Source organism: Exiguobacterium sp. KKT215 (assembly GCF_055635335.1).
Window position 1 is genome coordinate 1,395,365 of record NZ_CM145756.1, and the last position, 56,656, is coordinate 1,452,020.

Annotated in this window: 60 protein-coding genes and 2 riboswitches (2 of these 62 cut by a window edge); of the genes, 38 read left to right on the plus strand and 22 right to left on the minus strand. The window is 53.6% G+C overall.

Annotation, left to right across the window (positions count from 1 at the left end; all coding sequences use genetic code 11):
• The 3 genes from ACZ2GZ_RS07270 to ACZ2GZ_RS07280 form a co-directional block, all read left to right on the plus strand.
• A protein-coding gene (locus tag ACZ2GZ_RS07270) for a glycerophosphodiester phosphodiesterase (protein WP_214714890.1) crosses the window boundary here: on the plus strand, positions 1-425 show its 3' portion. The gene continues 289 nt to the left of window position 1, outside the view; only the last 425 of its 714 coding nucleotides appear in the window; the start codon falls outside the window, past its left edge; it ends in the stop codon at positions 423-425.
• 253 nt (positions 426-678) lie between these two features.
• On the plus strand, positions 679-1,476 hold the full coding sequence (locus tag ACZ2GZ_RS07275) for a DUF4397 domain-containing protein (RefSeq protein WP_021067496.1): 798 nt from the start codon (positions 679-681) through the stop codon (positions 1,474-1,476).
• Complete coding sequence (locus ACZ2GZ_RS07280; RefSeq protein WP_236355686.1) at positions 1,424-2,062, plus strand: class F sortase; 639 nt, start codon at positions 1,424-1,426, stop codon at positions 2,060-2,062. Before ACZ2GZ_RS07275 ends, ACZ2GZ_RS07280 begins: the two co-directional genes overlap by 53 nt.
• 101 nt (positions 2,063-2,163) lie before the next feature.
• Here the strand turns inward: ACZ2GZ_RS07280 and ACZ2GZ_RS07285 are convergent, their stop codons facing one another.
• Positions 2,164-2,601 (minus strand): MarR family winged helix-turn-helix transcriptional regulator, encoded by a 438-nt coding sequence (locus tag ACZ2GZ_RS07285; protein WP_021067494.1) that lies wholly within the window; start codon positions 2,599-2,601, stop codon positions 2,164-2,166.
• Positions 2,602-2,692: 91 nt separating this feature from the next.
• The gene (locus ACZ2GZ_RS07290) at positions 2,693-3,751 is read right to left on the minus strand and encodes a GTP pyrophosphokinase (RefSeq protein WP_021067493.1); all 1,059 of its coding nucleotides are present in this window, start codon (positions 3,749-3,751) and stop codon (positions 2,693-2,695) included.
• A 112-nt stretch (positions 3,752-3,863) separates the two neighbouring features.
• On the opposite strand from ACZ2GZ_RS07290, the gene ACZ2GZ_RS07295 reads away from it, so the two are divergent.
• Complete coding sequence (locus ACZ2GZ_RS07295) at positions 3,864-4,091, plus strand: hypothetical protein (protein ID WP_214714908.1); 228 nt, start codon at positions 3,864-3,866, stop codon at positions 4,089-4,091.
• 103 nt (positions 4,092-4,194) lie between these two features.
• Positions 4,195-4,518 (plus strand): YflT domain-containing protein, encoded by a 324-nt coding sequence (locus ACZ2GZ_RS07300; protein WP_021067491.1) that lies wholly within the window; start codon positions 4,195-4,197, stop codon positions 4,516-4,518.
• Between the two features lie 40 nt (positions 4,519-4,558).
• On the opposite strand, the gene ACZ2GZ_RS07305 is transcribed toward ACZ2GZ_RS07300, so the two are convergent.
• Positions 4,559-5,596 (minus strand): SDR family oxidoreductase, encoded by a 1,038-nt coding sequence (locus ACZ2GZ_RS07305; RefSeq protein WP_214714910.1) that lies wholly within the window; start codon positions 5,594-5,596, stop codon positions 4,559-4,561.
• A 192-nt stretch (positions 5,597-5,788) separates the two neighbouring features.
• On the opposite strand from ACZ2GZ_RS07305, the gene ACZ2GZ_RS07310 reads away from it, so the two are divergent.
• Positions 5,789-7,084: a glutamine synthetase family protein gene (locus ACZ2GZ_RS07310; protein ID WP_021067489.1), complete on the plus strand. Its 1,296-nt coding sequence runs from the start codon at positions 5,789-5,791 to the stop codon at positions 7,082-7,084.
• Positions 7,085-7,133: 49 nt separating this feature from the next.
• Here ACZ2GZ_RS07310 and ACZ2GZ_RS07315 read toward each other — a convergent pair whose 3' ends face one another.
• The 3 genes from ACZ2GZ_RS07315 to ACZ2GZ_RS07325 all read right to left on the minus strand — a co-directional run bounded on the left by ACZ2GZ_RS07315 (position 7,134) and on the right by ACZ2GZ_RS07325 (position 11,382).
• Positions 7,134-8,627 carry a peptide MFS transporter gene (locus tag ACZ2GZ_RS07315; RefSeq protein WP_021067488.1) on the minus strand — a complete coding sequence of 498 codons (1,494 nt, stop codon included), beginning with the start codon at positions 8,625-8,627 and terminating at the stop codon, positions 7,134-7,136.
• Between the two features lie 144 nt (positions 8,628-8,771).
• Positions 8,772-10,016, minus strand: coding sequence for an MDR family MFS transporter (locus ACZ2GZ_RS07320; RefSeq protein ID WP_021067487.1), 1,245 nt, complete (start codon positions 10,014-10,016; stop codon positions 8,772-8,774).
• Between the two features lie 265 nt (positions 10,017-10,281).
• Positions 10,282-11,382 (minus strand): AI-2E family transporter, encoded by a 1,101-nt coding sequence (locus ACZ2GZ_RS07325; protein ID WP_021067485.1) that lies wholly within the window; start codon positions 11,380-11,382, stop codon positions 10,282-10,284.
• A gap of 173 nt (positions 11,383-11,555) precedes the next feature.
• A riboswitch (SAM riboswitch) is annotated at positions 11,556-11,656 on the plus strand.
• A 77-nt stretch (positions 11,657-11,733) separates the two neighbouring features.
• Here ACZ2GZ_RS07325 and ACZ2GZ_RS07330 point away from each other — a divergent pair.
• The 5 genes from ACZ2GZ_RS07330 to ACZ2GZ_RS07350 all read left to right on the plus strand — a co-directional run bounded on the left by ACZ2GZ_RS07330 (position 11,734) and on the right by ACZ2GZ_RS07350 (position 16,639).
• Entirely contained in the window at positions 11,734-12,909 is a 1,176-nt protein-coding gene (locus ACZ2GZ_RS07330; protein ID WP_021067484.1) for an aminotransferase class I/II-fold pyridoxal phosphate-dependent enzyme, read from the plus strand.
• Complete coding sequence (locus ACZ2GZ_RS07335; RefSeq protein ID WP_029595429.1) at positions 12,906-13,922, plus strand: iron-containing alcohol dehydrogenase family protein; 1,017 nt, start codon at positions 12,906-12,908, stop codon at positions 13,920-13,922. Before ACZ2GZ_RS07330 ends, ACZ2GZ_RS07335 begins: the two co-directional genes overlap by 4 nt.
• Positions 13,923-13,962: 40 nt before the next feature.
• Positions 13,963-14,067: riboswitch (SAM riboswitch) on the plus strand.
• Positions 14,068-14,139: 72 nt separating this feature from the next.
• The gene (locus ACZ2GZ_RS07340) at positions 14,140-14,961 is read left to right on the plus strand and encodes a MetQ/NlpA family ABC transporter substrate-binding protein (protein ID WP_021067482.1); all 822 of its coding nucleotides are present in this window, start codon (positions 14,140-14,142) and stop codon (positions 14,959-14,961) included.
• 9 nt (positions 14,962-14,970) lie between these two features.
• Complete coding sequence (locus ACZ2GZ_RS07345; RefSeq protein WP_029595430.1) at positions 14,971-16,005, plus strand: methionine ABC transporter ATP-binding protein; 1,035 nt, start codon at positions 14,971-14,973, stop codon at positions 16,003-16,005.
• A complete protein-coding gene (locus ACZ2GZ_RS07350; protein WP_021067480.1) occupies positions 15,977-16,639 on the plus strand; it encodes a methionine ABC transporter permease in 663 nt (220 codons plus the stop codon). Before ACZ2GZ_RS07345 ends, ACZ2GZ_RS07350 begins: the two co-directional genes overlap by 29 nt.
• Before the next feature lie 27 nt (positions 16,640-16,666).
• Here ACZ2GZ_RS07350 and ACZ2GZ_RS07355 read toward each other — a convergent pair whose 3' ends face one another.
• Positions 16,667-17,062, minus strand: a complete 396-nt coding sequence (locus ACZ2GZ_RS07355) for a Spx/MgsR family RNA polymerase-binding regulatory protein (RefSeq protein WP_021067479.1) — start codon at positions 17,060-17,062, stop codon at positions 16,667-16,669.
• 172 nt (positions 17,063-17,234) lie between these two features.
• On the opposite strand from ACZ2GZ_RS07355, the gene ACZ2GZ_RS07360 reads away from it, so the two are divergent.
• The 5 genes from ACZ2GZ_RS07360 (at position 17,235) to ACZ2GZ_RS07380 (ending at position 21,831) form a co-directional block, all read left to right on the plus strand.
• Positions 17,235-17,618, plus strand: a complete 384-nt coding sequence (locus tag ACZ2GZ_RS07360) for a DUF302 domain-containing protein (protein WP_021067478.1) — start codon at positions 17,235-17,237, stop codon at positions 17,616-17,618.
• A 104-nt stretch (positions 17,619-17,722) separates the two neighbouring features.
• On the plus strand, positions 17,723-19,015 hold the full coding sequence (locus ACZ2GZ_RS07365; RefSeq protein WP_029595431.1) for a hypothetical protein: 1,293 nt from the start codon (positions 17,723-17,725) through the stop codon (positions 19,013-19,015).
• Between the two features lie 11 nt (positions 19,016-19,026).
• Positions 19,027-20,283 (plus strand): hypothetical protein, encoded by a 1,257-nt coding sequence (locus tag ACZ2GZ_RS07370; protein WP_125318007.1) that lies wholly within the window; start codon positions 19,027-19,029, stop codon positions 20,281-20,283.
• A 34-nt stretch (positions 20,284-20,317) separates the two neighbouring features.
• A complete protein-coding gene (locus ACZ2GZ_RS07375; protein WP_029595433.1) occupies positions 20,318-20,722 on the plus strand; it encodes a hypothetical protein in 405 nt (134 codons plus the stop codon).
• Positions 20,723-20,925: 203 nt separating this feature from the next.
• On the plus strand, positions 20,926-21,831 hold the full coding sequence (locus ACZ2GZ_RS07380; RefSeq protein WP_021067474.1) for a methyl-accepting chemotaxis protein: 906 nt from the start codon (positions 20,926-20,928) through the stop codon (positions 21,829-21,831).
• Positions 21,832-21,868: 37 nt separating this feature from the next.
• Here ACZ2GZ_RS07380 and ACZ2GZ_RS07385 read toward each other — a convergent pair whose 3' ends face one another.
• On the minus strand, positions 21,869-22,525 hold the full coding sequence (locus ACZ2GZ_RS07385) for a M48 family metallopeptidase (RefSeq protein WP_029595434.1): 657 nt from the start codon (positions 22,523-22,525) through the stop codon (positions 21,869-21,871).
• 116 nt (positions 22,526-22,641) lie between these two features.
• Here ACZ2GZ_RS07385 and ACZ2GZ_RS07390 point away from each other — a divergent pair, with 116 nt between their 5' ends.
• The 3 genes from ACZ2GZ_RS07390 (at position 22,642) to ACZ2GZ_RS07400 (ending at position 26,235) form a co-directional block, all read left to right on the plus strand.
• A complete protein-coding gene (locus tag ACZ2GZ_RS07390) occupies positions 22,642-23,814 on the plus strand; it encodes a MalY/PatB family protein (protein ID WP_029595435.1) in 1,173 nt (390 codons plus the stop codon).
• Positions 23,815-23,884: 70 nt separating this feature from the next.
• The gene (locus tag ACZ2GZ_RS07395; RefSeq protein WP_029595436.1) at positions 23,885-25,096 is read left to right on the plus strand and encodes a hypothetical protein; all 1,212 of its coding nucleotides are present in this window, start codon (positions 23,885-23,887) and stop codon (positions 25,094-25,096) included.
• Positions 25,093-26,235, plus strand: a complete 1,143-nt coding sequence (locus ACZ2GZ_RS07400) for a hypothetical protein (RefSeq protein ID WP_029595437.1) — start codon at positions 25,093-25,095, stop codon at positions 26,233-26,235. Before ACZ2GZ_RS07395 ends, ACZ2GZ_RS07400 begins: the two co-directional genes overlap by 4 nt.
• 63 nt (positions 26,236-26,298) lie before the next feature.
• Here the strand turns inward: ACZ2GZ_RS07400 and ACZ2GZ_RS07405 are convergent, their stop codons facing one another.
• Both ACZ2GZ_RS07405 and ACZ2GZ_RS07410 read right to left on the minus strand, forming a co-directional pair.
• A complete protein-coding gene (locus tag ACZ2GZ_RS07405; RefSeq protein WP_029595438.1) occupies positions 26,299-27,309 on the minus strand; it encodes a tyrosine-type recombinase/integrase in 1,011 nt (336 codons plus the stop codon).
• A gap of 15 nt (positions 27,310-27,324) precedes the next feature.
• Complete coding sequence (locus ACZ2GZ_RS07410) at positions 27,325-28,380, minus strand: GGDEF domain-containing protein (RefSeq protein WP_029595439.1); 1,056 nt, start codon at positions 28,378-28,380, stop codon at positions 27,325-27,327.
• A gap of 353 nt (positions 28,381-28,733) precedes the next feature.
• Here ACZ2GZ_RS07410 and ACZ2GZ_RS07415 point away from each other — a divergent pair, with 353 nt between their 5' ends.
• The 3 genes from ACZ2GZ_RS07415 to parC all read left to right on the plus strand — a co-directional run bounded on the left by ACZ2GZ_RS07415 (position 28,734) and on the right by parC (position 33,643).
• On the plus strand, positions 28,734-29,138 hold the full coding sequence (locus ACZ2GZ_RS07415; RefSeq protein WP_021067467.1) for a CoA-binding protein: 405 nt from the start codon (positions 28,734-28,736) through the stop codon (positions 29,136-29,138).
• A gap of 129 nt (positions 29,139-29,267) precedes the next feature.
• The gene (gene parE, locus ACZ2GZ_RS07420) at positions 29,268-31,235 is read left to right on the plus strand and encodes a DNA topoisomerase IV subunit B (protein WP_029595440.1); all 1,968 of its coding nucleotides are present in this window, start codon (positions 29,268-29,270) and stop codon (positions 31,233-31,235) included.
• 2 nt (positions 31,236-31,237) lie between these two features.
• The gene (gene parC / locus ACZ2GZ_RS07425) at positions 31,238-33,643 is read left to right on the plus strand and encodes a DNA topoisomerase IV subunit A (RefSeq protein ID WP_029595441.1); all 2,406 of its coding nucleotides are present in this window, start codon (positions 31,238-31,240) and stop codon (positions 33,641-33,643) included.
• A 65-nt stretch (positions 33,644-33,708) separates the two neighbouring features.
• On the opposite strand, the gene ACZ2GZ_RS07430 is transcribed toward parC, so the two are convergent.
• Entirely contained in the window at positions 33,709-34,215 is a 507-nt protein-coding gene (locus tag ACZ2GZ_RS07430; RefSeq protein ID WP_029595442.1) for a DinB family protein, read from the minus strand.
• 141 nt (positions 34,216-34,356) lie between these two features.
• On the opposite strand from ACZ2GZ_RS07430, the gene ACZ2GZ_RS07435 reads away from it, so the two are divergent.
• The 3 genes from ACZ2GZ_RS07435 to ACZ2GZ_RS07445 are packed head-to-tail and all read left to right on the plus strand — an operon-like array spanning position 34,357 to position 36,165.
• On the plus strand, positions 34,357-34,968 hold the full coding sequence (locus ACZ2GZ_RS07435) for an NUDIX hydrolase (RefSeq protein ID WP_029595443.1): 612 nt from the start codon (positions 34,357-34,359) through the stop codon (positions 34,966-34,968).
• 13 nt (positions 34,969-34,981) lie between these two features.
• On the plus strand, positions 34,982-35,698 hold the full coding sequence (locus tag ACZ2GZ_RS07440) for an MBL fold metallo-hydrolase (protein WP_029595444.1): 717 nt from the start codon (positions 34,982-34,984) through the stop codon (positions 35,696-35,698).
• A gap of 17 nt (positions 35,699-35,715) precedes the next feature.
• Positions 35,716-36,165, plus strand: a complete 450-nt coding sequence (locus tag ACZ2GZ_RS07445; protein WP_029595445.1) for a GNAT family N-acetyltransferase — start codon at positions 35,716-35,718, stop codon at positions 36,163-36,165.
• A gap of 156 nt (positions 36,166-36,321) precedes the next feature.
• On the opposite strand, the gene ACZ2GZ_RS07450 is transcribed toward ACZ2GZ_RS07445, so the two are convergent.
• Complete coding sequence (locus tag ACZ2GZ_RS07450) at positions 36,322-36,864, minus strand: GNAT family N-acetyltransferase (protein ID WP_029595446.1); 543 nt, start codon at positions 36,862-36,864, stop codon at positions 36,322-36,324.
• Between the two features lie 81 nt (positions 36,865-36,945).
• Positions 36,946-37,341 (minus strand): hypothetical protein, encoded by a 396-nt coding sequence (locus ACZ2GZ_RS07455; RefSeq protein ID WP_029595447.1) that lies wholly within the window; start codon positions 37,339-37,341, stop codon positions 36,946-36,948.
• Positions 37,342-37,674: 333 nt separating this feature from the next.
• Between ACZ2GZ_RS07455 and ACZ2GZ_RS07460 the strand changes: the two genes are divergently transcribed.
• The 6 genes from ACZ2GZ_RS07460 (at position 37,675) to ACZ2GZ_RS07485 (ending at position 42,532) form a co-directional block, all read left to right on the plus strand.
• Entirely contained in the window at positions 37,675-38,523 is an 849-nt protein-coding gene (locus ACZ2GZ_RS07460; protein WP_029595448.1) for a transporter substrate-binding domain-containing protein, read from the plus strand.
• A 6-nt stretch (positions 38,524-38,529) separates the two neighbouring features.
• Positions 38,530-39,225, plus strand: a complete 696-nt coding sequence (locus tag ACZ2GZ_RS07465) for an amino acid ABC transporter permease (protein ID WP_021067457.1) — start codon at positions 38,530-38,532, stop codon at positions 39,223-39,225.
• A 110-nt stretch (positions 39,226-39,335) separates the two neighbouring features.
• A complete protein-coding gene (locus ACZ2GZ_RS07470; RefSeq protein WP_158001043.1) occupies positions 39,336-39,509 on the plus strand; it encodes a hypothetical protein in 174 nt (57 codons plus the stop codon).
• 110 nt (positions 39,510-39,619) lie between these two features.
• Complete coding sequence (locus tag ACZ2GZ_RS07475; RefSeq protein WP_029595449.1) at positions 39,620-40,528, plus strand: AAA family ATPase; 909 nt, start codon at positions 39,620-39,622, stop codon at positions 40,526-40,528.
• A 1-nt stretch (position 40,529) separates the two neighbouring features.
• Positions 40,530-41,558, plus strand: a complete 1,029-nt coding sequence (locus ACZ2GZ_RS07480) for a DUF58 domain-containing protein (protein ID WP_131472675.1) — start codon at positions 40,530-40,532, stop codon at positions 41,556-41,558.
• Entirely contained in the window at positions 41,555-42,532 is a 978-nt protein-coding gene (locus tag ACZ2GZ_RS07485) for a hypothetical protein (protein WP_131472677.1), read from the plus strand. The genes ACZ2GZ_RS07480 and ACZ2GZ_RS07485 overlap by 4 nt, the downstream gene beginning before the upstream one ends.
• 50 nt (positions 42,533-42,582) lie before the next feature.
• Here the strand turns inward: ACZ2GZ_RS07485 and cls are convergent, their stop codons facing one another.
• Positions 42,583-44,049, minus strand: coding sequence for a cardiolipin synthase (gene cls, locus ACZ2GZ_RS07490; protein WP_131472679.1), 1,467 nt, complete (start codon positions 44,047-44,049; stop codon positions 42,583-42,585).
• Positions 44,050-44,170: 121 nt separating this feature from the next.
• Entirely contained in the window at positions 44,171-44,953 is a 783-nt protein-coding gene (locus ACZ2GZ_RS07495) for a LysM peptidoglycan-binding and 3D domain-containing protein (protein ID WP_021067451.1), read from the minus strand.
• A gap of 208 nt (positions 44,954-45,161) precedes the next feature.
• On the opposite strand from ACZ2GZ_RS07495, the gene ACZ2GZ_RS07500 reads away from it, so the two are divergent.
• Complete coding sequence (locus ACZ2GZ_RS07500; protein ID WP_251135329.1) at positions 45,162-45,422, plus strand: DUF1294 domain-containing protein; 261 nt, start codon at positions 45,162-45,164, stop codon at positions 45,420-45,422.
• A 140-nt stretch (positions 45,423-45,562) separates the two neighbouring features.
• Complete coding sequence (locus ACZ2GZ_RS07505) at positions 45,563-46,360, plus strand: AraC family transcriptional regulator (protein WP_214716257.1); 798 nt, start codon at positions 45,563-45,565, stop codon at positions 46,358-46,360.
• A 33-nt stretch (positions 46,361-46,393) separates the two neighbouring features.
• Here ACZ2GZ_RS07505 and ACZ2GZ_RS07510 read toward each other — a convergent pair whose 3' ends face one another.
• Positions 46,394-47,152 (minus strand): glucose 1-dehydrogenase, encoded by a 759-nt coding sequence (locus ACZ2GZ_RS07510; protein WP_214716255.1) that lies wholly within the window; start codon positions 47,150-47,152, stop codon positions 46,394-46,396.
• Positions 47,153-47,346: 194 nt separating this feature from the next.
• Here ACZ2GZ_RS07510 and ACZ2GZ_RS07515 point away from each other — a divergent pair, with 194 nt between their 5' ends.
• On the plus strand, positions 47,347-48,207 hold the full coding sequence (locus ACZ2GZ_RS07515) for an alpha/beta fold hydrolase (RefSeq protein ID WP_214716253.1): 861 nt from the start codon (positions 47,347-47,349) through the stop codon (positions 48,205-48,207).
• A gap of 161 nt (positions 48,208-48,368) precedes the next feature.
• On the plus strand, positions 48,369-48,743 hold the full coding sequence (locus tag ACZ2GZ_RS07520; RefSeq protein ID WP_131472687.1) for a hypothetical protein: 375 nt from the start codon (positions 48,369-48,371) through the stop codon (positions 48,741-48,743).
• Between the two features lie 33 nt (positions 48,744-48,776).
• Here the strand turns inward: ACZ2GZ_RS07520 and ACZ2GZ_RS07525 are convergent, their stop codons facing one another.
• Complete coding sequence (locus ACZ2GZ_RS07525; RefSeq protein ID WP_029595456.1) at positions 48,777-49,040, minus strand: excalibur calcium-binding domain-containing protein; 264 nt, start codon at positions 49,038-49,040, stop codon at positions 48,777-48,779.
• 111 nt (positions 49,041-49,151) lie between these two features.
• On the opposite strand from ACZ2GZ_RS07525, the gene ACZ2GZ_RS07530 reads away from it, so the two are divergent.
• Together ACZ2GZ_RS07530 and ACZ2GZ_RS07535 are read left to right on the plus strand one after the other, a co-directional pair.
• On the plus strand, positions 49,152-49,367 hold the full coding sequence (locus ACZ2GZ_RS07530; protein ID WP_131472689.1) for a hypothetical protein: 216 nt from the start codon (positions 49,152-49,154) through the stop codon (positions 49,365-49,367).
• 89 nt (positions 49,368-49,456) lie between these two features.
• Positions 49,457-50,323: an AraC family transcriptional regulator gene (locus tag ACZ2GZ_RS07535; protein WP_131472691.1), complete on the plus strand. Its 867-nt coding sequence runs from the start codon at positions 49,457-49,459 to the stop codon at positions 50,321-50,323.
• A gap of 50 nt (positions 50,324-50,373) precedes the next feature.
• On the opposite strand, the gene bglA is transcribed toward ACZ2GZ_RS07535, so the two are convergent.
• Positions 50,374-51,828 carry a 6-phospho-beta-glucosidase BglA gene (gene bglA / locus ACZ2GZ_RS07540; RefSeq protein WP_214716252.1) on the minus strand — a complete coding sequence of 485 codons (1,455 nt, stop codon included), beginning with the start codon at positions 51,826-51,828 and terminating at the stop codon, positions 50,374-50,376.
• Between the two features lie 12 nt (positions 51,829-51,840).
• On the minus strand, positions 51,841-53,733 hold the full coding sequence (locus ACZ2GZ_RS07545; protein WP_214716267.1) for a beta-glucoside-specific PTS transporter subunit IIABC: 1,893 nt from the start codon (positions 53,731-53,733) through the stop codon (positions 51,841-51,843).
• Positions 53,734-53,892: 159 nt separating this feature from the next.
• Here ACZ2GZ_RS07545 and ACZ2GZ_RS07550 point away from each other — a divergent pair, with 159 nt between their 5' ends.
• Positions 53,893-54,603, plus strand: a complete 711-nt coding sequence (locus ACZ2GZ_RS07550) for a GntR family transcriptional regulator (protein ID WP_167491787.1) — start codon at positions 53,893-53,895, stop codon at positions 54,601-54,603.
• Between the two features lie 112 nt (positions 54,604-54,715).
• On the opposite strand, the gene ACZ2GZ_RS07555 is transcribed toward ACZ2GZ_RS07550, so the two are convergent.
• The 3 genes in view from ACZ2GZ_RS07555 to ACZ2GZ_RS07565 are tightly spaced (at most 14 nt apart) and all read right to left on the minus strand, a layout consistent with a single transcriptional unit that may run on beyond the window.
• Complete coding sequence (locus ACZ2GZ_RS07555) at positions 54,716-55,396, minus strand: hypothetical protein (RefSeq protein ID WP_214716250.1); 681 nt, start codon at positions 55,394-55,396, stop codon at positions 54,716-54,718.
• A 14-nt stretch (positions 55,397-55,410) separates the two neighbouring features.
• The gene (locus ACZ2GZ_RS07560; RefSeq protein WP_470295594.1) at positions 55,411-56,472 is read right to left on the minus strand and encodes a DUF58 domain-containing protein; all 1,062 of its coding nucleotides are present in this window, start codon (positions 56,470-56,472) and stop codon (positions 55,411-55,413) included.
• Between the two features lie 2 nt (positions 56,473-56,474).
• Positions 56,475-56,656: the final stretch of an AAA family ATPase gene (locus ACZ2GZ_RS07565; protein WP_214716248.1), read on the minus strand. It continues 742 nt past the right edge of the window; the window shows 182 of its 924 coding nt (coding positions 743-924); its start codon lies off the right edge, out of view — the gene reads right to left on this strand; it ends in the stop codon at positions 56,475-56,477.

Here is a 56,656-nt window from a genome sequence, read left to right on the forward strand (position 1 = left end):
GGACATCGATGGTCCTCAATCTCGAGGTCAAGACGGATATCGAGCGGTATCCTGGTATTGAACAACTCTTGCTTGACACCATTCGAAACCAGCGTCTTCCAGTTGGACAAGTCATGTTCTCTTCTTTTAACCATTCGACGCTCCAGCGTTTGATCCAATTGGCGCCAGAAATTGAGTGTGCCGTATTGTTGGCACAACCGCTCTATGACCTCGTCGCATATTGCAAGAAAGTCGGCGCGACCGCCGTTCATCCGAATGTCCTGACGATGACCGATGAAGAGATTCTTCATCTTCAGGACGAAGGTCTCTCCGTACGTCCCTATACCGTGAAAACAGTCCACGACCTAGAGCGGTTCAGTCAACTCGGCGTCGATGCGGTGTTCGTAAATGACATCGACTGGGCAAAAGCACATTCAACCCCGTAACGTTACGCGTTACGGGGTTTTTAAACAATAGGGAAGGGGAAGTGTGGTTGATGTAAAGAAAGCGGTTTCTTTCAAATGTGCTGAGCGGCATATTGAGAGCACACCGTCACCTTTACGCCGTTGCTCCGTTGTCTTAAATTTAAGATGTCACCAGCTACATAGCAATCAGATGTAGCACACATTGCAGCACCGCATCAAACTTGTTGTATACAGTCAATCGGTCAACCCAAGCAGAAAAAGGAGGAAATTTCACATGAAGAAATTGATGTCTTTACTTGGTACACTCGCCTTGGCGTTCGCACTCATCGTGCCGGTCAGTGCAGATGGACACGAGAACGCGATGGTACGTGTACTCCACGCTTCACCTGACGCACCTGCAGTAGATGTGTACGTCAACGGTGAAGTCGCGGTCGAAGGCGCAGAGTTCAAAGCGCTCACAGACTACTTGACTCTCCCGGCTGGAGATTACAACGTGGAAATCAAGCCAGCTGGTGATGCAGAGACGGTCGTCGTTGCGGCAGACCTCTCAATCGAAGCAGGAAAATTCTACACAGCGGCAGCAATTGGTCAACTTGAAAACATCGAGATCGCAGCAATGGAAGACGATGCGAACTTCGAAGATGGAAAATCGAAAGTCCGTGTCGCTCACTTCGCACCTGACGCACCGGCAGTCGATGTCGCTCCTAAAGGCGGCGACCCACTCTTCTCGAACCTCGAGTTCAAAGCAGTGAGTGACTACGGTACACTCGACGCTGGCACGTATGACCTTGAAGTTCGTCCGGCCGGCGCGACTGACGTCGTGAAGGCACTTGACGGTGTCGCTCTCGAAGGCGGTAAAAACTACACGGCATTCGCCATCGGACTCCTTGAAGGCGAACCAGCGTTTGAAGTCCTTCTCGCAGCAGACGGTGGGGAAATGGCTGGAGCACCTGACACAGGTCAAGGTGGTCTCGCTCAGACAGCATCGATGAACTGGTTGCTCGCAGCAGCGGTTCTTGGTGCAGCAGCAGCTGGCTTCTACGTCTTTCGTCGTCAGAAGCAAGACGCTTAAACTACTCTTCATCGGAACGTTATCGTTCCTTATGATTGCACCGGGCGCAGACGCACCGGATGCGGACGCGAAATTGACGACGGTCGGCTTCGCCGAACCGCTCGTCCTAGCAACAACCGAAATTGATCGGCAGTCATTCCGTACCGACACATTTATCCCAAAACGACTGAAGATTCCGTCAATTGATGTCAACGCGGTCATCCAACCGGTCGGGAAAGACCGACTCGACCGGATGGATACCCCGACGGAGACAGATGAGGTCGGCTGGTATCGGTACGGGGCGAAAGCAGGGGCGACCGGAAACGTGGTCCTATCTGGTCATCTCGATGACCTCAGTGGTCCGGCCATCTTCGCGAACCTTGGCGACTTACGCCTCGGAGAATCGGTGACGCTCCAGCGTGGCAAAAAGGCAATCGCGTATGAAGTCGTTTCCGTCGAACGGTATCGGCTCGAAGACGTCCCGCTCGCCTCGATCTTTGCGGCGACCCAGGCGGAACGGCTCCAGCTGATCACTTGTGCGGGTCCTTATGACCCAGAGTACGGATACCGGGACCGAATCGTCGTCACGGCGATCGCCAAGTCTTAAATCAAGAATGAACCCGAGTGTGGTCCAACCACACTCGGTTTTTTTGTTGTAGCGTGGCGAAACAAAAAACGACCAGGCCGAGATAATCGGCCCAGTCGTTCTTATGCGTCCATTCGGTCAAGCAGTCTTGACAGAAGAATCAATTCGTCATCTGAGAAATCGGTGAACACGTCCATCAAATACTCGATTTTCATGTCTTCCAGTGTCTCGAACAAGGCACGGCCTTCTTCAGTCGCTTGCAATTCGACGACACGACGATCGCGTTCGCTGCGTTCACGGGAGATCAACCCTTTTTTCGTGAGTTCATCCGCGAGAGCGGTGATCATCGAAGCCGAGAATTGGAACTCGTTCGATAGAGCCGAGGCGATTTGAGGACTGTTTTGACAAAGCGAGCGGAGAATGAAAAATTCGTTTCGCGTCAAGTATTGTGAGAACATCGACCGGAGGTTCTTTTTCACTCCGCGATAGTTCATGCGAATCCCTCGCTCAGCATCGGCGACGAGCTGACGGCGGGATGCTGTTTGTACAGGTGTTGTCATCCTCAAGAGTACCTCCTACATAAAATATCATTATTTGCATATATTTCAGAACATAAAAACATTCTACAACAAAAACATGAAGTCTGTAAAGTTATGATGGCTCTTCGCGGGTACGAAGTTCTTGGATGACCTCGTCGTAATGTTTCAAATCCGGATAGAAGCGTCGGAAGAAGAACTCGATTTGCTGATCATCGCCTTCTGCGAGCAATTTCGCGAGGACGGCATAGACGACACCCATCCCTTGACGGGGCAGGAGAGACGATGGCAACAGCGTCGCACATTGGATGGCCCGATTGAAGTAGAGGTCGAGCGTGTCGCTCAAGTCCTGGAACGTGCGAATCTCCGCGTAATGGAACATACGCGTCAGTTCGATGATGGTCGACAAGTCGGTGTCGAGTAGCCAATCGCTCTGGAAGATGGCGTTGTCAAGCTTCTCGACGGTGACGTCATTGGCGATATAGTAATTCAAATTATCTCGCGTGATGCTCACCTTATCGGGCGATTCGACGATCCGTTCGACGGTCTCTTGTTCGAACGTCCGCAACTGTTTGCGGATATTGACGAACTCGGAGTCGGCAATCTCGAGGAGCCCCGCGACACGGCTGAAGCTGCGCTTGATTTCCGGTGGCACGGCGTTCGGGTTCTTATAACCGAGGTCATGCTCGATCTCGGCCCACGCGTGCTGCAAGATGGACCGGACTTGAATCTCGGCTTCTTTGTCTTCATAGCGACGGTACTCCCCGAGGGCGAGCCGCGTGTCGCTCAAGCCGACGACGTAATGGACCGACAAATAGCCGAACTCATTCGGGTCGAGCAACGTGGATTTATCGATCGACTGTTCGCGGTCGATCCGGAACTCATCCTCGAGGATTTGGGCCACGGCACGGACATCGTCGTGGAAATAGGTCACGATCCGAATCCCCGCCAAATCCTGGACGTCGCGCAACGACCGGTATTGATACGGTTTGCGGGACAACTTGGCATACAGGCTCTCGGCTTCCTTCGCCCGGGCGACGATCGAGTGGAACTGGATGCCGGCGTCGTTCAACAGCTCGCTGAGGAGTAACTTCAGCTTGGCTGCGAACGCCTCGTAATCTTCTTTCTCATTCATATAGTCGAGCATGATCGTGTTCATATCCTGTCTCGGCATCAACATCACTCCTTGTCTCATTAAATGTAGTATAGCATCAAAGAAATCGGTGTCGCATCTGTTGTCCGTCTCTATGATACAATACGGTTTGGAACGGGAAGGAGTGTCACGCGTGAGAGTGAGCCATACGTTGAAATCGACCGAGCGTGAGAAGCTCGAAATCGTTGCCGGGTTGTTGCAACAAGCAGGCTATCGGTCTGGAAAGATCGACTGGCAGACCGGGATCAATATCGTTCGGGTCAGTCGCGAAGATGTGTCGTCTGAATCGGACGAACGGACCCGCATCCAAGGCATCGTCGAACATTTCGGGATCGAGGACTGGAGCGCCACGTTTTCTTGAACCCCTCTTTTTCAAATCGCTGGACGAAATGGGTTTTGTGACTCATTTTTCGGGAATAGTATATTATTCGATTATAGATCAGCGGACGTTTAGGAGGATGAATATGTTAGAAACAAGAATCGTGCGGGATATGACCTCGGTCGACCATGAAGTGAACGGGATGGTGTCAGGGGGATGTGTCAACGAGCACATTTACTTATTTGCGAGAGATGAAGAATTGACGGTGCGGCTCGCTGCAGAAGCGGGTGTGCAACCATACCGCATCACTGAAAAAGGGCTGTGGGAGTCGCTCATGTCGAAGTTTACAAAAAATTCGGATGACCGGATCGAGCAGCTCGAGAGCCTCGGTCTGACGAAAGAGATGGTCGAATCGCTCGAAGGAGAGATTCAGGCCGGGAAAATCGTCCTCGTCTGCGACAAGTCATAAAAAGAGCCGGAACTGACCTCGTCAGTTTCGGCTCTGTTCGTCATTTCGTCTCGTAATAGGCGTTCACGATCCGGCGTAGCGACCGCTCGTTCAAATCGAGCGGTTTGAACCCAGCGTCCTGCAACAGACGTTTCGTATTGGCGTCGTCGAACGCGATATCGCGATTCAAGTAAGGATTGAACACCTTCACCATCTCGTTGAACGTCTGCTCGGCTTGGCTGAGCGAAGACGTTGCCGTCTCCGTGATCTTCAAGTGCGGGAACGCAAGTGCTTGCTTCATATAGTCGAGCATGGTCACGTTGCGCGGCGGGGCATCGTTCGTCACGTTATAGATGGTGTCCGGTTTGGCGTGTTCGATGGCAGCGAGGAGCACATCGGCCACGTAATCGACCGGGACCAGGTTCGATGTGCCGGTCTCAGAGCCGAGTAGACGGATCGGTCCATCCGGTGCCCCACGGCGCTCGAGACGGCGCTTGAACACCTCGAGGGCGCGCATATAGCCATACATCGTGAACTTCGAGTCGGCCTCACCGGTCTTCGAGTCACCGACGATGATGGCGGGACGGAAAATCGAGACGTCGAGGTGGTCCCGTTCCGCCCAGACGGCCTGTTCGGCGTGCGCCTTGCTCTCCTCGTACGGATTATGGAACGTCTGGTCGGTCGCATACAACGTCTCATCGCCGACCTCGCGTGCTCCGAGCGTGTACGCCGTGCTGACGTGGAAGAAGCGAGGGCAATGCAGCGCCTTTGCGAGCGCGAGCGCTTGTCTCGTCCCGGTCAAATTCGTCTCGAACAGTTCCTCACGGAGCTCCTCATCGAATTTGACGAGGGCCGCCATGTGGAGCACCAAGTCGAAGGAACGGTCATGGTCGGTGATGAACCGCTCGTCTGCTCCGAGGAACGGGGCCGTCAAATCCCCGGCCAGGACAGTGATGGAGCGACGTTCGTCCCGTGAGAACATCGCCTCCACTTTCTCAGGTGTACGGGCGAGGACGCACAGCGTATGCCCACGATGAATCAGCTCGCGGGCGAGCCGTCCTCCCAAAAATCCGGTCGCACCGGTCATAAAAATATTCACAGCGTTCTTCCTCTCTTTTCAGTCTCTCCCCATCATAACAAGTGGCAACGGAATGAGCCACTTTCAACCTAAAGAATAAAATTAGGGGTTTAACAATTTTTAAAGTCGGTTATGACTTAAGGAGAAGCGTACGCAAGGTACGTCATGACAGTGTTGATCTGTCAAATAACTCAAGTGAGGTTTTTTAGAATCATGGCTAATCTATTCGGAACAGACAAGGATGGCAACAGGAAGAAGCAAGAAGAGATTGAAAAAACAGTTCAGGAGAAAGGGATCACACAAATCCACATGTACTTCTCCGACGTGCTTGGAGACTTGAAGCTACTGACTCTCTCTGCAAAATTGTTGCCGGAAGTCTTTGAAGGGAAGACGATGTTTGACGGTTCATCCATCGCCGGTTTTTCTTCCATCAAAAACTCAGACCTATTCTTGAGACCGGATTTAGATCGTCCACGCTACGAGCAGGATGGGGACGAGAGCATTCTCGCCTTTTTCTGTGACGTCTGCACACCGGACGGCGAACGTTACGAGTTCGACCCGCGCAACGTCTTGAAGGATGCCCTCGAGCGGGCTGCACGTGACGGCTACTCGATTTTCGTCGGCGCTGAGCCGGAATTCTTCATCTTCGACGAGAATGGTGAATTTTACGATGAGGCGGGTTACTTCTCGACACGTTCGGAAGACAAAGGGTATGAGGTCCGCCAACATATCGCCAACCGCTTGAGCGAAGTCGGTTTCAACATCGAGGCGGTCCACCACGAAGTCGCACCGGCCCAGCACGAAATCGGGATTAAATACGATGACGCGCTCCACACGGCCGACAACATCCAGTTCTTTAAAGAAATCGTTCAATTGGCAGCCCAAGAGAAAGGTGCAAAAGTGTCATTCTTGCCGAAACCGCTCCGTGACGTGAACGGTTCGGGGATGCACCTCAACATCTCGGTATGGAAGAACGACAAGGACGGCAACCCGACGGTGAACGCATTCGAAGAGCCGGAGTCAGACTACGGTCTATCGCTCACGGCCCGTCACTTCATCGAAGGGATTCTGAAGCATGCCCGCGCAACGGCCATCTTCACGAACCCGCTCCCAGAGTCGTATGAACGTCTCGTGCCAGGTTTCGAGGCACCGGTCAACATCTGTTGGAGCCCATCGAACCGCAGTTCGATGATTCGGATTCCGGCGTCACGCGGAAGCGCGACGCGCGTCGAAGTCCGTAACCCAGACCCGAGTGCGAACCCGTACTTCGCGCTTGCGGCATTGATTTATGCCGGACTCGAGGGCATCGAGCAACAGCTCGAGCCGTCGGCACCGAACGAGGACGACTTGTTCGAGTACTCGGCGAAGCAGATCGAGAGCCAAGGCATCTCGTCACTCCCGGCGACGTTCCATGAGTCGATTCAATCGCTCAAGTCGGACCGGTTCCATGATTACTTCAACCATGACTTGATCGACCGCTACTTGTCGCTCATCCAAGTCCGTAAATAAGCAACGTATACAAAAGCCCATTCCTCGGCCGAGGAATGGGCTTTTACGCTTAATGAATCCCGCGCATATACTTTTTGATGACTGGGGCGAGAGCGAACAAAATCATACTGAGTACGATCGCTGCTCCACCGATAATCCCGAAGTAGAGCATCTCGTTCTCTGGTGAATAGAAACGAACGAGCTGGGCGTTAATCCCTTGTGCCGCCGCGTTCGACAAGAACCAGAGTGACATCGTCTGGGCCGAGAAGGCGGCCGGGGCGAGTTTCGTCGTCGCCGACAGACCGACCGGCGACAGGCTGAGCTCACCGAGCACGACGATGAAGTAACTGAGGACGAGCCAGAGCGGATTGACGAGCGTGTCCGGGCCACCGAAGTAGGCCGGGAGCAAGATCACCAAGAAACTTAACCCTGCGAACAAAATCCCGAAGGCGAACTTCGTCGGGATGCTCGGCTCACGGTCACCGAGTCGGACCCAAAGCCATGCGAACACCGGAGCGAGCATGATGATGAACAACGGGTTGAGCGACTGGAACCAGGCCGGTGACAGCGTGAACCCTAAAAATTCAAGGTCGGTCCGCTTATCCGCATAACTGGCCAAAATCGTTGCGCCTTGCTCTTGAATCGCCCAGAACATGACCGAGGCGATGAAGAGCGGAATATAGGCGATAATCCGTGACCGCTCGACTTCCGTCGTTTTCGGGCTGCGATACATGACGATGAAATAAATCGTCGGAATCGCGATCCCGAACACACCGACGAGACCGATGAACGTGTTAATCGTGAACAACCCTTGTGGAATCAACACGGCCAACAGACCACCGATGAGGACGACTGCGATCGTCGTATACTTGATTGCGTTTTTCTTTTCAGACGGTGTCAACGGGTTCGGTACGTATGAACCGGCGAGACCAAGGTTCTTTTTCTTCGTGACCATGAAGACGACGAGACCGATGAACATCCCGACCGCGGCGAGCGCGAAGCCCCAATGGAAGCCATAACTCTTTTGAACCCCTCCGACGATTAAAGGCGAGATGAAGGCACCGAGGTTGATCCCCATATAGAAGATACTGAACCCGGCGTCACGACGACGGTCCGTCTCATTGTATAAATCACCGACGATACTCGAGACGTTCGGTTTCAAGAGACCGGTCCCGATGACGATCAACGCCATTGAGATGAACAAGAACGTCAGGCTACCCGGAATCGACAGTACGATATGACCGAGCATGATGAACACACCGCCGAAGAAGACGGCCCGGGACGTCCCGAACACACGGTCAGCGAGCCATCCCCCGATGACCCCCGACATGTAGACGAGTGCGCCATACACCGACATGATGGACAAGGCGACGTTCTGGTCGAGACCGAGACCGCCATCTGATACCTCGTAATACATGTAGAAGACGAGGATGGCACGCATCCCGTAATACGAGAACCGTTCCCAAAACTCAGTGAAGAATAGCGTGAACAACCCTTTCGGCTGTCCGAAAAAACCTTTTTGTGGCACGCTGTCCACAATTTTCTGTTTATCGATCCTTTCCATGAAAGATCCCTCCTTAACCGTATTATCATAAAAAGAATCATTATGTTTGTAAAGAATAATAGAAGCAAATATTCAAAATTTAACGAATTTGCAACGAATTAAAAAATCACACTAAACGACTAGGTTCAGTGTGATTTATATAGGTCAAGCCGTCTTTTGTTTCGCTTCGGCCGCACTGACGCGACGTCCGAGCTGCCAGTAGATGAGGCCTGACACACAACTGGCCGCCCCGACGAGAATCAAGGCGATATGTCCGGCCCGCTGATCGAAGAATAGGCTCGCCATGATTGGAGCCGTCACCCCGCCGATCAACCATTGGATACTGGCGGCCCCGTTATAGGCCCCACGCATATTCTCCGGAGCGATCAAGGCGATGAACGTCTGTTGGACCGGGGACATGATCATCTCACCGAGCGTATAGAACGCGTATACCGCGAGCAAGACGCTGACGAGGACGAGGTACGGTGTCCCGAGGGAGTAGAGGAGACGCGGCATGACCGCGATCAGGATCATGCCGACCCCGAAGATGGTCGCCCCGGCGAGCATGACGTTGCCGAACGGCTTGCGTCCAAGTTTCGAGGCAATCGGGAACTGGAACAACACGACCATGATGCCGTTCAAGGCGAGCATATAGGCGAACGGGTTCTCACGGTCGGTGAACGACGGCATCGACTCGCGCAAGAACAGCGGCAACATGCTCTCGATGAGCGAGAAGCCCATCGAGATGAACACACCGGCGAAGATGAAGACGAGGAACACCTTATCGTTATAGAACACCCGTAGGACGTCCCGGTTAGACGGTGTATCGGCCTCGGTCGTCTCCGGGAGCGACTCCCGGATGAAGCGGCCGAGGACGAGCGCATAAAGGATAAAGACGAATGACGCCGAGAAGAAGATATACTGCCGGTCGATGAACAGGACGGCGCTGCCGAGGAGCGGGCCGAGCGCCGCCCCGATGTTATGGCCCATCCGCAACAGGCCGAACGCCTCGTTCATCTGTTCGGGCTCGGTCACGTCCGCCACCATCGCGCTCGCGGCCGGATGGAACAACGAGTTCGTCAAACCGAGCATGGCGTTCAAAAGGAGGAGCGGCCAGAACGTCTCGGCGAACGCGAAACCTACGAGCGCGAGCGCGTCGCCGAGGATGGCGATCATCATGATTGGTTTGCGGCCATACAAATCTGCGAGCCGTCCGCCGACGACCGAACCGATGAGGGCCATGATCGGACCGGTCGCCATGATGACACCGACCTGGATATAACTGTCGAGCTTGTCGCTGTAATAGAGGACAAGGAACGGCGCGATCATGAACATCATGACGCCGGTGATCGTCTCCCCGAGGAAGCGGATCCAAATATTGCGGTCGAGTCGTTTGAGTGATTGAATCATTAGGTTCACCTGCTTTAATTATTGGAATGTAAAAAGGGACGCAGCATGCACAAAGGCATACGCGTCCCTACGATCTTAGACATGCCTCGGAAAGCAGGCGAACGTCACGGATTCAAATCACGGAGAGGCGCCTGCCGGTCAATATGGACTTGGACGTGCGAGCGTTGAATGACTGACATCGGTACCTCTCCTTTCTGCATTGGACTGTCTTCTCTTCAAGATTATGATATTTCTGTGAAATGTGTCAACCTAAATCGTCAATGTGTCATAACAATTCATTCAAATTTTTGCGACTGAGCCGGTAGTCGATCAAGCGTGAGAACACGACTTGAATCATCGCCGTGACCGGCACGCTGATGAACATCCCGACGAGGCCGAACAGGCTGCCGCCGATGATGATCGACGTGATGACCCAGAACGGCGTGATGCCGACGCTGTCGCCGAGAATCTTTGGGCCGAGCCAGAGTCCGTCGAATTGTTGCAACAAGAAGATGAACAAGAGGACGATGAGCGCCGTGAACGGGTCATAGAAGTAGGTGATGATGAACGCCGGGATCATCCCGAGCAGCGGCCCGACGTACGGGATGAAGTTCAAGACACCGACGATGACGCCGAGGAGAAGCGCGTATGGCGCCCCGATAATCAACAGACCGGCGACGGCCAGCACCCCGATGATGAGGCAGTCGAGCGACTTCCCGATGATATAGCGTTTAAAGATGTAATCCATCTCTTGGAAGATGTCGATCGTCGTCTTGGCTGACGCGACCGGGAACATCGCATACAACAGCCGCTTGAACATGCGGGCAAAAATCTCTTTGTCTTTTAAAAGATAAATCGAGATGACGATCCCAATCAAGAAGTTGATGAGCGTCATCGTGAAGCTCGAAACGTAGCTGACCGACGACAAGACGGCCGTCTCGACCCAGCCCGAGTAGCGCTCCTCGAACCGGCTGAAATCGATGGCCTGGGCGACTGTCGCGTTATACTCTTTCAAATACGTGTTCAACTGTGACAGATACCCGTCGATTTGCCGGATATAGGACGGGAGTTCCTCGATGAGCGAGGCGAGGCTCGAATAAATGCGTGGGAACAGCGTTACCGCAGAGATGACGAGAATCCCGATAAAGATGATATAGACGATTAGCAAGCCTTGATATCGTTTTAGTTGAAACCGTTCTTCTATATAGGACAGGACGGTATTCAGGAGCAGCGCGATGGCGATTCCCATAATAATCGGCGTCAGCAACTGGAACGTATAATGCATCATCTGCGAAATCGTATCCGGTTCGCTGATGACTTTCCAGAGCACGAGCAGGATCAGGCCGATCACGCTCAACTTCCAAATCAATTGACGGTTTAATTCCAAAGGTCCATCCCCTCATGTTTTAAATTTTGTAGAATAACGTTCACTTTCACTATGAACGTTTTTTTATCGGGATTCAAGAGGACATGCTCATTTTCAAAAAAGGATTGACAAGATTGGTAACGTTTGGTTAACTAAGTGACATATTACAAAAAGACAAATCGCATATAAAACACTTTCTATCAAGAGAAGCGGAGGGACTGGCCCGATGAAGCTTCAGCAACAGATTGATTCAATACTGTGCTAATTCCAGCAAGGTGACCTTGAGAGATGGAAAGGTGGTTGTTTGAATACGTCCGTATCTCGACACCCCTTTCCGCGGAAAGGGGTGTTTTTTGCATAGGAGGACTATTCATGACTGACAGACGCTCACATCTACTTAAAACGTTACCACCTCAACATTTCGTCGGACTCGCGAACGAGGTGGCCGAACTCGAACAAGCCGGCCGCGACATCATCCGACTCGGACAAGGGACGCCTGACCTGCCTACGCCTGAGCCAATCTGTGACGCGCTTCAGACGGCGCTCCTCGACGCCTCGACCCATCAATACGGTCCGTTCCGCGGTCAGGCCCGCCTGAAGCAAGCAGTGGCGACGTTCTATTTGAATGAGTATGGAGTCGAACTTGATCCCGAGACAGAAGTCGCGATTCTCATCGGCTCAAAATCTGGTCTCATCACGTTGCCGCAATGCGTACTCGAACCTGGCGACGGGATTTTGCTACCGAATCCCGGCTATCCTGATTACATCTCGGGGGCACGCCTCGCCGGTGCCGTCGTCCGTGACCTCGTCCTCCGGGAAGAGAACGGCTTCTTGCCGGACTATGAGACGCTCGATACGCAAGATGCAAGACTCATGTATTTGAACTACCCGAGCAATCCGACCGGAGCCGTCGCCTCACCCGCTTTCTTTGACGATACCGTCCGTTTCGCCCGGGAGCGGGACTTGATGGTCGTCCACGATTTCGCATATGGCAGCATCGGATTCGATGGCCATGTCCCGCCTAGCTTTCTGCAGGCGGAAGGGGCGAAAGAAGTCGGCATCGAGGTATATACGATGTCGAAAGCGTTCAACATGTCCGGTTGGCGCGTCGCCTTCGCCGTCGGGAACGCGGACATCATCGAGGCGATCAACACGTATCAGGACCACGTCCACGTCAGCGTGTTCTCGGCCATCCAGGCGGCGGCTGTCGCTGCGCTCGAGGCGCCCCGTACCATTCGCGATGACTTGGCACGACTGTACGAGGCACGGCGTGATCGCCTGATTGACGGGTTGAACCGGGCCGGCTGGGCCGTCGAACCGCCGGAAGGCTCGTTCTTCGTCTGGGCGAAAGTGCCTGAGGGTGATGCCAAGTCGTTCTCGCGGAAACTGCTGCATGAAGCCGGTGTCGCCGTCACCCCGGGCTATTTCTTCGGTTCGGAAGGGAACGGATACGTCCGCTTCGGTCTCGTCTCACCGGAACCGAAGATTGACGAGGCCGTCGAACGAATCGAGCGGTTGTTTGCCGCCTATGAGGAGGTGCGCGCATGATTCGTCAGGCCGTCCTTGAATATGACCACGCCGATGACGCGCTCGATCGTCTTGATGACTTAGTCGACGGCCGCCGTGCCCACGTCCTGCACGGTCAGAAAGGGTATGACGTCGTCCGAGCCATCTTTCCGGCCATCGCGGACTATCCGGCAACAAGGTTCAGCGGGGAGTGCACGGACTCGGAAGTCAAACGGCTCAAACCGTTGGACGCCGACGTGTTAATCGCCGTCGGAGGCGGCAAGCTCGTCGATACGGCCAAACTCGTCGCCTATCAACGGAACGTCCCGCTCATCGTCGTCCCAACGCTCGCCTCGAACTGTGCGGCGTTCACACCGCTCAGCGTCGTCTATCAGGAGGACGGGAGCTACGACCGCTACGACATGTTCCGCGTCGTCATCGAACGGGTCATCGTTGACTCACGGGTCATCTCGCGCTCACCATATGAATACTTTCGGGCAGGTGTCATCGACACGGTCGCGAAGTTTTACGAGGCCCGTTATTTGAGTGGTGACAGCTCAGCTGACGCCGGCGTCAACACCGGACTCGTCTTGGCCGAGCAGTGCGGGCGTCTCGTCGAACTTGAATTGAGCGAGCACGCTTTTGAGTCGTATAGTGACGACGTCCGCTTCGCGGTCGATCACGTGCTCGCTATCGGCGGCGCCGTCGGTGGATTTGGTGACGCCGGGACACGCGTCGCCGTGGGCCATGCGGTCCATAATGCGCTCAGCCGCTTCGAGTCGACCCACTCATTCTTGCACGGAGACAAGGTCGGCTTCGGCCTGATCGTCCAAGAGCGCTTGCGGCGCTCGGCCGATGCTCCGTATTTGGAAGCTTGGTTGAAACGGTTCGGTGCCCCGACGACGCTCGAGACGCTCGGGGTCGGATTTGAGCATATCCCGGTCCTCGTCGACTCCGTCATGACGGAGACCGAGCTGCAACAGTTGCCGGAACCGCTCGATAAAGACTTTTTGAAAATAATTTTTGAAAATTTACAATTATCTATTTACAATTAAAAGAATTAAAAGTAAGATGATAACAACTTAATAGACCGATTGCTTATCAAGAGTGGTGGAGGGACTGGCCCTGTGAAACCCAGCAACCAGATCGTAATGATCATGGTGCTAATTCCAACAGACGAAATCGTCTGGGAGATGAGCGTGTCCGACTTTGACTTGTCGTGCCCGCCACTCTGAATGAGTAGCGGGCTTTCATTTTGGAGGAGGAAAACAAATGAACATCAAACAGAAAACAGTACTTGCAGGAACATCACTACTCGCCGCCATCGCGCTCTCAGCATGCGGACAATCGGACGCGAGCGAGGCGCTCAGCACGGAGTCGCTCACGATTGGCGTCACGGGCGGGCCGCACCAACAGATCGCCGAGAAAGTGAAAGAACTCGCGGCCGAAGACGGCCTCGAACTCGATATCAAAGTGTTCAACGACTATAATACGCCGAACACGGCGCTCGCCGAGGGTAGCCTCGACGTGAACAGTTATCAGACGCTCTCATTCCTAGAACTGCAAAAGTCCGATAAAGGCTATAAAATCGACGACGTGTTCAAGACCGTCGCTTTCCCGATGGGTCTCTACTCAGAGAAATTGACCGACATCGAGGACTTGAAAGAAGGTGACAAGGTCGCCGTCCCGAACGACCCGGCGAACGAGCTACGCGCGCTCCGTCTCTATGAGACAGCGGGACTCATCACGCTCAAAGAAGGATTGACAGACAAGGCGACAAAACGTGACATCGCCGAGAACCCGCTCAACCTTGAATTCATCGAACTCGAGGCGTCGCAGCTCCCGACCCAGCTCCCGGAAGTCGCACTCGCTGCCATCAACACGAACTTCGCGATGGGTGCCGGCCTGTCGATCAACGAGGACGCCTTGTTCCATGAAGACACGGTCGACAACCCGTATCCGAACTACGTCGTCGTCCGTACCGACAACAAGGATGACGAAGTCGTCGCGACGCTCAAATCGTATTATCACTCGGACGAGGTCCGGACGTTCATCGAAGAGACGTTCGACGGCTCAATCGTCCCGGCGTTTTAAGGAGGGCCTATGATCGCACTTAAAGGAATCACGAAGACGTTCACGGTAAATAAAGGTGCTGTCACCGCACTCGACGACGTCTCGCTCACCATCGAGAAAGGCGAGATCTTCGGCATCATCGGCCGAAGCGGGGCAGGAAAGAGCACGCTCATCCGCATGATCAACCTGCTCGAACGCCCGACGTCGGGCCAGGTCGAAATCGAAGGACAGGACGTCACGAAGCTCGACAAACGAGGGCTCTCGAAGCTACGTCATCGCATCGGGATGATCTTCCAACATTACAACCTGCTCAAGACGGCGACCGTCGAAGAGAACGTCGCCATCCCGCTCCGTCTCGAAGGACTCGATAAGCGGATAATCCGCGAACGCGTCGACAAGTACCTCGACATCGTCGGATTGACGGATCATCGGAAACATTATCCGGAGCAACTTTCGGGCGGACAGAAGCAACGTGTCGCCATCGCCCGCGCCCTCGCACATGAGCCGGACATCCTGCTCAGCGACGAGGCGACGAGCGCGCTCGACCCGGAGACGACCGAGTCGATTCTCGACCTGCTTCTCGACATCAATCGCGAGCTCGGGCTGACGATTTTCTTGATCACCCACGAGATGGAAGTCATCGAGCGCATCTGCGACCGGGTCGCGGTCATCGAGGCCGGCCGGATCATCGAAGAAGGGGACGTGCTCGACGTGTTCTCGGACCCGCAGCATGCGACGACGCGCAAGTTCTTGAAGACGAACCTCGATGTCCCGAAAGAGGTCGTCGAAGAATTGAGCACGCACGGGACGCTCGTCAACTTGTCGTTCATCGGCCATCAAAGTGAACAGGCCGTGCTCGCCCAATTGACGAAACGGTTCGGCTTGCTGCCGAATATCATCGGGGGCGGCATCAAAAAGCTTAAAGGTGGTCTCGTCGGTAATCTACTCGTCCATTTGGACGGCGATGAGGGCCAGACCGACCAAGCCGTCCGCTTCTTAGAAGCGAGTGGTGTGAAAGTGAAGGAGGTGACGAACCATGCTTCAGTTTTGGGAAAATTGGGGTGACTTGATTTGGACGGGGACGATTCAGACGCTCACGATGACCGGCATCGCGCTCGTCATCTCGACGTTGATCGGACTGCCGCTCGGGACGCTACTCGTCTTGACGCGACCGCACGGGCGGCTCGCCAACCGTTATTTCTACGGCATCTTGTCGAGTGTCATCAACGTCGTCCGTTCGATCCCATTCATCATTCTCTTATTCTTCATCCTCCCGTTCACCCGTTTCATCATGGGAACAACGATCGGCGTCCAAGGCGTGCTGTTGCCGCTCATCGTGTTCACGGCGCCGTATATCGCGCGGCTCATGGAGTCGGCGCTGCTCGAGGTCGACCGCGGGGTCGTCGAGGCATATGAAGCGATGGGCATCTCGACCCGGAAAATCATCTGGTACGTGTTGATCCGGGAGGCCCGCTCTTCAATCGTGCTCGGTTTGACGATTGCGACGATCGGTTTGATCGGGGCGACCGCGATGGCAGGACTCGTCGGGGCCGGTGGACTCGGCGATATCGCCTATCAATACGGGCATCTCCGATTCGAGCCGGAGGTCATGTACGTGACCATCTTCGTCTTGATTCTACTCGTCCAATCGATTCAATCGTTCGGAAACCGCTTGGCGGCCCGACTCAAGAAGGCATAAGAAAAGAGCTCTGCTTCGGCAGGGCTCTTACTTGTTATCGAGCAATCGTTTCAATTCGGCAATGCGGTCATGGCGCGGGATGAACGTACGAATCTCTTTCTCGCTGAACCCGATTTGAATTCGATTGTCGTCGACGACGATCGGACTCTTCAAAATCTGGGGATGCGACGCCACGAAGCTGTACAGCTCGCGGAGCGACATCTCATCAAGTTGATCCGCCGCTTGTTTGTACACGCTCTTTTGAACGGACAACAGGTCGGTCGTCCCGTTCTCGGTGAGGCGGAGCATGTCTTTGAACTCGGTGAACGACATCCCTTGGTCGGTCAATTTCTTCTCGATGAACGGGATGTTCTGCTCACGTAACCAATCGATCGTCTTACGGGAAGAACTGCAGCTTGTATGTGTGAATACGGTGACCGTCACGGCAACCACTTCTCCTTTACGTAAGTATGGACTCCTTTATTTTCTCTCATACATACGTGACGGACATCGAATATGTTTCAAATCACATATACTTTTTTCGACCGAACAGACGATTTGTCGGTCCTCACTTGGGGTACAAGACGAGAGAGACTACATCATAGGAGGGGTTCACATGTTTGATTACACGGTCAAGACCGATCAGACGGTCGAAGCGGTCGTCGAGAAGCTGAAAACGACGCTCAAAGAGGAAGAGTTCGGGGTGCTCTGGGACTTCAATTTGAGTGAGACGCTCGAAGAGAAAGGTCAAGCGATTGATGGGGACTACCGCATCCTCGAAGTGTGCAATCCAAAAGAAGCGAAAAAAGTCATCACGGCGCACCGGGAAGGCGGTTATTTCCTCCCATGCAAGCTCGCCGTCTTCACGAAAGACGGGTCGACCCATGTCGGGATGCCGAAGCCGACGAAACTGATCGAACTGATCGAGGATGAGTCGCTCCAAGCTGTGGCACGCGATGTCGAGATGAGATTGACCCGAGCCATCGATAAAACTGTGTAACGGTCATTGAACCCGTCCAGGTCGTCGGACGGGTTTTTTCGTGTTCCCTCCTAAAGTAATATAATGGTAAAATTGGTACAAATAAATGGTGAGGGGCGGATGATTTGAAAAAGTTAGTCGGTTTATTTGTACTATCCACAGGCTTATTGGTTGGTTGCGGTGGGGAAAAGCCGGACGTCGTAAACTTGTCTTACGTCGACGCGCATTGGACCGTCAGCAAGTATGCCAAGGAGGAGTTGATTTCCCTTCATTCAGCCGACGAGACGCTTGAAGCCTGTAGCGGTGAGTTGACGACCGAGCTGGAAGGCGACTTGATCGTGTTCGATACGATCGTGGCGAACCGCTATCCGATGACGGACACGGGTGAGGAGTATGCGTTCAAGGCTGTATCGTATTTGAAAGGGGATGAGAATTATGTGCTTTGTCGTGATATGGCCTCGAACCGCTTCTTGGCGGAAGTGATCGAGTCGTTCCCTGACGATGTGGACGTATCAGCAGGGACACCGATCGGTCGTTATCCAGTCGTCGGGCCGGCCGATAAGTCCGCCAAAACCACCTTACGGGATGCCGATGAATTGAACGAGTCAGGCAACCCGATTGAACCGTTCCTCGAAACGCTCGTCGCCTTTTCCCCGGCTCTGTACGGTGAGATTGAAGTAGAAATCGGGGGAATGCCGAGTCCATATCCGTTGTTCTCGTTCGATCCGTCGATGGCCAGCATGAAAGACATCAAAGTAGCGATCGGTTACGACACGATTACTGAGAAACCGTATTTGCTGCTCATGTTTGCGGACCTTTATTTCTCGGTGACTCCACTCGAGTCGATGATTGACCAAACCGCAGAAGGGCTTACATATGAAGCGTTGAGCGTCGAGCGCCTCCCCCTCGAGACGGAGCTCATCCCGGACCAGACTTATCCATTGTATGAGTTCACCTATACTCGTGACGGAAAAGTCGTCAATGAGACGATGACGTTCACATACCGCACCTCTGACTTATTATCGACAGCGGAACGAAAGCAGCTCGAGACACACCCCGACGAAGACTACATGCCACTTGTGGTCGGTCCACTCGTTTATCTTCATCAACAGCCGTTCAACCCGGAATCTCCGTTGTCATACCCGGTTCTTTTAAAAGCAGCGGGGAACGATATGGATGACCTCGTCCAAGCAATCGATTCCGCTGAACCGACGAAGCGTCAAGGTGATGAAGGCGACTATCCGCTTCTAACAATCGTCGATGGACACAAGGGACAAGAGTTCGAGGTGACGTATAAACAGCGCTCGAAAAAGATGGATATTTACGTGACCGACCGCTCGACCGACGAGACGTACAAACTGACGAGCGAAGGGGCCGAGACGTTCTTGTCCTACTTCCCTGACTTGAAGAAGAAATGAGTGGCTTGAACATGAAGAAACGAGCGTTGATGTCATTGTCACTGTTATGGTTGACGGCAGGCTGCTCGGAAGACGTGGACGTCGTCCGCTATGGCCATATCGAGGAGCACTGGCAAGCCGAACGGGTTACGTTGAACAGTCAAGAGCCTGTAGTGGATGCCGAAACAATTTTGAACCAATGTGAAGACAAGGAACGACTGACCGAACTATATGGAGAGACGTTTTCAATCCTCGGGATGGCGTATGCGACCCGGGCCCCGCTTATGAATGATGACTATTATGGATATAGTTTTAATGAAGTGACCTATGTCGAGGGGGATACAATCTATGCGCTCTGTAAATCAGACCGGATGGACGGGATGGAAGGGTACGGGGCCGTCGAGCTTGCAGAAAGACCTGCCTACTTGAAAGACGAGGTCGGCACGGAGATTTCGTTCCTTCCGACCGTCCATATCGCGACCGCAAATGAACGGGCTGCGTTACATAAGCCGGACGCCTTCTATGACAATGGACAAGACATGGAACCGTATCCGGTCACACTTATGAGGATTTCGCCTGGATTTAGCGGCACGGTTGAGATTGGGATTGAAGAAGGGGGCTACTTTAACCCATTCTTCCACTTTTTGCCGAACCTTAGACCGTCCGATGTGTTTATCGCATTAGGACGAGATAAGGCCACGAACATGCCTCATCTGCTCCAGTCTTATGGTGGAGACAAGGCTCGCTATTCCTCCTCCATTTTACAAGATGCCGATTTGCTCAACGGGGCTGACAGTTTAACCTTCCGTCGAATCCATAACGGTGGCACGATGGAACCGATGACACCTTATCCGCTATATGACCTCACGATTGACGTGGACGGACAAAACGTAACAAAAACCGTGTCGATGCGCTATCGAACGAGCCCTCTCCTTACAGATCCTGCAGATCTAGACGAGATAGCGGTCGCTTACCTCCATCAGTATCCGTATCACCGGGAAGTCCCGCTCCCTTACCCTGATGCGGTGAACGTGAGCGGAAAAGCGTATGACCGATTGGTCGAAGCCCTCGAGACCGCGCGCCCGTCGACGAAGAGTGGTGATACGAAAGACTATAAGTATTTGACGCTGTTGCACGGGAATCTCGGTCAACAGTTCGATGTCAGTTACCAGCAACGGTCGAAGAAAGTCGATGTCTTCGTGAAAGACGTGAAGTCCGGGGAAGTGTTCAAACTGTCGAGCGCTGGGGCGGAGACGTTCCAAGAGTTATTCCCACAGGCTTTCGAATGAACGGATTGGTTGTAAATCGAGGAGGAATGTTCTGTTGAAACGCATGTTAGTTGGATATGTCATCTGCGCGGGACTGTTGCTTGGAGGTTGTGCGAGTAGCGAGGAAGACGTGGATCCGTCTCGTATCGAGTACCAAACGATACATGCTGATGGGGAATACGGGCCGACACGCACCATTACCGACGCTGAGACGAATGCCGAGCTTGATCGAACGACGGAGGAAGTCGAGTGGGAAGACCAGCCCGTCCCGATCGAGCGGGAACCGGATGTGAAAGCGACGTTCGTGTTCACGCCGAACGATGCGCCAGAACGTTCACTCGACTTCGGAATTTGGTACGAAGAACAGATAATCGGCGGCATCGATCCAAAGGACAGCCGGGGTGAACTCACGGCCGACCAAGTCACGCTGTTCAAATCAATATTCGATGACCAGGAATGATAGGGGACCCGTGCATGGCACGGGTCCTTTGTTCATGGACTTAGCAGTGAACCAACTGGAAAACACTTCAAATTCAAGATATTGACTCGATTTCAAAAACCGACGCTATTCAGGACTTTTCGCACAGGGTACACTAGAATTCCGCTACATTCCAGGAATAAAGCACTAAAGGAAATCGAGAAAAGAAGGTAGGAATAATCGGAATGGAACTGACAAAGATTGCTAGCCTCTCATCCCCTGAGGTGCTCCGTGCCCTCGAGGCCAACGTGGCGATGATCCGATTCGACCGTCAACGACGCGTCGTCGATGTGAACGACCTCTTCGCCAAGGCAATGAAATATAAACGTGACGAAATGATCGGGATGCACCATCACTTGTTCTGCACGCCAAGTTTCGTCAGCAGTCCGGACTATCAAGCGTTTTGGAACAAGCTGTTCGACGGCTTCAGTTCGGCCGACAAAATCGAGCGCATCGACGCCCGCGGTGATTCAATTTGGCTCGAAGCGACCTATATGCCAATCTATGAACAGGATGAAGTCGTCGGCGTCGTCAAAATCGCCTCCGACATCACGAGTCGCCAACAGACGATCGAAGAATACGCGCGCTCGTTCCGTGACATGGCCGCTAATCTTGACGACCGGGCCCGGCGTGGCATGGAAGAGAGTCAACAGTTGAAACGGACGATCGAACGCCTTGATGCGGACTCGAATCAAAACTTGAAAACGCTCACGAACTTGCAAGAGCAGGCCGCCGAGATCACGAAAATCGCTAGCACAATCAAGGAAATTGCCGCCCAGACGAACTTGTTGTCGCTCAACGCCGCCATCGAGGCCGCACGGGCAGGTGAGCACGGTCTCGGCTTCAACGTCGTCGCGACCGAGGTCCGGAACCTGTCACGTCTCGTCGAACGCGCCGTCATCGAAGTGCGCGCGAACACGGACGGGATGAACAAAGAGCTCGTCTCAATCGTCGACGGCGTATCCCGCTCCAGTACAGACATTCAAGAGAGTGTCCGCATCATGGAACAGACGCTTGAGCGGTTCGAGCATATCGAACAGTCGGCCGAATCGCTGAACGGCACAGCCGAGCGGTTCACTTCCGCCATTTAAAAAACCAATCGGACATGCCTCCTGACAAGGGACACGTTCAATTGGTTTTTTTGATTTGCAGCGTATGGCCATGCTGTTTCAACCAGGCCATCGCGCCGGCGACGTTTGGATACACTGACGCAAGCTTCGACCAGAACGCTTTCGAGTGGTCGAAATGAACGAGATGGACCCATTCGTGGGCGATGACATAATCCATGACGTCCTGCGGGGCGAGCATGAGCCGGACGTTGATTGAGATCGTCCCGGTCGAGCTGCATGACCCCCAGCGCGTCTTTTGGTGGCCGATGCGGATTCGTTCCGCCTTCACACCGAGTTGACGTTCATAGTGGGGGGACCATTCCATCACATAAGCGAGGGCCCGTTCTCGAAGCCAGACCTCGTACGCTTTCCGAAGCGATGACTCGTCCCACGCCGCGGGACAGTAAAAGTTTTCGCCGTCGAAGCGGAACCTTGTCTCGGTATTGCTTTTGACGAGCGGAAACGTTTCTCCGTGCAAAAGCAGTCTGTCGGCTGGTAAGACGTCACGCTTGGGCAGTGCCGCGAGGCGATCTTCGATCCAGCCGGCATGTTCCGTCAATATTGTCTCGACGACTCGGTTCGGGAGCCTAGCTGGAATCCGCAGCTCGATGCCGTCCGGCGTCACGAAGAAAGCCGCCCGTTTCCGGCGTTTATGGCGGATGACGGTCACGGTCATCGGGTTCACCTCCTTGAAGTATCTCGGTCGATTATAGCCGACGCGTCTCGAATCCGCCATCGTTTTGCGGACTCGAACGCTCGTTTTTTGTTACAGTAGGAGTAGGAGGGATGAACATGAAATCAATCTTACATCAATCGCTTGACCGGACGGGAACAGATTCGGTGAAATGGGACGGCCTCGACCGCTGGTTCCACGTCAAGGACGACGTCTTGCCGCTGTGGGTCGCAGACATCGATATCCGCACGGCACCGTCCATCTCGGAGGCGCTGACGGCACGGGCCGCGACAGGAGAGTTCGGGTACACATTGTTCTCGAGAGAGGCGCAAGCAGCCGTGAGTTCTTGGTATGACCGTCGTCACGGGCTCAAGGTCGATGCCGATCACGTCTTGTTCTCCAGTGGCGTCGTACCGGGATTGACGCATATCGTCGAGGCGTTGACGGAGGAAGGGGATGGGGTCGTCATCCAGTCGCCCGTCTATCCGCCATTTCATGAACTGGTCACCGGGTTGAAACGGGAGTTGCTCGACGCTCCGCTCCGTCAAGTCGATGGTCGCTACGAGATGGACTTTGACGCGCTCGAGACACAGATGCAGAAGGCGAAGTTGTTCTTGCTCTGCTCGCCGCACAACCCGGTCGGACGGGTATGGACCGAGTCCGATCTGAAGCAAGTCGTCGAGCTGGCACGTCGCCATGACGTCATCCTCGTCGCCGATGAAATTCATGCCGACTTGACCTATCCGTCACAACGGCATACCGCCATCAATCGCCTCGATGACTCGGTCATCACGGTGAGTGCACCGTCGAAGGCGTTCAATATCGCGGGGCTGTTCGCGTCGTATATCATCTGTCCGGACGATGCGATGCGAAAACGGATTATCCAAGTCCAAAACAAACACCATGTATTACCGACACCGTTCGCGAACACGGCCATCATCGCCGCCTATTCCGACTCACGGGCCGAGCGTTGGCTCGACCAATTGACGGCCGAACTCGAGGAGCAGGCGACGTACCTCGTCGAGCGGTTCCAGGAAGAGCTGCCCCAATTGAAGACGTTCATGCCTGAGGCGAGTTATCTCCTCTGGATTGACTTCAAGGCGCTCAATCTCGAAACGGAACCGCGGAAGAAGTGGCTGCACGAGGAAGTCCGTCTGTTCTTGTCGCCAGGTCACCCGTTCGGGGAGTCGGGCGAAACGTTCGAACGCCTCAATTTCGGGACGTCCCGAGCCATTCTCGACGAGGCGCTTAAGCGTCTCACCGAACATGCCGGTGGAAAGGCGTTTGTTTGATTCAAGAAACGGGAAAAATTTCACAATGAGCCAGACAAGACCGATGGCAACGGAAAGCGAGTGAATGCGAATGGAGACGATCAATTGGAAAAAGAAAATGGAGGAGCAACTGAGGCGTAGCGGATTCACGTTACAGGTCGAGAACATGGCCAACCTCGGTTTGACGGAGATTCATGCATCTTCGTCCCCATTGATCTCGTATCCGCTCCGGATTCGCCTGTACGTCCGCATGGGGTGGCTCATGTGCACGGTCGATGCGACATCGGTCGACCGGAACGAGGACCATCCATTGTTCGAGCGAATGATTGCCGCCGTGTTCGAGCGCATCGTCCGACACTTGTATCACGCCTACGACTTCCATGTCTTGACGTATATCGGCAATACCGGCAACTATATCGCACCGAAAGAGTCCGAGACGGGAGAAATCGTTAACCTGCTCGCACAACTGTGGACCGACCGCTCCTATCTGCACCTGGAGACGTATGAAGAGTATCCGGCCCTATACGTGACGCCGCCTTGGGCGCACCAAGCCTACGCGTTTGAGAGCACGGATGACGAATGGATTATCTATGCGGGCCGAAGCGGCCGTCCGGCGACGGATTATCGCGCCGACGGGACGGAACTCAAACCGCATCGCCTGGCCGAAGGGGACTTGTTCTTCCCGGTGCATCGCATTAAAAAAGACCGCGGCACGCTCGCGCTCGCCGAATGGTTACGGCTCGAGCGTCGTGAAGTCGAGGATTTCATGCTCGCCTTCATGAACACGATTCAGAAATTCGATCCCGCCTTCGGCTTTTCCTGGGGTGGGACCGATACGTTCTTTCATGGGGTGCCGGTCGAACCCTATGCGCAAGTGCTTCGGCTCGAGAGCGGGAAACGACGTTACCGGGTCATGAACAACTCGGCTAAGCGACTGTTTGCCGTCGCGGACGACCCGCTCGAATGTTTGAAGGAAGTGGAGCAGACGCTCCGGACGGTCCGTTTGCCTGAGCGACGGGTCTCCTCGCTCGGACAGCTCGTGATGGGCATTTGGCAACAGTTCGAGCCTGATGAATCGACCTATATCCAAGAAGTCGCCTATCGTGGCATTTCCCAGTTCCAAATTGAAGAAAAGATTGGCCACGCCTTGGCGAACCGCCAACGCGTCCGTTGGGTCGAGAAGACCGATCCTCACCAATCCATCATTGAGTTCGCCCATTTGCGGATTTCATTCCCGAAACGACCACCCGGCATCGTCACCGTCGAGCCGGTTGAATCTTCTTATGAGAGAGGTGCCCTATGAGAATCGTTGACGCACGTGCCATGCCAATCAGCCATGAGGATTTGATTGCCGTCACCGAGACGTCCATCTACTATCGAGAGAAGACCGGCGAGACGAGTTTCTCGATCTATCGCTATGATGAAGCGGACGGGACCGTCACGCCGATCAGTCATCGCGCCTATGAAGACTATGGGATCTCGAAGCTGTTCGTCAGTGACGCTCGTGTCTATTTCTTGAATGAGATACCAGACCGGACGGGTGTCGTCCGCACGGAGTTGATTGCGTTCGACTATCGCTCTGGACGAGAAGATGTGCTCGCGACATTCGAGAAACGTGGTAACAGCACGCTCTATTGGGTTCTCGCGGACCGTTACTTCCTCTTCTTGACGAGTTTCGGAGATACTGATGAGGCATGGTTGTATGATGCGGAGACGTCGTTCCAAGAGCGAATCCGTGACGAGCGACTTGTCGGACATGCCGGTAAGTTCCGTGAGCTCTATCTGTTCTCGACCGAGCTCGATGGCATTCCATATATCGTCTGCAACGCCCGCTTGGACGAGTTTGCCTATTACGAGGCACTCGAAGACGGTCGGGTCTCCCCGGACGATGCGATCGACCATTCGGAGGCGATTCTGATTTGTTCGCTCGACGAGGCGGTCGAGGCGATCAGGTCCCGTCAAAACGAGATTCCGTTCGAGGACTTGATTCGTCTGCACGGGGAAGGGGACACAGTCCAATACTTGGGTGAACGGGACAAGCGACTTCGGTTCTCGACTTTCGTCGACGAGGCGAACGAGGAGACGATTTATGAGTTGACCGCACCGGACGTGCTCCGCGAGGTGGCGGTGGTCGACTGGGGCGCCTACGAGCCGATTGACTTCACGTATGACGATGTCAGTTCGACGATTTTCATTAAAGTGGAAGAGTCAACGGACCACACCGAATTGATTGACGCGACGACCGGGGCCCGTTTCCTCGACACGGCTCCATTCGAGCGCGTGCTCGCCTCGAACTATTTCATCCATGAGTCGGCGGCAGATGGAACAGGTGGAGGCGTGACCGTGTTCAATCTCGAGACAAATGAGCGGCAAACGTTTGAAGATGCCTATTACACGGTGCTCGATGAGACGATTGTCATCCTATCGACGAAGCAGTTATAACGAAAACACCTGAACCAATCCATGTGATTGATTCAGGTGTTTTATATTGGTTTACATAATAAGTTATCGTAAACCTATCATAGCTTGTTTTTTCTTCTCGTCGCCGATATGGGCATAGACTTGCGTCGTCGCCACCGATTCGTGACCGAGCAACTGTTGAATCGTCAACACATCGATGCCGCTCATGGCGAGCCGTGAGGCGAATGTATGACGTAGTTTGTGTGGTGTCACCTGTTTATGCGTCAAGAACGGCAAATACGGTTTCAAGCGGTCGATGTGGCCTTTTAACGTGTGTTGCACCGTCCGCACCGAGATGCGCTTGCCTCGCTCCGATTGGAATAGCGGGCCTGACCCGTCACGTCGATAGGCGTCGAGGAGCGGCTCGAGCGGGGAGGCGATCGGGATGACCCGTTCCTTATTGCCTTTCCCGATGACGCGAATCGTCCCGCTCTCGCGGTCGATATCGTTCCAATCGAGGCCGACGAGTTCCGAGACGCGCATCCCGGTCAACCCAAGCAGTTGAATCATCAAAAAATCGCGGTCCCGGTTGCGCTCGTACCAACTCGCCTCGCGGTCGGACATACCGACGTTGCTGCGGACGAGCGTCGAGAAATCGAGCCACTCCTGCTCCGTCAAATAGACCGGGTTGCGCTTGGCACGCTTCGGCCGTTCGACTGCCTGGAACGGGTTATGGGCCGTCACGCCCGTCTCAATCAAATGGTTGAACAGCGACTGCATCGACGACAATTTTCGGTTGATGACGCTCGGCGCGTTATCGAGCTCGAGGGCGAGATACGTCGCGTACGCCTCAGCCCCCGCGTGATCGAACTCGACGAACGAGTCGATCTCGACCGACGACGGGTCGACCTCGGATGCGCTGGCGGCCTCGACCCAGCGGAAAAAGTCTAAAAAATCATAGAGATAGCGCTGGGCGGTCTGTTCCGAATAATGTTTGGCTGCCAGGTGATTCAAAAAACGCTGGATAAAGCTCGGCATGCGCTCGTAGCCGCTCAAATTGAAACGTTTCGTCGCGATCTTGGTCGGTGCTTGTCCGAGCTGGCGGAATATACTCAAAAGATCTCTCCTTGCTTACTGATGGATTGACGTGACGATTCGGTCTTTGCCTTCTTGTTTACCGGCCCGGAGCCGGTCGTCCGCCTCTTTGACGAGCGTGTCGACGGCCTCGAATCCGGTTCGCGTCGTGACACCGAACGTCATCGTGACGCTGAGACGACGGCCGTCATAAATCGTCTCGAGTGATTTGATGCGTTGCCGCAAGCGGTCAATCGTCTCCGTGGCCTCTGCAGTGGACTGGTCCGCCAAGAAGATGAGGAACTCCTCGCCACCCCAACGGACGGCTATCCCGTCGGTTCGGGCAAGCGCGGAGGCGACTTGCTTGAGTACGAGGTCGCCGCAGTCATGACCGTGTTGCTCATTGAATGCCTTGAAATGGTCGATGTCCCCTAGAGCGACGGCGTATGGCCGTCCATTGATGACGGCTTCGCGAATCTCATCTTCGACCAATCGGTAACCGGTCGTCCGATTATACAACCCGGTCAGCCCGTCCCGTGAGGCGAGCGTGTGCAACCGTTCGTTCGTCCGCTCGAGCTCGGACGTCACTTCGACGACGGACCCTTCGAAGACGAAAGACAGACCGGCAATCAAGGCGATCGTCGACAAGAGACAAAAGAGGCCCAATATTTGCTCGAAGGACGGCGTGAGCGGTTGCGTCCCTGTTGTCACATTCATATATAGGAAACCGTAGATGGTCATGGCGAGTATCGTCGAGGCGACCCGGATGGACCGACGTACGTTCGGCATGAAGAACACGCCATAGGCGACCGTGATGATGAAGTAGTGGACGTTCGCACCCCAACCGAGCACGACCGTCGAGATGATCGCGTTATAGACGACCTCGATGAACAGACCGACGAAGAACGCTCGATAATATCGTTTATGTACAAAATAAAAGGATAGCGTGTAATACAGAATGCTGAGTAGATTCGACCAGGCGAGTACCGTGACGCCGAGTTGCCAAAACGTGATCAAGAACACGACGTGGATGAGCCAAGCGAGCGCGTTCCCGTAAAAAGTGATGCGGTAATTATATAGTGTACCGCGACGTTCCTCATAGGCAGTTCCCACGCGAACACCTCCTGAACCTTAGTATACCGAACTGCCATCGATTTGCCCATGGGCGTTCGAGAAACGAGTCAATTTTACTATCTGAAACGCTTTAAATCGGTCCTTATGATTGCGTGAAATAGATATTTCACGCAACGTTTGTTCGCACGGGATTTTCCTCCGAGACACACATCAACCTGAGAACCAGAGAAATATCGTCATATAATCCGGTTTACATAATAAGTTATGGTGAACCAATTGATTTGTTTTAAAAATTTGAAAGAGTTACAGTTGTATGATAAAAGAAAATAAAGCTTGAAACGGTGATTCAGGTAAAGGTACACTGAGAACGTAAACAAAAGGGGGATTTCAGGATGGACGATCAACGTTTGAAACAATGGCTCACCGAGGCGAAGACGATTGCTGTCGTCGGCGTGTCAGCGAACCCGAACAAGACCGCGAACCAAATCGCAGACTATTTGATCTTGCAAGGTTACACAGTCATCCCTGTCAATCCAACGCTCGAGACGTGGAACGGACGCAAGGTCTATCCGACGGTCGAGAGCATCCCGGGGCGCGTCGATATCGTCGACGTCTTCCGACGCAATGAGTATTTGGCCGGCGTGGCCGAAGATGCCGTCCGACATGGGGATGTCGGTCTCGTCTTCAACCAGCTCGGGCTCACCAGCCCGGACGCCGAGCGGATCGCTCGCGATGCCGGACTCGACTACATCGAAAATCGATGCATCTATGTCGAGCACGCCCGCCTTCTCGGTTAAGACCTACCTCCTTGGTAGGTCTCCTTTTTTTCACGAGCCCCGCTCGCGGAGGGAGGCTTGCCAGAATCCAAAAACAGCTATACAATAGGATAGAAAAACGAACGTGTGTTCGAAATTGAGGTGACGAAGATGTCAACAGACTTATTTAATTACAATGAAGACGCCATCCAGGTGCTCGAAGGACTGACTGCTGTCCGGAAACGTCCGGGGATGTATATCGGTTCGACCGACCATCGCGGCTTGCACCATCTCGTCTATGAGATCGTCGATAACGCGATCGATGAGGCGCTCGCCGGATTCGGTGGCCAAATCGATGTGACCATCCATAAAGATGACGCAATCACGGTACGCGATCACGGGCGTGGTATGCCGACGGGGATGCACGCCTCCGGGAAACCGACGCCAGAGGTCATCTTCACGGTCCTTCACGCCGGCGGTAAGTTCGGCCAAGGCGGCTACAAGACGTCAGGTGGACTCCACGGGGTCGGCGCCTCGGTCGTGAACGCACTCTCGAGCAAGGTCCTCGTGACGATTTATCGCGACGGCAAAGTGTTCGAGCAGACGTTTGCCGACGGCGGGATCCCGCAGACGACGCTCCTCGAGACCGGAAAGACGCGTCAGACAGGGACGAGCGTCTACTTCAAACCGGACGCCTCGATCTTCTCGACGACGACATATAACTACGACACGCTCGCTGAACGGCTCCGTGAATCAGCATTCTTGTTAAAAGGATTGACGATCACGTTGACGGACGAGCGCTCGGATAAAGAAGAGACGTTCCATTACGAGGAAGGGATTGCCCAGTTCGTCCAATATTTGAACGACGATAAGGCGACGCTTCATCCAATCGTCTATTTCGAAGGGACGGAGAACGATATCGAGCTCGAGCTCGCCTTCCAGTTCACGGACGCCTATTCCGAGAACGTCCTCTCGTTCGTCAACAACGTCCGGACTCGTGACGGCGGCACGCACGAGGTCGGCGCCAAGACGGCGATGACCCGCATCGTGAACGAGTACGCCCGAAAGAACGGATTGTTGAAAGAAAAAGACAAGAACCTTGACGGCGGTGACGTCCGCGAAGGCTTGACGCTCATCGTCTCGGTACGGATCCCGGAAGAGTTCCTCCAGTTCGAGGGGCAGACGAAATCGAAACTCGGTTCGCCCGAGGCCCGTACGAGCGCTGATGGTGTCATGGCCAAACAACTGACGATCTTCCTCGAGGAGAACCCGCAGATGGCGACGATGCTCATCAAGAAGGCGATCCGCGCCGCCCAGGCCCGCGAAGCCGCCCGGAAAGCCCGGGAAGAGGCGCGCAACGGCAAGAAGAAGAAACGTTCGAGCATCTTGAACGGGAAACTGACGCCGGCGACGTCGAAGAACGCCGCCAAGAACGAACTGTTCCTCGTCGAGGGTGATTCGGCCGGCGGTTCGGCCAAACAGGGCCGTGATCGTACGTTCCAGGCCATCCTGCCGTTGCGCGGGAAGGTCATCAACTCGGAGAAGTCGAAACTCCAGGACATCATGAAGAATGAGGAGATCAATACGATCATCCACGCGATTGGAGCCGGGGTCGGCCATGACTTCGACCTTGAGGACTGTAATTTCGACAAAATCATCATCATGACCGATGCCGATACGGACGGGGCTCACATCCAAGTGCTCCTATTGACGTTCTTCTTCCGTTATATGCGCCCACTCGTCGAGGCCGGCAAAGTGTTCGTCGCCTTGCCACCGCTCTATCGGATTTCGAAAGGGAAAGGCAAGTCGGAACAGTTCGAGTACGCCTGGGACGAAGAGGCACTCGAGAAGCTCGTCAAAGTGTATAAGAAGGGTTATATCCTCCAGCGCTACAAAGGTCTCGGGGAGATGAACGCCGACCAGCTATGGGAGACAACGATGAACCCCGACACACGGACGCTCATCCGCGTCACGGTCGACGACGCTGCCGTCGCCGACAAGCGTGTCTCGGTGCTCATGGGAGACAATGTCGCCCATCGCCGTGAATGGATCGAGGAGAACGTCGCCTTCGGCCTCCAGGAAGATGATTCAATCATCGCCAATGAACACGTGACTAAAGCGATTGAGGAAGTGATGTAACGATGTCGACGATTCAACACATTTTAAACTTGTCGCTCGAACAGGTCGTCGGTGACCGCTTCGGGCGTTACTCAAAATATATCATCCAGGATCGGGCCCTCCCGGACGCGCGCGACGGCCTCAAACCCGTTCAGCGCCGCATCCTGTATGCGATGCACCATGAAGGCAACACGAACGAGAAACCGTACCGCAAATCGGCCAAGACGGTCGGGAACGTCATCGGTAACTATCACCCGCACGGTGACAGTTCCGTCTATGAGGCGATGGTACGCCTATCGCAGGACTGGAAGTTGCGTTACCCGCTCATCGACATGCACGGGAACAACGGCTCGATGGACGGCGACTCGGCCGCCGCGATGCGGTATACCGAGGCCCGTCTGTCGAAGATTGCCGGCGTCATGCTGACGTCGATCTCGAAGAACACGGTCGACTACACGCCGAACTTCGACGATTCGACCGAAGAGCCGCTCGTTTTGCCGTCACTCCTCCCGAACTTGCTCATGAACGGGACGACGGGAATCTCTGCCGGTTACGCGACCGAGATTCCGCCGCACAACTTGACCGAGGTGCTCAACCTCGCCATCGCCCGTCTGAAAGGTGAGGTCGAGACGACGAATGACGCGTTCCGTTATATGCAAGGACCTGACTTCCCGTCTGGCGGGATCGTTATGGGCAAAGACGGCATCTTGAAGGCGTTCGAGACCGGCAAAGGCAAGGTCATTATCCGTGCCAAATCGGTCATCGAGCCACTTAAGGGAGGTCGTGAACAGATTACCATCACCGAGCTCCCGTATGAGGTGAACAAGGCGAACCTCGTCAAGAAGATGGAAGAGCTTCGCCTCGACCGCAAAGTCGAAGGCGTCGCCGAAGTCCGTGACGAGACTGACCGGACCGGTGTCCGCGTCGTCATCGAGTTGAAGAAGGAAGCCGATGCGGAAGGTGTGCTCCATTTCTTCTTGAAGCATACCGATCTGCAGCTCGCCTATAACTACAACATGGTCGCCATCGTCAACCGGACACCGAAACAGATGGGTCTCTTGTCGATTATCGACGCATACTTGAAGCACGTCGAAGAGGTCGTCACTCGACGCACGACGTTCGAGCTCGACCAGGCGAAGAAACGCGCCGAGATCGTCGATGCGCTCGAACAGGCCATCTCGGTCCTTGACGAGACGCTCGAACTCATCCGTTCGGCCAAAGACAAGTCCGAGGCGAAGCAGAAGCTCATGGAGCGGTTCTCGTTCTCAGACCGTCAAGCCGAAGCGGTTGTCATGCTCCAATTGTATCGTTTGACGAACACGGATATCGTCGAACTGCAAAAAGAGGCGAAGGCGCTCCAAAAAGAGATCACTCGCCTCGCCAACATCTTGAACGTCGACGCGACGAAACGGAAGCTCATCTCGAAAGAGTTGACCGCACTCCGTGACGAGTTCGGCGACGCACGCCGCTCGGTCATCGAGTCCGAGGTCGAAGAGTTGAAACTGAAGACAGAGGTCATGATCGCCGTCGAAGAGACGATGGTGTTCGTCAGCCGCGACGGGTACGTCAAACGTTCATCGATGCGCTCATATGGCGCCTCGAGCGACGAGATGCCGGAGATGAAGCAGAAAGACCGTCCCGTCCTCGTCACCCAGGCGATGACGACGGACCACTTGCTCGTCTGGACGAACAAGGGCAGTTACTTGCTCATCCCGGTCCATCAGATTCCAGAGTCGAAATGGAAAGACGCCGGTCAGCATGTCGCCAACCTCGTGCCGATCGAAGGCGAACAAGTCGTTTCGGCCGATGTCGTCTCGACGTTCGACACCGACGCGCACTGTCTGTTTGTGACGCGTGAAGGCATGGTCAAACGGACACCGCTCCGTGACTATGACGCCCAACGCAAGTCGAAGGCGCTCATGGCGCTCAAACTGAAAGGCGACGACGAGGTCGTCTTCGCCGGCATCAGTGACGGGCCTGGCCAACTGTTCCTCGTCTCTGAGCGCGGTTACGGCCTCTGGTTCAAAGAAGATGACGTGCCGGTTGTCGGTCAGCGCGCTGCCGGCGTCAAAGCGATGAACTTGAAGGATGGGGATATGGTCGCAGATGCTTTCGCCTTCTTCACACCGCCACTGTTCGTCCTTGTGACGCAACGTGGAGCGGTCAAGAAGATGAAGCTCGAGGATCAGTTCGACTGCACGAACCGCAACTTGCGCGGGACGATGCTCATCCGCGAAGTCAAATCGAAACCGCACCAGATTCGTCGCGTGCTCCCGGTGCATGACGATGAGACGCTCCACATCATCGGGAAAGAGAAAGCGAAGACGGTCAAGACGAAGCAGTTGACGCTCTTGGACCGCTACGCCAACGGCTCGTTCGTGTTTGATGAAGAGACATTCGGAGAGATTGAGGACGTGTATCTCGATTGAGATCGAACTAAAGAAAACCCTGTACCAGAGACCATTGTCTTTGATACAGGGGTTTTCTTATGGATTCAAAGCTCGGCCTCTATCAGATAGCGCTCCAAATCGGCCTGTTGGCGCAAGTGATGCCGGGTATGCATCTCGATGAGGTCGTACCACTCCTGTGCGTTCAGCCAGCCAAAACCACCATGCCGGGCTTTGACGTAACGGTTCGCCGAGCGGACGAGCGGTTCAAGTCGCTTCAAACGCGCAGACAACTCGTCGAGTCGTCGCTCGAGCGTCTCACGCTTGTCCGAGTTGTTCGGAGGTTGGTTCATCTCATCAGGTAAACGGATTTTAATCGGAGGGAACCCACCGGCCTGAAACAATCGTTCACCGAATTCGGTCTTCCCGAGCGGTTGCTCTTCGTGTGAGGCGAGACAACGTTCAATCTCATCCGCATATTCCTCGGCCACCACAATGATATGGTCGTACATCTGTCCGATTGACCAGACGTCTGTAGCTTCCTGATAGCGCAACTGCCGTTCGGTATAGCCGTCCAAGTCTTCTTTGAACTGGGATAACACTGCCATCGACATATCGTTCCTCCTTTGCCACCGTTCTCATTTCAGTATATCACGGGGAGGATAGGTACTTTCTTATGGGAGCGGGTATTCCTAAAAGGAACAAGTCCATCGTTTGGCGAATGGGGTAAGAGGAAAAATCATGGGGGGATCACTATGTCTCAATGGCTCGACTGGGCCAAACGGCTCCAGGCGCTGGCACAGGCCGGCTTGACGTTTACGAAAGACGAGTTCGATCGCGAACGTTACGTCGAGCTCCAACGAATCGCGACCGAGATGTTCGAACGACAGTCAGACCTCGCCTTGGAGGAGGTCACGAAACTGACGCACGTCGATGGATACCCGACACCGAAACTCGACGTACGCGGTGTCGTCTTCCGGGACGATGCGCTCTTGCTCGTCAAAGAGCGGTCGGACGGGCTTTGGACGTTACCAGGTGGTTTTTGTGAGGTCGGGTTGTCCCCGGCCCAAAATATCATTAAGGAGATTGAGGAAGAGGCCGGGTTTGATGTCGTACCGGTACGGCTACTCGCGTTGTTCGACATGCATCATCACGACCATCCACCGCTGTCGCAGCATTACTATAAACTGTTCATCGAATGCGAGCTGATTGGTGGAGAGGCGCAGGTGAGCCATGAGACGAGCGAGGTCGCGTTCTTCACGCGGGACAACTTACCACCTTTATCGACCGCGCGGAACACGCAGGAACAGCTTTATATGTGTTTTGAAGCTAGATGGCAAGAAGATTGGATCACGTTGTTTGATTAAGGGAGGGGATATCATGAAAGTCACACGGATTGACCACGTCCATCAACTGACATTCTATGCGCCTGTATTACCGATTAACGTCCAGTTGATTGAGCGGGAGCTCGGACTCGTCTTGATTGACACCGCCCTCGCGCGCAATGCGGAAGCGATTTTAGCGTATATCGAGGCACAGGAGCGTCCGCTGCTCGCCATCTTGCTGACGCACGCCCATGGCGATCACGTCGGTGGTGTCGACGCCATCTTGAAGGCGCATCCGCACGCCGAGCTTTACGTCTCGAGGCGCGATGCTCGTCTCCTCGAAGGGGACAAGACGACCGACCCGGATGAGCGGTCACTCAAACTAAAAGGATCGCTCCCAACAATCCACTCCTTGCCGGATAAATTGCTCGACCCAGGTGAGCGCTTGTTCGGTCTGAGGGTCTATCCGGCAGCGGGTCATACGCCGGGCTCCATCGCCTATTTCGATGAAAAGGAGCGGAACTTGTTTGCTGGTGACGCGTTCCAGACCCGTGGGGGAGTCGCCGTGGCAGGGGATGTACGCCCGTTGTTCCCGCTGCCGGGCGTCGCGACCTGGGACAAACGGGCAGCGGTCGAGCATGCGGAGAAGTTGATCGACCTGGCACCGCGCCACACGTTCGTTGGACACGGACAGCCCGTCGCTGGGACACACCGGCTCTATTTGGCGCTGAAACGGGCCAAACGCAAGCAAGCACGTCTATTTTCACGATAAACCGGAGGTGCTGATAGATGGAGTTACGCGAGATTCAGACGACAGATTATCAACTGGCCGAGCAGATGCTCGAGATTCAACGGAACGCTTATGCGGTCGAGGCCGAGCTGTTCGGATTCGATGAGATTCCAGCGCGTTATGAGACGGTCGAAGTGATTCAAAATCTGCCTGGGACGAGCTATGGCTTATATAACGACGAGCGGTTGATCGGATTCATCACGGTCGAAGCGGCCGAGAACACGGTCGAGGTCACGAAATTATGTATCGATCCGACGTATTTCAGGGCGAGGCTCGCGACGACGTTGCTCGAACATGTGCTCAGCTTGCATGAAGACAAGCTTGTCTATGTGCATACGGGAAAACATAACGGTCCGGCCAAGAAGCTGTACACGAAGCTCGGATTCAAACCGAGCGCCGAGTTCGAACCGGAACCAGGTGTCACTTTGATTCGTTTTACACGATCTTGAATCCCTTTCCTCAAATTTCAAATCCCGTCTCACTACTTTAAGTATACTAAAGTATTGAGACGGAGTTTTATTTTTACTGATAATATATGTTATGTTAACTAATAGAAAAATAAAGAAAATTGATGTCAGATATGACATCTCTCCTCTCGAAAAAAATCAGAAAATCTTGTACCAATACAACGTCATATCGATGTTCGGATTGCCGGTCTGTTTGAGCGTATCGACACCGCCGAGCGCGAACCCTTCTTTCGCATAAAAGCGACACGCGATCACGTTATCGTTCTGCGCTTCGAGTGACAATCCAAGCAACGATTGCTTTTTTGCCCACGCCTCCGCAACTTCTATCAGCAAATGCCCAAGCCCGCTGTTGCGATAGCTTCCACGGACCGCGATGTTCTCGATATACGCAAAACGGTTCCAGTCTTTCACCACACGGATTTGTCCAATACATGTTGTCTCGTCGAATGCCAAGAATATTTGTTTGTCCTCACTGTTGATGTATTCAGACCAATCCAGCAAATCGTCTGGAAAGCTTGTCACACGGGCTTTCTCATATAACTGTTCCTCATACGTCCAAACCCCGTCAGAAAAGCTCGGAATGATTTTCCCGATGACTGGAAACGGATTATTGGCTTCGTTCACGACGCTGATGGAATACTCATCTAACGCTTTGATCGAGATGTTCGGGGCTTCTTCCATTGCATTATTCTCCCTTCTATATGTAATGACCGCTCCATCCTATAACTACATGATCTCACCAGACTAGCCATAAAGTGGCGGTCATGAAATCAAAGTCGGTGGTTCTGTCGACAACACTTCAATTACATCATGTGATGTCAGGAACACGTAATGCTGAATATTATAAACCGTTTCGTAAATGTTTGTTGATTCTTCAGCTAGCCATTTTAAATAGCTGGAATCGGTCACTTGAAAGAGTGTCCAGTCGCCAAAAAAATCAGGGTCATGATGTTTGTATAAATGTTCTAGCGTTCTAATAAGCGTTCCTTCGTCTGTATGTCGATACGACAGCACTAGTCCGTCAAACAAGAATGTATACGTGTTCTCATGCGTATCCATAAACACGAGTCTTAATCCGTCTTTATCATCAATTAGAGCCTGCAGATATAGTTTGGCCGGTATTTCTGGATTGACGGTGCATCTTTCCCATTTTTCCATTTGCCCCCCGCTCTCCTCATTTTAATATGTTACGAATAAGCCTTTACTATCTATCATACATGAATTATTAAAGTTCACATGGGTCCGAGTCGGCTGATCATCACGATGATATTTTCGCTTAAACCGTATTGTTCAAACCGACATCCATTGATCTGTTTCATCATAATTACTAAACTGTGTCATTCGATTGAATCCTTCATTCATCAACATGTTAGCGCTTTATGGATTTATGTTTCAAAAATAACTTTAATGCTGTTCATCCGCTCTTAGGAGTTGCCTGTAAGCGTATGTCATGCTATTTTTAGACAGATGATAACTTAAGGAGGAACTTGAATGAAACGTATGACAAAAGGTTTGGCAGCATCGCTATTACTGGCTGTCCCGCTCGCGGCGTGTGGTGATTCTAGCACCGATCAGGCCGAAACTTCGCGCTGGGACGAAATCAAAGAAGACGGTACACTCACGGTCGGTACAGCGGGGACACTCTACCCGGCCTCATTCCGTGAAGAAGATAGCGATACATTGACTGGGTTTGACGTCGAGCTCATGAAAGAGGTCGGGAAACGTCTTGACCTTGAGGTTCAATTCAAAGAGATGGCGTTCGACAACATGTTGACGAGCGTCCAAAACGGACAAGTCGACGTCGCAGCGAACGATATCTCGGTCACAGAGGACCGGAAAGAGAAGTTCGCCTTCTCAACACCGTACAAGTACACGTACGGGACGGCCATCGTTCGCAAGAGCGATTTGTCTGGCATCGAGTCAATCGAGGACTTGAAAGGCAAAAAGGCCGCTGGTGAAGCGACAACCGTCTTCATGGACGTGGCACGTCAATACGGGGCGGAGGAAGTCATCTATGACAACGCGACGAACGACCAGTACCTTCGTGACGTCTCGACAGGACGGACCGACGTCATCTTGAACGACTACTATCTTCAGACACTCGCCCTCGCTTTCTTCCCGGACTTCGATATCACGATCCACCCGGATATCGCCTATAACCCACAGGAAGTCGCGTTCTTGATGGACAAAGAGAATGCAGAGCTCCAAGAGAACATCGACCGCGTCCTTGGCGAGATGCTTGAAGACGGAACGGTGAAAGAGTTGTCAGAAACGTTCTATAACGGAGCCGATGTCTCGGTCGAACCGGACGTCGACGCGACGATCGTCGAATTGGACTAAGCCATCATGTTCGAAGGTGTGAAATGGGAAGCAATCTTTGACGTCGACCTGGCTGTGCGCTCGTTCCCTTATCTGCTAGGCGGCTTGCCGAACACGCTTTGGATCTCATTCGTCAGCATGTTCTTCGGCTTGTTGCTCGGTCTCGTGCTCGCCCTTGGGAAACTGTCACCGTCGCGGTTGTTACGGTTCCCGTCGACGTTCTATATCTCGTTCATGCGGGGTGTACCGATTTTGATTATCCTGTTCATCTTATATTCAGGGTTTCCATTCATCGGCATCGAGTTCGCAGCGCTGACGGCGGCAATCATCGGGTTCAGTCTGAACTCGGCGGCCTATATCGCGGAGATTGTCCGGGCTGCGATCCGTGCCGTCGATCCAGGACAAGTCGAGGCGGCCCGCTCGCTCGGGATGAACAAGTGGTTGACGCTGAAAGGGGTCATCTTACCTCAGGCGACGCGGATTGCCCTCCCCCCGCTTTCGAACGTGTTCCTCGATTTGATTAAAGCGAGTTCGCTCGCCGCCATGATCACGGTTCCGGAGATTTTCAATAAGGCGAAAATCGTCGGGGGTCGGGAATTCGATTATATGACCGTCTATTTGGTTGTCGCCTTGATCTATTGGGGCATCTGTACGTTCATGTCGTTCTTCCAGGACTGGCTGGAGCGGCATTTCGAACGCTATTTGGATACACCGAAACGATGACTGACTTGCCTCATACAGGCAGGTCAGTTTTTTTGTCGGGCGGTTATTGCGAAAGTGACATGGTATAGTCAACCTATTCCATATTGCGATTCAAAGGAGAGACGTCGCCTATGTTCTCAAAATTATTATTCGGATCATCCGTTCTTATCACACTTACGTATATTTTGTTCGACGGGACAACATGGGTCAGCGTCCTGCAACCTTTCACAAGCATGATTGTCTTGTATTACTTGATCATCGAGTTCCCGAGCCGTAAGAAAGCGAAAAAGTCTTCTTCGGATTGACCATGATCGACCTACATATTTAGCAACACCGTTCTTTAGCGTTCCATCTCGGTCCGCGAGTGTGCTATGATTTTTATAAATATTCAGAAAATAGACGGGGGACTTACATTATGGTGCAACAATGGACGACACATTTAAACGATCAAGTGATCGGGCAGTCGAAGGCGATTAAGCTGTCGACGATCGCTCTCCTCTCCGGGGGCCACGTGCTGCTCGAGGACCGGCCTGGTACCGGCAAGACGACGCTTGCACGAAGCCTGGCCACATCGGTCTCGGCCGCGTTCCAACGCGTGCAATGTACACCGGACACGCTACCGAGTGACATTTTAGGGATGGAGCTGTTCAATCCGACGACGGGAACGTTCGAACGCCGGACTGGACCGATTTTCACGTCAATCTTGCTCGTCGATGAGATTAACCGGACGACACCTCGGACACAGTCGGCACTGCTGGAGGCGATGCAGGAGCGACAAGTGACGCTCGGTGAGGTGTCGCTTCGTCTACCGGACCCGTTCTTCGTCATCGCGACGCAAAATCCGTTCGATGGGCAAGGGACGTTCCCGTTGCCGCAGGCTCAACTCGACCGCTTCTTGTTCAAACTGTCGCTCGCTCCGTTGTCTCGGGAGTCGGAACGCCGGTTGCTACGGAACGAGCATTTGAGTGCGGCCCCGTTCACGTTGCAACAGACCGAACTTGCCGAGATGCAGCAAGCCGTCCGTGATGTCTTGTTTCACGAGGCGATGGAGGACTATCTCCTCGATTTCGTCGAGGCGCTCCGTCATCACCGGGATATCGAGGTCGGACCGAGCCCACGGGCGACGCTCGCCTACACGATGGCGGCTCGGGCGCATGCCTATATGGACGGACGGGATTACGTATCACCGGAAGACATCCGCGCGCTCGCCTTGCCGATTCTCGGACACCGCATCGTCTTGACGGTCGAGGCGTCGCTCAAGACGAAGCCGTCTAAATTGATCAAGTCCGTTTTGGAGACCATCCCGGTCCCGTCAGAGGTGTGATATGCAACTCGTCAGCCCTCGCTACCTCGAGTCCGGGTATATGTGGCTCTTGTTCGTCGTCGGGGTGTTCACCGCCCTATACGGCAACGTCTTCCTCGCGAGTGTAATTATCGGTTTCAGCTTGTATGCGCTCATCATGCCGGAGTTGTTGTTCCGGCTCGCTGAATACGTACATGTCGAAGTGACCGACGAGCTGAAGCTGTTCCCGAACGATGAAGAGACGTATACAATCAAATTGGTTTCAACGGCGCCTGTCCCGCTCGGTGTCGTCCGTCTGTCAGGATATCTCCATCCTACCGTCGAGTCGGAGGAACACGCCTTCTGGCGCCAAGAGAACTATGTCGGACGCGAGGCGGTCGTCGCCTATACGCTCCCGCTCAAGGCGATTCGACGCGGACCAATCCGCATGGAGGCGATCGGTATGGAGATTCGTGACCCGCTCCGTATGTTCTCGCTCTATAAGGAAGACCCGCTCGACCGCATCGGCTATGTCTTCCCTGAATTCCTGCCTTATCCGATTCCGAAGCGCCCTCCGACGTTACCTGGGGAGGAGATGGTCCGTCATAGCGCCTACCGTGACCCGGAGACGTTCCAGTCAGTGGCGCCGTATCACGGCCAGCCGATGCGGCAACTGTATTGGTCGGCCTATGCGAAGACCGGCGAGCTACTTGCCCGGACCGAGCAACCCGTCCAAGCGAACGAATATGTCGTCGTGCTCGACTTGCTGACGAAAGACGGACGCGCCCTCACCCATCAGATGGAGCGGTTGATTTCGCAGGCGGCGGCGCTATGCCGCGACTTCGAGAAAGAGAACGCGAGCTATGGGCTGATTGTGCCGACATTGACGAAGGAAGGGATCACCTATGACCTCGCCCCGGGGAGCGGTGAGACGCATTTCCGCAAGGTCATGACGACGCTCGCTTGTCTATCGGAGCGTGACTTCCCGCTCGCCCGGTCGCTGTTCGAACGGAAAGTCGCCAAATATGGCGGCAGCCAATCGATTCTACGGCTCGGAGGTGACGGCCGATGAAACTACTTTGGTGGGTATTTGCCGCTTTCTATGTCGGTCACGCGTTTCCACTCGTATTTCTCTTGACGCTCCGCTTGCCGCGCAACTGGCAACTCGGTGTCCAGACGGCACTCAGCATCGCCGCCCTTTGGTTTTCTTATGAGATGAGCGTGACGTTGCTCTTGTTCACGTACGTCCATGCCTTTATCCGGACGCTCGACTGGACGGACCGTTACGCGATCGCCAGCGTGCTCTTCCTGATCGTCGATTGGTTGTCTCCGCCGGCGTCGCAGCCGCTCGCGATGATCGTCTTCCCGTTCTTGTTCTTGTTTTGGCAGCGGAGCCTATATTACCGCCGTGACTATAAACGGATGCTGTCGACGCTCGTCGTCGCCCTCGCCGTCGGTCTCGGACTGGCTGTGATCATCCGGACAATCAAAGAGTTATTGTTCGGTAACCTCGTCGCCTGGATTCGCCCCATCTTCGTGTGGATCGGGGGTTGGTTCGATGGGTTCAACTTGGATCCGACCGACCGCGTCAACCGGATTCTCGTGCCGGACAATCCGAACATTGATGCCGAGACGATTTCGAATGAGACGTTGCTCGAATCGGCGACGAATCAATCGCTGTTCTTGATTTTGGCTTTTCTCGTCCTTCTGGTCGGGTTGGTCGCCTTGTTCATCTATTTGCAACGCCGTAAAGAGATTCAAGAGGCTGTGACGGTACCGAAACAGCGCCATCAAGCAGCGGATGCCGGGCGTCGCGTCACACGGGCCCCACGGCACGTCCGCTTGCTCGATGCCGGGCGCCGGCTCGAACAGGCCCATCCTCGCCATCGTGAGGAGACGGTCATGGAATGGTTCGACCGCATCGGATTCAGCGAAGGGAACCGCTTCGCCGTCTGGCTCGAGGCCGCCGAGTACGGGGAGAAAGAAGCCCCGGTACCCATCGTCGAGGCGTTCGAACGACATGTCACCCAGACGCTCAAAAAATAAGAGACCAGTCAGTTCGCCGGGCACTGCCGGACGGTCTTGACTGGTCTTTTTTAAAGGATTGGGCTGAGCAAGCGTGACACGCTCTCTTTGAAACGGATCCATTTCGTTCGTGTCTCATAACGCTCAATCGTTAACCTGTCGGCACATGCGAGGTCTCGATTGAATGCATCGATGACAGACTGGGCAACGACCTCGTCATAAACGAGCGCTGAGATCTCGAAATTGAGACGGAAACTGCGCGCGTCGATGTTCGTCGTGCCGATCGAGGCGACCTCGCCATCGATGACGAGCGTCTTCGCATGGAGGAACCCACCTTCATACGTATATACTTCGGCACCGTAGCGGACGAGCTCGGCCGCATTCGTATACGTCGCCCAATAGACAAACATGTGATCCGGCTTGTTCGGAATCATCAGGCGGATCTTCGTCCCAGACATGAGCGCGTTGCGGCAGGCGTCAAGGAAGCTAGCGTCAGGGATGAAATATGGGGTTTGGATGTAAATCGTCTCTTTCGCCTCGGTGATCATCTTGACGAGCATGTTTTTCAAATGCTCGGTCGACGAGTTCGGGCCAGATGTGACGATTTGTACCGGTGACCGAGACGTCTCGAGTAGAGAAGTCGGCCAACGGAAGTCCTCTTTCTCGGCCCGGTGTTTCGTCGGTACGGCACGGTTCCAATCGAGGAGGAAACGCTCGAGCAATTCACGAACCGCCTCCCCTCTCATCCGCAGATGCACATCGCGCCAATAGCCGAACTGACGATTCGTCCCGAGGTATTCATTCCCGACGTTGAAACCGCCGATATAGCCGATCTCCCCATCGATGATACATAGCTTTCGGTGATTCCGGTTGTTGACGCGGAAGTTGATACCGAGGCGTGACGGGAAGAACGACTTCACCTCGCCGCCGTGCGCGAGGAGTTGTTTGAAATGGGAGCGTCGCAATCCCCGTGAGCCGACGGCGTCATAGAGCAGACGTACTTTGACGCCTTCTTTTGCCCGGCGCGTGAGTGCCTCGATGAGCGCTTGGCCGAGCGAGTCATTTTGAATGATATAGTACTGGATGTTGATTTCCTGCGTCGCTATCTCGATGTCATGGAATAACGCTTCGAACTTCTGCTCGCCGTCATGGATGACCTGAATCGTATTATGATACGTCACGAGTGCATTCGTGGAGGATAAGTTCAAGCGGGCGAGCCTTCGATATTTTGACAAGAGCGGGTCATGGGCGAAAAGCCCTTCATGCGCATCAAGCTCGGTCAATTGGTCGTCGACGTGTTTGGCGTACTCGTGACGACGCTCCTCGTCGACCTGATAAAAGTTGTTCGATTTGATTAACCGTCCGAAGAAGATGTAGATGAAGAAACCGAGCAGTGGGATGAAAAACAGCACGAGCAACCAAGCCCATGTCGAACCGATGTCACGCCGCTCGAAGAAGATGATGGTGACGGCGAACGTCACGTTCAGGACAATCAGTACGATACCAAGAATACTGATGATGATTTCAGTTGGGACCATCTCGACGCCTCCTTTATCATCTAGTTTACCCGATGATGGGCAAAACGAAATGCTCGTTTGCAGACACAGTCATAGACACACAAAAAAACACCGCGCCTGCGGTGTTTTTGGAGTAAATCGATTAGTTTAAGACTTTGATTGTGATTGATTTACGACCGAAGTTGAGCGCTTGCTCTTGTGTCGGCATCAAGATATCGATTTTGTTACCTTTGATGGCGCCACCAGTATCTCCAGCGATTGCTTCGCCGTAGCCTTCAACCCATACTTTAGAGCCGAGTGGGATGACTGAAGGGTCAACCGCGATGACTTTTTGGTTCGGGTTCGAGCGGACGTCGATTCCTGTTGCCGTGATTCCTGAGCATCCTGCACAGTATGGCGTGTAAGCCGTTGCTTCCACAGTCATCGTCTTACCTGAAGCCGGAGCTTGGGTTTGCGTTGTAGACGTAGACTGTTTCGTCACTGGTGCAGATGTTGATGCTTTTGGTTTAGCGGCTGGTGCACTATTTGCAACCGATGCTGCGTTGGCACCTTTTACAGAGAATTGTTGACCAGGGAAAATAAGATCTGATTTAAGACCGTTCCATGTCATCAATTGGTTGACAGATACGCCGTTGTTTGTCGCGATGCGATACAACGTGTCGCCTGCTTTAACTGTATACGTTTTTGAAGCGCTTGAAGCTTTAGCTTCTGACTTCGCAAGCTTCAATACTTGGTTTGGATAAATCATATTAGAGTTTAAGCCGTTCGCTTGTTTGATATCATTTACAGATACGTTGTTGTTCACGGCGATACGGTAAAGTGTATCCCCAGACTGAACTGTGTGTGTTGATGCTGCCGAAGCTGGAGCAGCGACTCCTAAACTAAGGCCAGCGAGTGCCGTTAGTGTCAATAGTGGTTTTTTCATAAGAATATTCCTCCCTTTTCTAACGCCCCCTTACTGTAACACCTGTATATTTCACTGCCGTTACAGCCTGATATGAGAGTGATATCAGTTCAGTTACAGAAGCTTTCAGCGAGATGAGAGGAATCTGATTTTTTACAATCCAAATACAAATGGCTTTGTTGAGCCATTTTCGTCTATACTAAGGAGAAGAGAAAGGAGGTTTTAGTCTTTGGAACTATTACTGCTATATTACATTGTGACTAATTTACTAGCGTTTATGTCATTTTTCCTCGATAAACGCCGTGCGAAATCAGGGGAATGGCGAATTTCAGAACGAACGTTACTCATTCTTGTTTGGATTGGAGGAGCATTTGGGGCTTATATTGCGATGCGCCTCTTCCGGCATAAGACGTTGAAGCCGATGTTTCGGATCGGTGTCCCGATTGCCATCTTGGTGCACGCCGGTATCACGGGCTGGTTCATCTTCTGACGCCATTATATAGAAGGAACTTGTTAGCACTGTCCAACGGAGATGGAGTCGAAATGTCTGGATTGACGCTTGATAACGAGAAAACGAAGTCTCCACCCGGTGCAAAACCGAAATAAATATTTGATTGTTGAGGTGAAGAGATGAAAGTTGAAGCAGACATGATTGATGTCCAGTCGTGGACCGAACGGACGATGGAGATCGGGTTCACGACCAATGAGCAGTTTCAAATCTGGCTGGTCACCCAAGGTCAAGTCGAGGTCCGGATCAACGGTACCCGTTTAAGGCTTCGGGCCGGGATGGCATTGATGCTCGACCGCGGACAGGTCACAAAAGTCGAACGGACAGATGACTCGTTTCAAATGACGATGCTTCATGTCGACCCGTTCGACTTGATGGCACCGCCGCTCGCGGAGCAATATGTCACACCGTTCATCGAGACGATTGGCCATCACATGCTGCATCCGGCTGAACCGGGTGACAAGGCCATCCTCGAGACGCTTCATAAAGTAATCAGGAGTTTAAAGAAAGACTCGGCTTTCGCGTTGCTCGATGCGACACTGCAGCTTGTCGTCGTCTGGCGCTATTGGATTCAACGGCCGCCCGTGACGAGGCGGCATGGACAGGAGCGCATGCAACGCATGATTTCCTATATACACGACCATGACACGATGAAGCTGTCGCTCGAAGACATCGCTGCTGCCGGTGGACTGAGCCGGGCCGAGTGTTGCCGTTACTTTTCAAAATGGGGGGACACATCGCCGCTCGCCTACGTCCAAGACGTCCGGATGCAGCGGGCCGCACGTCTGTTATGTGAGACGGACAGTCCAGTCGCTGAAGTAGCGAACCGGCTTGGCTTTACGAGCGTGAGCCATTTCGTGCAGACGTTTAAGAAAGTACATAACCGAACGCCGCTCGCGTTTCGCAAGCAGAAGACATAACAAAAGCCGACACGCGCGTGTCGGCTTTTCTCGTTAACGGGCGGTCCAACCGCCGTCTGCTTTCAAGACGTCGCCATTGACGAAACTCGAATCGTCGGAGGCGAGGAACAACGCGACCTTGGCGATCTGCTCCGGTTCACCCATCGGTGCCTCCCCTGCCCCTTGGATGGCCCGCATCCCGAGCTCGCTCGGCGCGGTGATGGTGGCGCCGATATTCGTATTGACCCCGCCCGGTGCGATGGCGTTGGCCCGAATCTTGTTGAACGTACCGTACGTGGCGGCAATGTTTTTCGTCAGGCCGATAAGTGCGTGCTTCGAGGCGACGTACGAGGCGCCGCCCCGTGTCCCGAACAGGCCACCGACCGAGGCGTTATTGATGATGACGCCGCCCGTTTCTTGCTTGTCCATGATGTTGATCGCGGCCCGGGCCAGTTTCATCGGTCCGGTCAAATTGACGGCGATGACGCGGTCCCACACCTCGTCGGTCACTTCGCCGACGGTCAAAAAGTTGTCCATGATGCCGGCATTGTTGACCAAGATGTCGAGCGAACCGAACGTGCTCGTCGCCGTCTCGACCATCTTGTCGATATCTTCCTGCTTTGTGACATTCCCGGCGACGCCGACGGCTTCCCCACCGCTCGCTTTAATCTCTGACGCGACTGCTTCGACCGTATCCCCGTTCATGTCGACGGCGACGACGCGTGCCCCTTCCTCGGCAAACAGTTTGGCGATGGCCCGTCCCATGCCTGACCCTGCCCCGGTGACAATTGCCGTTCTACCCGATAATTTCACACCGCATTCCTCCTTGTTGAGACAACTCAAGAACGACAGAGAAAACGACAAGTGCAATTTACTCACGTGTCATTAGTCTTTACCCGGATTTGGAGGAAAACGTATCTCTGTTTGGAAGAATCTGCTTCTGTTAAAGTTGTCAGTCACGTACAATGAAAAGATACAGATATTGGAATTTGAGAGGCGGGGTTCGATTGAGTCGTTATCATGCGGAAGTGATTGGAAGCGGGACACCTGTTTTATTTTTACCGGCTGGAGGATTCACTGGTGAAGAAGGCCGTTCGCTCGCCGAGGCGTTGCGCAACGACTTCGAAGTTCATTTGTTAGATTTGCCAGGGTTCGGGAGAAGTGAAGGAATCGAGCAGATCGTGTCGTCCGAACAATTGGCGGATTGGGTCAACGACTATGTCGTCACACATCGACTCGGACCTGTACACGTGATGGCGCATTCGCTAGGAGGTACGGTCGGTCTCGCTTTCGCCGCTCACTATCCCGAGCAAGTGGAGCGGCTCGTCTTGCTCGACCAAGGCCATAAGACGTTCCCGCGCGTTCCGTTGAGAGAATATGGGGTGTTGGGCCTTGCCGTCCCGCTCCTGAGCGGACTTTATCGTCTGTTCGGACCTCGACTCGTCCGGAAAATCGAGACAAAAATCATTTCAGACAACGTGTCAGCTCCGATGCCAGAGGAACAGGTTAAGGCTTTCTGCGCACAGACAGGTCTCACTGAACGAGACGAGATTCGACGTGCGTTGAACGACCCGGCTAAGCTCGGACGAGGCGGATTGAATCTGTTGTTCACCTTCTATCACCTTGACGTGCCGCAGCTCATCCGTTCACTTCAAGTCCCGACGTTGCTTATTTACGGCGATTTTGTCGGACTGGACGACAAAGAAGCCCGATTGACGAAGTCAGCCATGATGGACCTGCAACGGCATGAGCTGCCGATCACTTACATACGAATGACAGGCGGCCACTTCGTCCATTGGAACCCTGCGTTCCCGATTGAACAGGTACGACAGTTTTTACAAGTTGAGAAAGTGAGCAGTCTGTCATGAACCGTCAGCAAAAGATTGTCCTCATTCTTGTGTGCTTATTGTTGGTATCAGCCGGAGTGGCCTGGGCATTTGATTCGACGAAGCAGCCACAATTGCCCGAAGGAGCGGAACCGATTCTCACCTACCCTGTTGATGACCGTAATATGAGTCTTCGCTTTTTCATGAACAGTTACACCGTCGAGGAATGGAGTGAAGAGCCGGTTGCGCAAAGCATAGGTCTTGAACTTACTGTCGACAATCAGGTTCGGTCGATTACATCTGAATCGCTGTCCGAAGCAGGCATCACGTGGGCCACTTTCGGCCAATCGTGCGGGGATACGTCAGCATGTTCCCCGTACGATATCCTTTACGGGATGAACCACGGCGAGACGACAAGAGTCGTCGTCGAGTTGAACGGGGAACGGTTCGAACCGGAACTGTTGAAGACGAAGGCCGGGAATGATGTCTGGTTCGTGCTCGTCGACCAAATCGAGTCGATTGAGTCGATCACCGGTTACGATGCTGCGGGAGACGTATCCTACCGCTTCAACAACTAAAAAAGAGACGGAGGACGGCTGTCCTCTCATCTCTTAGCGTTCACAGGCGATGCCGTCCTTATCACGGTCTTTTGATTTGTTCGCTTCGTATAACGAACTGTTGGCGTAAGGCTTGTACTTCGTCTTCCCACCTTTGTTTTTCGTCGTCTTCGTTTTGGCGACACCGCCCTTGTACGTCTTATTCAGTTCGGTGCAGTTCTTAAATTTTTTCGGTGCAGCGTCCGCGGTTTCTGACGGCGCGATGCTCAGCGTGAACAACGCGATGCCGGCGATGGTCGCACGAAGTAGCTTCTTCATAGTTGTTTCCTCCTTGGTAACAAACGATATGCGTATTAATTCTTGTTTATTATAAGGGCAGTTATGATAAATATCCTGATTTTAAAAAAAGTTAAAGGAAGGTAACCATCTATGGACTTACTTATTCTAATGCAGGACCGGGCCCTCCCGTTACTGTTGCTCGCACTGTTTCTCATGCTGAACGTGGTGTTCGTCATCGGGATTTGGAAACGACGACGTCACTTCTCCAAAGCATTTCTCGTGTTCGCGAGCTCGATTGCGTTTCTACTCATGACGTCATCGGTCATCCTCATCATGTTCACGATGTTCATCGGCTACAACCAGTGATGCCTTCTATCCGATGATATACGTATCAAAATCATCGAGTGCCCCTACGATGTTCGAAGTATGATGAATGCAGAAAGGAGGGAATGCTGATGCTTGAATCACTGAACCGATTGATGGACCACATCGATCAACATCTAACAGAAGACATCACGAGTGAGGATATCACCCGCATCGTCGGGGTGTCCGACTATCATTTTCGACGCATGTTTTCCTATATGGCCGGGATGACGCTTAATGAATACATCCGAAATCGTCGGCTGTCAGAAGCAAATAAGGACTTGATTCATGGGAAATCGGTCACGGACGTGGCCTATACGTATGGCTACCAATCCGTCGACGGGTTCTCTCGATCGTTTCGAGACTGGTGTGGCTTTTTACCGTCTGAAGTGATCAAGAACAAGATTCAAAAGTCATTCCCGAAATTCACTTTCTACATCGACATCAAAGGAGGAATTTCAATGGAATTCAAATTAGAACATAAACCTTCATTCAACGTCGTCGGCGTGTCCAAACGCGTCCCGATTCAGTTCGAAGGCGTGAATCATGACATCGTCGAGTTGGCGCAGTCAATCACGGAGCAACAGCGAAGCGAGATGCATCAATTGGTGGACCTTTATCCAAATCAAGTGCTCAACGTGTCGTACGACTTCGATGAAGGCTATTTGGACGAAATGGGTTCACTCACGCACATGATTGGCTTCGCGACGACACAAGATAATCCGTATGAGGATCTTGAACAGATTACGATCGAGTCGAACCTGTGGGCCGTCTTCCCGAATACCGGCCCGTTCCCGGAGACGCTCCAGGAGACGATGGCCAAGACGTATGCCGAATGGCTGCCGACGTCGGGCTACGAACTGGCCGACTTGCCAAGCATCTCGTTCACGAAGCATGACGGACCGTCGGACAACGTCTATAGCGAAGTCTGGGTGGCGGTCAAACCGAAAACGACGTAAGCACAGAAAAATACCCCTTGAAGACAATTGTCTTCAGGGGGTATTGTCGTTTACTTCGAAGGCTCGTACGCGAGCGCTTCCCCGTTCGTTTCAATCACATGCTTATACCAATCGAACGAGTCTTTCTTCATCCGCTCCATCGAGCCGTTGCCTTCATTGTCACGGTCGACATAAATCATGCCGTACCGTTTCTTCATCTCGCCCGTCGTGAACGAGACGATGTCGATGATGCCCCATGGCGTGTAGCCGATCAAGTCGACGCCGTCATAGACGACCGCTTGTTTCAACTGTTCGATATGCGCCTTCAAGTAGTCGATGCGTGCCGCATCATGGATTTTCCCGTCGACAATCTCGTCGACGGCGCCGAACCCGTTCTCGACGATGAAGAGCGGGATTTGATAACGGTCATACAACCGGTTGAGCACGTAGCGGAGGCCGACCGGGTCGATTGCCCAGCCCCAGTCGCTCGACTTGATATATGGGTTCTCGACGCCGTTCGGCAGACCGCCATTGACGATGTCACCACTGTTGTCGGCGACGACGTCACTCTTCACGGTCGTCGACATGTAGTAACTGAAGCCAAGGTAGTCGACGGTTCCGTTCTTCAAGATTTCCTCGTCCCCTTCAAGGAACGGGATTGTGTACCCTTCCCGCTCGAATTCGTTCAAGGCGTAGCTCGGGTACACCCCGCGCACTTGCACGTCCGGGAAGAAGTAACGCTGACGCATCATCTCTTCAGCAAGCATGACGTCGTCCGGGTTTGACGAGAACGGATAGATCGGCACGTGTGATACCATCGCCCCGATCTCGAAGTCCGGGTTGATCGCTTTCCCTTTCGCGACGGCGAGCGCGCTCGCAATCAACTCATGGTGCCCCGTCTGATACATCACTTCACGGGCGTTCTCCCCGTCTTCGACGATGACGCCAGAGTTCGTCCATAAGAAGAGCGGGTTGTTGACGTCCATCTTGTTGTTGATCTCGTTGAACGTCATCCAGTATTTGACCTTGTCTTTATAGCGGTCGAAACACACCTCGGCGAAGCGGACGAAATGGTCGACGACGGCACGGTTGCGGAACCCGCCGTACTCACGTGCGAGGTGGAGCGGCATCTCGAAGTGGGACAACGTGATGATCGGCTCGATGTCGTGCTTCAACAGCTCGTCGAACAAGTCGTCATAAAATTGGAGCCCTGCCTCGTTCGGCTCCGCATCGTCCCCGTTCGGGAAGATCCGGCTCCAACCGATTGACGTGCGGAGACACTTCAAGCCCATCTCAGCGAAGAGCGCGACGTCTTCTTTATAACGGTGATAGAAGTCGATTGCTTCATGGTTCGGATAAAATTCGTCCGGCTCGACCTTGTCCGTGATCCGACGCGCGACGCCGTGAGCGCCGGCCGTCAACACGTCGACGACGCTCGGCCCTTTGCCGTCGGCGTCCCAGCCGCCTTCAAATTGGTGGGCGGCAAGCGCGCCGCCCCATAGAAAGTCTTTTGGTAATGTCTTCATGGTAGTTCCTCCTTATTGATTAACAATCGTGAGCATTGGTGTCGTCGTGTCTGTCTGATTACTTGCTTGGACGAGTACGTCGGCGTATGTCGCGCTGTTCGTCACGATGACAGGTGTGATGCTTGAAATATTATGTGCAGCGATCATGTCACGGTCGAACGTCGTCAACACATCGCCCACTTTAAAGCTGTCCCCGTCTTTGACGTGTACGGTGAACGGTTTCCCATCGAGCGTCACCGTATCGAGACCGACGTGAATCAACAACTCGATTCCCGTGTTCGAACGGAGACCGATCGCATGTTTCGTCGGTGCGACCATGACGACCGTCCCGTCAAACGGTGCAATGACCTTATTCCCGTCTGGCTCGACGGCATAACCTTTACCCATCGCCCCGGAGGCGAATACATCGTCCGGAACATCGCTCAAGGCGATGACTTTTCCAGAGAGCGGTGAAGCAATCGTCTCTTCCTGAACGAGCGTCGCACTCGCTTCTGCCGTCGCAGGTGTTTCCGTCACTTCTGTCACTTGTTTGGCCGTGTCTTCTCCGAAACCGAAGATTTGAATCAAGACGACCGGAAGGATGATGGCAATCGCTGTCCCGATCAACAGTCCCCAAATCGAGGTCGGCACGTCTTCACTGATTCCGTTCACAAGGGTGAGCGGACCCGGGAGACCAGCGTAAGCGAAGTAATACGGGTTGAAGAAACTGGCCACGATGGCTCCGACGGCCCCCGAGATACATCCAAAGATGAACGGTTTCTTGAAGCGGAGTGTCACCCCGTAAATGGCAGGCTCTGTGATTCCGAATAGTCCAGTAATCCCAGCCGAGACACCGACTTTTTTGATTTCTTGGCTCTTCGCTTTCAAGATGACACCGAGAACGGCGCCGACTTGGGCGATGACGGCAATCGTCTGATATGCCTGGAATGAGTCACGGCCATACAAGTCGAAGTTTGCGAGCACCATCGGCGTCACGCCCCAATGGACCCCGAAGATGACGATGACTTGCCAGAGACCACCGATAATTGCGCCAGCGAGCATCGGGGCGTTCTCCGCTAAGAAGTTGTAGCCGTTGGCAATCCCGACCGCACCCATCGTCGTGATTGGTCCGATGACGAGAATCGTGAGCGGCACCATGAGCACCAAACTGAAGAACGGTACGAACAAAGGACGAATGACCTCGTTCATGTGTCGGTTCAAGAACCGCTCGACATAGGATAAGATCCAGACGAGGAAGAGCGGTGGTAATACCGATGACGTATACGTCGTACCTGACAAGGCGAGACCAAGGAAACTGATCGTCTCCCCTGACGTGATGCGAGCCGCCATCTCGGCCCATGTCGGACTGACCAAGGCCGCACTGGCTGCGACGGAGATGAACGTGTTCGTCTTAAAGTGTTTCGATGCCGTGATGGCGATGAAAATCGGTAAGAACGTGAACGGTGCCCATGAGATGAAGCTGAACACTTCGTACGTCCCCGTCTCGGCGAAACCGTCGAACAACAATGTCGTGATGATGAGTACCCCTTGCAAAATCCCGGCTGCGGCCAAGATATAGATGAACGGTGCGAATACGGCGGACATCGTAGCGATGATGCGGTTCAAGACGGTCCCCTTGTTTCCGTCTTCGACCTCAGTCCCTTCGATTTGCACCAGTTTCGTGAACTCATCGAACACTTCCCCGACATGCTGCCCGATGACGACCTGGAACTGGCCACCCGTCTCGACGACCGTGATGACACCTGGCATCGCCATGACTTGTTCTTTCGCTTGCGGATTTGACCGCTTCAAGACGAGGCGGAGTCGCGTCGCACAGCGCGCCGCATTGATGACGTTGTCTTCCCCTCCGACGGCCTCTAAAATATCCCGAGCCAATTTTGAATAATCCCGAACTTTACTCAACAGAACACCCTCCTTTGATGTAACGCTTACATTTTGTACACTCTTACTATAATTGTACCGGTACAATTAATCAATAGCGATACAATAAATAGTTTGTGAACGTTTCGTAGACATGTGTGTGGTATAATGAAGGCAACATTTTCAAGTAGATGAGGGATGAGCGTGCTTAAATATCAACAAGTGGCAGCAGAGATTGAACAGTACATCAATCAACATGATTTGAAGCAAGGAGATAAACTGCCCGTGCTCGAGCAGTTGATGAGCCAATATGCCGTCAGCAAGAGCACGATCACGAAAGCACTCGAATTGTTGGAGCGGAAAGGGGTCATCTTTCAATTGCGGGGGAGCGGCATCTTCGTCCGGCGCCACAACCGTCCGGGCTATATGAGCCTGTTCTCGACACAAGGGTTCAAGAGCAACCTTGGTGACCGGGTGTTGACGTCGGACGTGCTCGACGTCTCGGTCTCGAAACCGGACGCGACGGTCGCACAGAACCTTGGCATCGACGTGACAGATGACGTCTATCGCGTCGAGCGGGTCCGCTTCGTCGACGGCGAGGTGTTCTGTTACGAGGAGTCGTACTATGTGAAGGCGATCGTGCCGTATTTGAACCGAGAAATCGTCGCCGACTCGATCTTCGATTACGTACAGGGCGCACTCGGTGTCACCATCGGCTTTTCGGACATGTACATGCAGGTCGGTCGACTGACCCAGACGGAAGCCGGCTATCTAGGTTTACAGACGGAGGACCCGACGCTCCGCATCGAGACGATCTTCCATCTATCGAATGGAAAGCCGTTCGATTATTCACGCATCACGTATCATTACGAGCACTCCCAGTTCGTCGTTCAGGCGAACGGGCCGTACATGTGAAAACACCGCTCTACGCGATGGCGTAGAGCGGTGTTTTTGTGTGGCTCAGACTAGCGGTTTTCGATTTAAATCAATTACTGACGTTTACATTTCACTTTCTCCATCGCCTTCGCTAAAAAAGATAACCGAGCGGGAGCACCGCCAACAACGCGAGTCCGAGCATCCGATATGATGTTGGCTCTGTCGTCTGAACGTCACCTGAACCACCAGTAAGCGCATCCCCTGGTTGCGCTTCGGTGTTGGATTGTGTCTCGACCAAGAGTTTCTGATACATCTCGAGCGTGACCGTGTCTCCGTCGATGAACCGTTTCGCATCGGTCGTCAAGGCGGTCAACGTCTTTCCATCATAGTCAAACCAGGCATTCTCTCGCGCGGAATGGACCAATGTACCGGACACATCAGCTAAGGCAATGGCCAACTCGTCACCATAGCCGAACGTGGAGAAGGCGAAGAGGCCCGGTTCTTGCTCGTACGTCCCGATGACATTTCTCGGCTCCCCATCTTGTTGGACGGCTGATACGTACTCCTTGCTCGAGACGAACGTACACATTTCGTCCGACGAATAACAGGATTGCGCGGCAATCATCACTTCATGGAGCGAACCGAACGAGATGGCGCGACTTTCCGTCAAGTGATAGTTACTCGGGTCGTCACCTTCGATATGGTCGAGGACGATTGACTCGAAATGTTCTTCAGCGAAACGCTCCGGTGATCGTTCTGTCGGCGCCGCAGCTGCCGACGTAGCAGCGAGCGTGAAGGCCCCAGCTAGGGCGAATGTTGTGAGGTGGCGCAACATGTTTTCTCCTTTCAACTGATAGACATCTGTTTGAGCAGTGACGCGTCAATCCGAATCACTTCCGCATGCGGATGATTCTGTCGCTCGATGATTTGATTGAACCGTTTCGAAGCGACGAATCGATCGGATTCATGGACCCACGCCAGACGTACGAGGGCGAGGCGCAATTGCTTGCGACCGTCACTCATTCGCAGGTGGTCGATATGATTCTCAGCATCGAGCCGATTGATGAACAGCTCGACTTTACAATCTTCCTTCACTAAATAGGATACCAGATAAGCGGCCTGTTGAATCAACTCTTCATAGCGCGCATGAAGGCCATTCCCTAGCGGACCGCTCAAGTCGAGCACGAGCGTGAATGTATCGAGGTTTTGGCGTTGATACACTTTCGCCTGAAGTTTTCCTGTCTTGGCTGTCGCGATCCAGTCAATCTGTTTGACCGGCTCTTGCTCATACCGTTTTGTGCTTTGAATCATCAACGGGTCGTTGAGCGGTGAATGTTTAACGAGTCGGTCCCCCATCCGTACCAGGCGTGAGTCAAATCTGTTCTGTCTCGTGATGGATGGGAGTATGATCCAGGATGGAAGCGTATGATTTGTGACGAAGATGGTGCCAAGCCAAAATGGGAGTCTGAACTGAAGTGTACATTCATTGACTTGGACGGGCCTGCGCTGTTTCGCATGAATTGGAAGCGAATAGGTCGATTCCTCACGAAGTTGAATGACATGTACGCGCTGATCTTCGTCAAACGTCAAGCCGTGTCCCGTGACCAGGCGGACCGATGTCGGGATTCCGAGTTCTTGGAGACGTTCTACACCTGTCACCTCCATTCTTAGCGAGACACGATCATTTACGAACAACAACTGCTCTTTCTGGTGGAACGATAAACGTGTCCCTTCGACAATTTTCTGCGTCAGCCATTTCCGAATCAGCATCAATCCTAGTAATGCGCCAGACAGATAGGCGAGCGGCCACACATATGGGAACCATATGAACAGAAGTAGGATTCCGGTATAGGCCGGCCATAGCTTGTCGTCTAAAAGTGACGGTGTGCTCACTTCGACTTGTCGCATCTTCACACCTTCTCGACCGGTACATCGACTCGCTCCAAAATATCAGCGAGAACTTCCCGTTTCGTCGATTTCACGTCCCCTTCGAGCGTGAGCGTCAAGCGGTGTGCCAGAACATGCGTCGCGACGGCTTGGACATCTTCCGGGGTCACGAATTGACGGTCTTCGATATAAGCGTAAGCTTGAG

Coding starts and splice junctions, on each gene's coding strand:
- ACZ2GZ_RS07330 (WP_021067484.1), top strand. CDS start 11,734: ATGACTGACAGACGCTCACATCTACTTAAAACGTTACCACCTCAACAT.
- ACZ2GZ_RS07455 (WP_029595447.1), bottom strand. CDS start 37,341: ATGGAAAAATGGGAAAGATGCACCGTCAATCCAGAAATACCGGCCAAA.
- ACZ2GZ_RS07350 (WP_021067480.1), top strand. CDS start 15,977: ATGCTTCAGTTTTGGGAAAATTGGGGTGACTTGATTTGGACGGGGACG.
- ACZ2GZ_RS07320 (WP_021067487.1), bottom strand. CDS start 10,016: ATGATTCAATCACTCAAACGACTCGACCGCAATATTTGGATCCGCTTC.
- ACZ2GZ_RS07480 (WP_131472675.1), top strand. CDS start 40,530: ATGCAACTCGTCAGCCCTCGCTACCTCGAGTCCGGGTATATGTGGCTC.
- ACZ2GZ_RS07415 (WP_021067467.1), top strand. CDS start 28,734: ATGGACGATCAACGTTTGAAACAATGGCTCACCGAGGCGAAGACGATT.
- ACZ2GZ_RS07310 (WP_021067489.1), top strand. CDS start 5,789: ATGGCTAATCTATTCGGAACAGACAAGGATGGCAACAGGAAGAAGCAA.
- cls (WP_131472679.1), bottom strand. CDS start 44,049: ATGGTCCCAACTGAAATCATCATCAGTATTCTTGGTATCGTACTGATT.
- ACZ2GZ_RS07395 (WP_029595436.1), top strand. CDS start 23,885: ATGGAGACGATCAATTGGAAAAAGAAAATGGAGGAGCAACTGAGGCGT.
- parE (WP_029595440.1), top strand. CDS start 29,268: ATGTCAACAGACTTATTTAATTACAATGAAGACGCCATCCAGGTGCTC.
- ACZ2GZ_RS07370 (WP_125318007.1), top strand. CDS start 19,027: ATGAAGAAACGAGCGTTGATGTCATTGTCACTGTTATGGTTGACGGCA.
- ACZ2GZ_RS07485 (WP_131472677.1), top strand. CDS start 41,555: ATGAAACTACTTTGGTGGGTATTTGCCGCTTTCTATGTCGGTCACGCG.
- ACZ2GZ_RS07535 (WP_131472691.1), top strand. CDS start 49,457: ATGCTTGAATCACTGAACCGATTGATGGACCACATCGATCAACATCTA.
- ACZ2GZ_RS07505 (WP_214716257.1), top strand. CDS start 45,563: ATGAAAGTTGAAGCAGACATGATTGATGTCCAGTCGTGGACCGAACGG.
- ACZ2GZ_RS07560 (WP_470295594.1), bottom strand. CDS start 56,472: ATGCGACAAGTCGAAGTGAGCACACCGTCACTTTTAGACGACAAGCTA.
- ACZ2GZ_RS07335 (WP_029595429.1), top strand. CDS start 12,906: ATGATTCGTCAGGCCGTCCTTGAATATGACCACGCCGATGACGCGCTC.
- ACZ2GZ_RS07440 (WP_029595444.1), top strand. CDS start 34,982: ATGAAAGTCACACGGATTGACCACGTCCATCAACTGACATTCTATGCG.
- ACZ2GZ_RS07400 (WP_029595437.1), top strand. CDS start 25,093: ATGAGAATCGTTGACGCACGTGCCATGCCAATCAGCCATGAGGATTTG.
- ACZ2GZ_RS07475 (WP_029595449.1), top strand. CDS start 39,620: ATGGTGCAACAATGGACGACACATTTAAACGATCAAGTGATCGGGCAG.
- ACZ2GZ_RS07285 (WP_021067494.1), bottom strand. CDS start 2,601: ATGACAACACCTGTACAAACAGCATCCCGCCGTCAGCTCGTCGCCGAT.
- ACZ2GZ_RS07275 (WP_021067496.1), top strand. CDS start 679: ATGAAGAAATTGATGTCTTTACTTGGTACACTCGCCTTGGCGTTCGCA.
- ACZ2GZ_RS07460 (WP_029595448.1), top strand. CDS start 37,675: ATGAAACGTATGACAAAAGGTTTGGCAGCATCGCTATTACTGGCTGTC.
- ACZ2GZ_RS07390 (WP_029595435.1), top strand. CDS start 22,642: ATGAAATCAATCTTACATCAATCGCTTGACCGGACGGGAACAGATTCG.
- ACZ2GZ_RS07450 (WP_029595446.1), bottom strand. CDS start 36,864: ATGGAAGAAGCCCCGAACATCTCGATCAAAGCGTTAGATGAGTATTCC.
- ACZ2GZ_RS07360 (WP_021067478.1), top strand. CDS start 17,235: ATGTTTGATTACACGGTCAAGACCGATCAGACGGTCGAAGCGGTCGTC.
- ACZ2GZ_RS07380 (WP_021067474.1), top strand. CDS start 20,926: ATGGAACTGACAAAGATTGCTAGCCTCTCATCCCCTGAGGTGCTCCGT.
- ACZ2GZ_RS07430 (WP_029595442.1), bottom strand. CDS start 34,215: ATGTCGATGGCAGTGTTATCCCAGTTCAAAGAAGACTTGGACGGCTAT.
- ACZ2GZ_RS07435 (WP_029595443.1), top strand. CDS start 34,357: ATGTCTCAATGGCTCGACTGGGCCAAACGGCTCCAGGCGCTGGCACAG.
- ACZ2GZ_RS07525 (WP_029595456.1), bottom strand. CDS start 49,040: ATGAAGAAGCTACTTCGTGCGACCATCGCCGGCATCGCGTTGTTCACG.
- ACZ2GZ_RS07290 (WP_021067493.1), bottom strand. CDS start 3,751: ATGCCGAGACAGGATATGAACACGATCATGCTCGACTATATGAATGAG.
- bglA (WP_214716252.1), bottom strand. CDS start 51,828: ATGAAGACATTACCAAAAGACTTTCTATGGGGCGGCGCGCTTGCCGCC.
- ACZ2GZ_RS07470 (WP_158001043.1), top strand. CDS start 39,336: ATGTTCTCAAAATTATTATTCGGATCATCCGTTCTTATCACACTTACG.
- parC (WP_029595441.1), top strand. CDS start 31,238: ATGTCGACGATTCAACACATTTTAAACTTGTCGCTCGAACAGGTCGTC.
- ACZ2GZ_RS07465 (WP_021067457.1), top strand. CDS start 38,530: ATGTTCGAAGGTGTGAAATGGGAAGCAATCTTTGACGTCGACCTGGCT.
- ACZ2GZ_RS07445 (WP_029595445.1), top strand. CDS start 35,716: ATGGAGTTACGCGAGATTCAGACGACAGATTATCAACTGGCCGAGCAG.
- ACZ2GZ_RS07340 (WP_021067482.1), top strand. CDS start 14,140: ATGAACATCAAACAGAAAACAGTACTTGCAGGAACATCACTACTCGCC.
- ACZ2GZ_RS07345 (WP_029595430.1), top strand. CDS start 14,971: ATGATCGCACTTAAAGGAATCACGAAGACGTTCACGGTAAATAAAGGT.
- ACZ2GZ_RS07495 (WP_021067451.1), bottom strand. CDS start 44,953: ATGAAAAAACCACTATTGACACTAACGGCACTCGCTGGCCTTAGTTTA.
- ACZ2GZ_RS07520 (WP_131472687.1), top strand. CDS start 48,369: ATGAACAGTTACACCGTCGAGGAATGGAGTGAAGAGCCGGTTGCGCAA.
- ACZ2GZ_RS07530 (WP_131472689.1), top strand. CDS start 49,152: ATGGACTTACTTATTCTAATGCAGGACCGGGCCCTCCCGTTACTGTTG.
- ACZ2GZ_RS07315 (WP_021067488.1), bottom strand. CDS start 8,627: ATGGAAAGGATCGATAAACAGAAAATTGTGGACAGCGTGCCACAAAAA.
- ACZ2GZ_RS07385 (WP_029595434.1), bottom strand. CDS start 22,525: ATGACCGTGACCGTCATCCGCCATAAACGCCGGAAACGGGCGGCTTTC.
- ACZ2GZ_RS07300 (WP_021067491.1), top strand. CDS start 4,195: ATGTTAGAAACAAGAATCGTGCGGGATATGACCTCGGTCGACCATGAA.